Raw genomic sequence first — 56193 nt, 5'->3', positions numbered from 1 at the left:
GCGCGTGGACAGCGCCATCGTGCGCATGGTCCCGTTGGCCGAACCGCCGACGATCGACATTGAACGCTTCTCGACGATGGTGCAGGTGGCCTTCAGCCAGCGCCGCAAGATCCTGCGCAACACCTTGGGCCGTTGGCTCGACGAGCAAGGCTTTGCTGGTGAGTTCGACCTGCAGCGCAGGGCCGAAGAAGTGCCCGTGAACGAATACGTTGGCCTGATCAAACAACTGCGGGCATGAAAAAAGCCGCTGCGAGCGCAGCGGCTTTTCTCAAGGTGCCCTGGCTCAGGCTGCGGCCAGCCAATATCCGGCGTTGAACGGGCTGCTCATGCGCAGCGCCATCGGGCTCACGTCCAGGATCTTGTCCGTGGGCATGGGCTCATCGCTCTGCACCTCGATCGGCTCTTCGCCCTTGGGCGAGCGTGCCACCGAGAAGGAGTAGAAGCAGCGAAACGGGATCTTGCGGTCCGACCAGTAGTCGGCGGCATCGCGGAAGATGTCCAGCAACTGCTCGCGCGCTTCCTTGTCGAACTTGGCGTGCGCAGGGATGTGCTCCAGCACCACGATGAAACCGGTCTGCGGCCCCGACTTGTGGACCATGTCGGTCATGCAGTCGTAGAGCGCGTCGAAGTTCTTGCCGAAGTGCGAGGGCAAGGTGTATTGCGCAGCGATCAATTCCAGCACGTCCTGCTTGCTCTGGGCTTTGGCCAGGTTGGCGTACAGGAAGTGATGCCCCAAATGCTCGGCCGCGGCCTGCAGGTCTTTCACGCCGTGGGCGCGAATCGACTGAACGATATTGGGTCGTACGTTACGAAGTGGCGTGTCCATCTCCGCGTCTCTTTCAAAGTTCAAGTTAAAAAACCGTTCACATCACCCAAGACTCACTGCACGATCAGCTTGAAGCTGCTGTAGTGGTCTTCGGTGTAATAACAAGCGTCAGGCACCCTGGGCTGCAATCCACCACACACGATCCGCTTGGCGCCCCGATGACTCAAACCTGGCGTGGGCACCGTGTACTCCCGGTAAAACCCACGCCGCTGGCTCGGTAGCAACCTTTCCCGGTTGCCGAACACCGTGCCGTCTTTCTCGTACCGGAATGGCCCGCCTTGCCGGATCAGCTCCATCACTTGTCTGCCCTGTACGGGCAAGCCGGATTCGACGAGGGCGGCGGCGTTCGTGTCGGGAAGCGCCTGGTCTTGCGGTGTTCGAGCTTGCACCATAAAGGTGCCCAGCGATGCCGTCAGAACCAGAACCAAGGCCAGTGTTGCCACGCCCTTGGCACCCCCGATCCGCTTCAGGTCCATGAAATTCCCTGCTCCTGATGCAATCAACCCGCCACCAACACACCACAAAAGTATTCGTTTGCACGGCTTCTGCGGGAGGTGTCGCGGGCGGGTTAACCCTGTATTCCAAGCCAGCTAGTGTGCCTGAGGTGGGCTGAAAACGCAAGCGGTTGCTGAAAAAGAAGGCAAATCCAGCCGTCTGAGATGTGTGAAAGAGTTAGCGCTTGCTTTTTCTCTATGCATCAACGGGAAACGTTGGCATCGGCCACGGTGAGGGCTGTCATGTTGACGATGCGACGCACGGTGGCGCTCGCCGTCAGGATGTGGACCGGCTTGTCGGCACCCAGCAGCACCGGGCCGATGGCGATGTTGCCGCCTGCAGCCGTCTTGAGCAGGTTGTAGGCGATGTTGGCGGCATCGATGTTGGGCAGCACCAGCAGGTTGGCCGGACCCTTGAGGGTGGAGTTGGGCATCATCGTGGCGCGCGAGTCTGGGTCCAGCGCCACATCTCCGTGCATTTCGCCATCCACCTCCAGCCAGGGCGCCTGCTCTCGCAACAGCTCCAGCGTGCGGCGCATCTTGATGGCGCTGGGTTCGTCGCTGGAGCCGAAGTTGGAATGCGACAGCAGGGCCGCCTTGGGCTGCAGGCCGAAGCGCAGCATCTCTTCGGCGGCCATGACGGTGATCTCGCTCAGCTCCTCGGCCGTGGGGTCGTAATTGACGTGCGTGTCGACCAGGAACACCTGGCGACCCGGCAGCATCAGACCGTTCATGCACGCGTAGATACGGACGTCCTGCTCGGTGCTGGGGCTGCCGCCGGCGCGCTTGCCGATCACTTGGTCGATGTATTTCAGGTGGTGGTGGGTGGAGCCCCAGGTGCCGCAGATCAGGCCGTCGACCTCGCCCTTGTGCAGCAGCATCGAGCCGATCAGGGTGAGGCGCCGCCGCATCTCGATCTTGGCGAGCTGCTGGGTCACGCCCTTGCGCTCGGTCATGCGGTGGTAGGTCTGCCAGAAATCGCGGTAGCGGCTGTCCTGTTCGACGTTGACGATGTCGTAATCGAGCTCTTCACGCAGGCGCAGGCCGAACTTTTCGATGCGCTGGGCGATGATGGCCGGGCGGCCGATCAGCGTGGGACGAGCCAGGCCTTCGTCCACCACGATCTGGCAGGCGCGAAGCACGCGCTCCTCTTCGCCTTCGGCATAGGCCACGCGCTTGCGCTCGGCCATCTTGGCCGCCGCGAAGATGGGCTTCATGATGGTGCCCGAGGCGAACACGAAGCTCTGCAGCCGTTGGCGGTAGGCCGGCATGTCGGTGATGGGCCGCAGGGCCACACCACAGTCCGCTGCAGCCTGGGCCACAGCTGGCGCGATCTTCATCATCAGGCGCGGATCGAATGGCTTGGGGATCAGGTACTCGGGGCCGAAGGCCAGCTTCTCGCCGGCGTAGGCGGCAGCCACCACCTCGCTCTGCTCGGCCTGCGCGAGTTCGGCGATCGCGTGCACCGCGGCGATCTCCATCTCGTCGGTGATCGTGGTCGCGCCGCAATCGAGCGCGCCGCGGAAGATATAGGGGAAGCACAGGACGTTGTTGACCTGGTTCGGATAGTCGGTGCGCCCCGTGGCCATGATGATGTCGCCACGCACCGCGTGCGCGTCCTCGGGCGCGATCTCGGGATTGGGGTTGGCCAGCGCGAAGATCACCGGCCTGGGTGCCATCGACGCCACCATCGCTGGCTTGAGCACGCCGCCGGCCGATAGGCCGAGGAACACGTCGGCGCCCTCCATCACCTCAGCGAGCTTGCGCTTGTCGGTCTTCTGCATGTACTGGCGCTTGTCGTCATCCATGAGTTCCTCGCGGCCCTCGTAGACCACGCCGGCCAGGTCGGTGACGAACACGTTCTCGCGCTTCAGGCCCACCTTGAGCAGCAGGTTCAGGCAGGCCAGCGCCGCCGCGCCCGCGCCCGAGGTGACCAGCTTGACCTGGCCGATGTCCTTGCCCGCGACTTTCAGGCCGTTGAGCATCGCCGCCGCCACCGTGATGGCCGTGCCGTGCTGGTCGTCATGGAACACGGGAATCTTCATGCGCTTGCGCAGCTCGCGCTCCACGTAGAAGCAACCCGGTGCCTTGATGTCCTCGAGGTTGATCGCGCCGAAGGTCGGCTCCAGCGCGGCAATGATCTCGACCAGCTTGGCCGGGTCCTTCTCGTCGATCTCGATGTCGAACACGTCGACGCCGGCGAACTTCTTGAACAGCACGCCCTTGCCTTCCATCACCGGCTTGGCGGCCAGCGGGCCGATGTCACCCAGGCCCAGCACGGCAGTGCCGTTGGTGATGACGCCGACCAGGTTGCCGCGGGCGGTGTACTTGAAGGCATTGACCGGGTCGGCCACGATCTCTTCACACGGAGCGGCCACACCGGGCGAGTAGGCCAGGGCCAGATCGCGCTGGTTGGTGAGCTGTTTGGTGGCCGCAATGGCCACCTTGCCGGGCGTCGGGAACTCGTGGTATTCGAGGGCGGCACGGCGCAGCTCGGCGCGCTTGTTCTCTGGGCTGTTGTCCATGGTCATGATCTTGTCTCCGTTCGTTCTGAAATCTTGCTATGTGAAAGGCAATTGCGCATTCTAATTCTGCAGCCGGGAAAACCCTAGTCGGTAGAACTGCGTAAACGGTTGTGGCGATGCTGACTTTTTCAGCGGCAATGTGCGAAATGCATAAGCGCTCAGGCCGCAATCACCTGTACCAGGGGTTGCAGACGGCGAACATCCTGGGGCTGGCACAAGCCGGTGCCCGGTGTGAGCAGCGCGGCCGACCCGGCGGCCACGGCCCAACTGAAGGCCTGGGGCAGCGGGTCTCCTTGTTGCAGCGACCAGACCAGCGCACCCACGAAGCTGTCGCCCGCGCCCACCGAACTGGCCACCTCGACCGGCAAGGCCTCGGCCTGCCAGGCGCCGTCGCGCGAGAGCAGCAGCGCACCGCGGTCGCCCAGCGTGAGAGCGACCACGTCGGCCTGGCCATGGTCGACCAGTGCCTGCGCGGCGGCTCGCCACTCCACGGCCGTGGCCAGAGGCAGGCCGGTGAGTTCGCGCAATTCGCGCAGATTGGGCTTGACGAGGAACACGCCGGCTTGCAGCGCGGCGGCCAGCGCGGGCCCCGAGCTGTCGAGCACCAGCCGCACGCCGCGCTGGCGGGCCGCGCGGGCCAGCCGGGCGTAGAAGTCGGCGGGCACGCCGGGCGGCAGGCTGCCGCTGGCCACCACGAAGCTCAGCTCGCTGGACCATTGGTCAACCGCGTCCAGGTTGGCCTGCCATTCGTCCTCGGTCAGCGTGGGACCCGGCAGCACGAACCGGTACTCGGCGCCGGTGTCCTGGGCCTGCACGGTGAAGTTTTCGCGCGTGTCCTGCGCAATCGGCAGCGCGTGTGCGAACAAACCGGCCTGCTCGAGATGCTGCGTGAGCCATTGGCCAGCTGCGCCGCCGGCCGGGAAGAGTGCACTGCCGCGCCCGCCCAGCCTGTGCACCACGCGGGCCACGTTCAGGCCTCCGCCACCGGCATCGCGCTGGGCCGGGCCGCAGCGCAGCTTGTCGGCGGGCACGACCCGATCGGTGTGTGTGGACACGTCCACCGAGGGGTTCATGGTGAGACACAGCGCGGTGCCCGCAAGGGAAGTCATGCTGCGTTGTACTCCATGCGCACGGCTTCAGCGCAAGTGTTGGAGGCGTCTGATCGCGAAGACTCCACTCACACGCCGGGCGTGCGCGGCAACCGTGTTGACGCTGACGGCGTGTCGGCCTCAGCCGCGCATCAGCGCTTCGATCTCGGAAGCCTCGACGGGCACGCCACGCGAGATCAGCTCGCAGCCGGTCTCGGTGACGATGGCGTCGTCTTCGATGCGGATGCCGATGTTCCAGAACTGCTCGGGTACACCTTCGGCCGGGCGCACGTAGAGGCCAGGCTCGATGGTGAGCACCATGCCCGGGCGCAGGATGCGGCTGGGGCGGTCCTTGATGGTTTCGCCACTCAAGGGGTCCTTGCGCTCGTTCACCGTGCCGAGTTCGGACGGCTCCACGTAACCGCCGCAGTCGTGCACGTCCATGCCCAGCCAGTGACCGGTGCGGTGCATGTAGAACTGGAAATACGCGCGGTCGGTGATCACGTCTTGCGCGCTGCCCACCTTGTTCGCATCCAGCAGGCCAACGTCGAGCAAGCCTTGCGCGAGCACCGCCACGGTGGCCTCGTGCGGATCGACGAAGCGCGCGCCGGCCTTGGTGGCGCTGACCGCCGCGATCTGGCTGGCCAGCACCAGGTCGTACAACTCGCGTTGTGGCCCGGTGAATGTGCCGTTGGCCGGGAAGGTGCGGGTGATGTCGCTGGCATAGCCGTCGAGCTCGCAACCGGCGTCGATCAGCACCAGTTCGCCGCTGCGGATGGGCGCGGCGTCGGCGCGGTAGTGCAGCACGCAGGCGTTGGCACCCGCTGCCACGATGCTGCCGTAGGCCGGGTACTGCGAGCCGTGTTCGCGGAAGGCGTGCAGCAGCTCGGCGTCCAGGTGGTATTCGCGCACGTCCTGGCCAGCGCGCAGCATGGCCGCGCTGCGTTGCATGGCGCGGATGTGGGCCTTGGCGCTGATCTGCGCAGCACGGCGCATGGTGTCCTGCTCGAAGGCGTCCTTGACCAGACGCAATTCGTCCACGATGCCGCACAGGTCGCGTTGCGACTCCGGGCACAGCGCGCCGTAGCGCACCCGGGCGCGTACCGGTTGCAACCAGCCATTGACCTTGCTCTCAAGTCCCTCGTGGGTGGCAAACGGGTACCACACGATCTGGCGGTTTTCCAGCAGCCTGGGCAGGCGCGTGTTGAGCTCGGTGACGGAAAAAGCTTCGCTCACGCCCAGGTGTTCGGGTGCGGCGTCCGGACCCAGGCGGATGCCGTCCCAGATCTCGCGTTCCAGGTCTTTCGGCTGGCAAAACAGGGTGGTGCTGCCTTCGGCCGTGATCACCAGCCAGGCGTTGGGCTCGGTGAAACCGGTGAGGTAGTAGAAGTAGCTGTCGTGGCGGTAGATGAAGTCGGTGTCGCGGTTGCGCGGCCGCTCGAGCGCGGTGGGCACGATGGCGATGCCGCCGGCGCCGAGCGATGCGGCCACACGGGCGCGGCGTTCGGCGTAGAGGTGGGTGTGGGTGGTGGAGTCCATGGTCGCCATTCTCTGACTTTTGGCGAGCACCTGCGGTCCGAGGGAATCAGCTTTGACTGTTCAGCTCTTCGAGCCGCTCGGGCGTGCCCACGTCGACCCAGGTGCCACTGTAGATTTCTGCGCTCACCTGGCCCGCTTCCATCGCGCGGCGCAGCAGCGGCGCCAGCGGCTCGGCCGTGCCTTGGGGGTTGCCGGGCAGCACCTCGCACCAAGGCAGTTCGAACAATTCGCGCCGGTACAGGCCGATGGTGCTGAAGGTGTAGGCCTCATCGGCCCGGCTGACGGCGAGGCCGTCCGCGCTCAGGCCGAAATCTCCGAGCGGATTGTGCGAGGGGTTGGGCACCAGCCAGATGTGGGCGAGCAGGCCGCTGGCCTCGAACCGGTCAACGCTGGCTTGGCTGAACTCGAAGTCGGGCACGTACACGTCGCCCGCCAGCACCCAGAACACATCAGCCAGCAGGGGCAGTGCCCGGGCAATGCCGCCGGCCGTTTCCAGGGCGTAGCCGAAGTCGGTGCCCTCGCGCGACATCACCACGTCGCAACCCGGACGGGATTGGCTCCAGGCCCGGCAGTGTTCGTCGATTTGTTCTCCCAGCCACGCGGTATTGACCACGAAGCGCTGGAAACCGCCCGCGGCCAAGCCCTCCATGGGCCACTGCATCAAGGGCTTGCCCTGCACGACCAGCAGGGGTTTGGGTGTGACGTCGGTCAACGGGCGCATGCGCATGCCGCGCCCGGCGGCAAGCACCATGGCCGATGCCAGGGGAGGGGTGGAGGGTGGTGCGGTGGCGAGTCGGGTCATGGGGAGCCAGGGGGTGCGCGTGCCGGGCGCGCAGGGCCGCACGCGTTGAAGAATTATGGGCCGACGCGCCAGCTCGATGCGGGACAGCGCGGCCGGCGACGGGCTGGCCGATAAAATCCGTTGTTTTGCGCCATCGCGCAGATCCCCGCCTCCCCCACTTTCCAGCACCTCCCAGCATGTCCGACACCGCCAGCACCCCCACCCCCATCGCCCAAGCCGTGTCGCCACAGACCCAGGCCAACGCCATCCGCGCTCTGGCCATGGACGCGGTGCAAGCCGCCAATTCAGGCCACCCCGGCGCGCCCATGGGCATGGCCGACATGGCGGTTGCCCTGTGGGGCCGGCACCTGCGCCACAACCCGACGAACCCGCAGTGGGCCAACCGCGACCGCTTCGTGCTGTCCAACGGCCACGGCTCGATGTTGATTTATTCGCTGCTGCACCTGACCGGCTACAAGCTGCCGATCGGAGAACTCAAGAACTTCCGCCAACTGCACAGCAAGACCGCTGGTCACCCCGAAGTGGGCGTGACCCCGGGCGTGGAAACCACCACCGGCCCGCTGGGCCAGGGCATCACCAATGCGGTGGGCATGGCGCTGGCAGAGAAGCTGCTCGCGTCCGAGTTCAACCGCGAAGGCCACACCGTGGTCGACCACCACACCTACGTGTTCCTGGGCGACGGCTGCCTGATGGAAGGCATCAGCCATGAGGCCTGCGCACTGGCTGGCGCCTGGAAGCTCAACAAGCTGATCGCGCTGTACGACGACAACGGCATCTCGATCGACGGCCAGGTCACGCCCTGGTTCATCGACAACACCGCGCTGCGTTTTGCCGCCTACGGCTGGAACGTGATCGGCCCGATCGACGGCCACGACGCTGACGCCGTGGACCGCGCGATCGCCGATGCGAAGAACAAGGCCGATGCGCCAACGATGATCATCTGCAAGACGCACATCGGCAAGGGCAGTCCGAACCGCGCCAACACCGCCAAGGCCCACGGCGAGCCGCTGGGCGCAGAGGAAATCAAGCTCACCCGCGAAGCGCTCAACTGGCCGCACGCCCCTTTCGCTGTCCCCAAGGACGTGTACGCCGCGTGGGACGCGAAGGAGGCCGGCAAGGCCTCGGAAGCCGCGTGGAACGCCACGTTCGCTGCCTACAAGGCCGCTTTCCCCGAGCTCGCCAAGGAGTTCGTGCGCCGCATGAAGGGCGACTTGCCGAAGAACTTCGCCCAGGTGGCGGTGGACGCGGCTGTTGCCGCGCACACCAAGGCCGAGACCGTGGCCAGCCGCAAGGCCAGCCAGCTCGCGCTGGAAACCTTCACCGCCGCCCTGCCCGAGCTGCTGGGCGGCAGCGCCGACCTCACCGGCTCCAACCTCACCAACACCAAGAGCACGCCCGCGCTGCGCTTCAACCTGGCCGGCGACGTGGTGAAGAACGAGCAGGGCCAGGGCGGGCGCCACATCAACTACGGCGTGCGCGAATTCGGCATGGCCGCCATCATGAACGGCGTGGCGCTGCACGGCGGCTTCATTCCCTACGGCGGTACCTTCCTCACCTTCAGCGACTACAGCCGCAACGCCATCCGCATGGCCGCGCTGATGAAGCTGCGCGTGATCCACGTGTTCACGCACGACAGCATCGGCCTGGGCGAAGACGGCCCCACACACCAGTCGGTCGAGCACGCGGCCAGCCTGCGGCTCATTCCGAACCTGGACGTCTGGCGCCCCGCCGACACCGCCGAGACCGCCGTGGCCTGGGCCGTGGCGCTGCAAAACGCCACGCGTCCCACCGCGCTGCTGCTCAGCCGCCAGAACCTGCCCTACGCGCCCAAGAGCGATCTGGGTGACATCAGCAAGGGCGCCTACGTGTTGGCCGAGCCCGGCGAAGTCGGCCTGAAGAAAAAGGCGCAGGCGGTGATCATTGCCACCGGCTCCGAAGTGCAGCTGGCCTTGAAAGCACAGGAGCTGCTGGCCAAGGAACACAAGATCGCCGTGCGGGTGGTCTCCATGCCCAGCACCACCGCCTTCGACCGCCAGAGCGCCGCCTACAAGGCTTCGGTGCTGCCCGCCGGCGTGCCGCGCGTGGCCGTCGAGATGGGCTCCACCGACGGTTGGTGGAAATACGGCGTGGCCGCGGTCGTGGGTCTGGACACCTACGGCGAGTCGGCGCCGGCCCCGGTGCTGTTCGAGCACTTCGGCTTCACGCCCGCGAATGTGGCCGACACGGTGCGCGCCGTGTTGGCGAAATGAGTTTGTTCATCCTTTTTTGAAACCTTCCAGGAGAGACGAGACATGACCATCAAGATCGGCATCAACGGCTTCGGCCGCATCGGCCGCAACGTGCTGCGCAGCGCCATCCAGAACTTCAGCGACATCGAGGTCGTGGCGATCAACGACCTGCTGGAGCCCGACTACCTGGCCTACATGCTGCAGTACGACAGCGTGCACGGCCGCTTCAAGGGTGACGTCAGCGTCGAAGGCAACACGCTGGTGGTCAACGGCAAGAAGATCCGCCTCACGCAGGAACGCGATCCCGCGAACCTGAAGTGGAACGAGGTCGGCGCCGACGTCGTCATCGAATCCACCGGCCTGTTCCTGGACAAGGTCACCGCCCAGAAGCACCTGGACGCCGGCGCCAAGAAGGTCATCCTCTCGGCGCCCTCCAAGGACGACACGCCGATGTTCGTCTTCGGCGTCAACGACAAGACCTACAAGGGCGAGGCCATCATCTCCAACGCCTCGTGCACCACCAACTGCCTGGCGCCCATCGCCAAGGTGCTCAACGACAAGTGGGGCATCAAGCGCGGCCTGATGACCACCGTGCACGCCGCCACCGCCACCCAGAAGACCGTGGACGGTCCGAGCAACAAGGACTGGCGCGGCGGCCGCGGCATCCTGGAAAACATCATCCCCAGCAGCACCGGAGCCGCCAAGGCCGTGGGCGTGGTGATCCCCGAGCTGAACAAGAAGCTCACCGGCATGAGCTTTCGCGTGCCGACCTCCGACGTGTCGGTGGTCGACCTCACGGTGGAACTCAGCAAGGAAGCCAGCTACGAGGAGATCTGCGCCGAGATGAAGGCACAAAGCGAAGGCGCCCTGAAGGGCGTGCTGGGCTACACGACGGACAAGGTGGTGGCCACCGATTTCCGCGGCGACACCCGCACCTCCATCTTCGACGCCGACGCCGGCATCGCGCTGGACAAGACCTTCATCAAGGTCGTGAGCTGGTACGACAACGAATGGGGCTATTCGAACAAGTGCCTGGAGATGGTGCGCGTGGTGGCCAAGTAAGCGCAAGCTTCTCTTCATTAAAAAGCGCCTTCGGGCGCTTTTTTTGTTGGATCAGTCAGCTTACGGAGCGGTCGCACCAGGCTTGGTCTTCTTCGATCAATCTGCGGGTGCGCTGCGACTCTTCGTTGTCAAGAAACGTCACGCCGCGCAGGCGTGATCGCACCATGGGCAGCGAGACCACGCCCGACCGGATGCCGGCGCGTATCCAGCGGCGGTCGCGTGGCTCGCCCCGGGCGTACTTGGAGATGGCCGCGTCGTTCGGGTCGAGGAACCAGGCGGTGAGGCTGTCCCGGGACACCGGGATGAGGCGGGCTCGCCAGCCTTCGGGGAGGGTCGGCAGGGCGGGAGTGACGGCGTCGAGGAAGTACCCGTGACCCTGGTGCCATGGCGAGTTCTCTCCGAGCGCTGCCACGAGGTCGAAGGTGCGGTCGGGGTCGTCGCGGGTGTAGCAGTCGACGTCGTTGGACAGGGTCATGTCCTCTGGAACATCGAAATGGTCTTCCAGTCCGAGAATGGACAGGCTGCCGATCACCACGTAGTCGCTGTGGCCCGAGAGTTCGCGAGCCTTGGCTAGCAAGGCGAAGAGTGCGTCGAGGTTCATGTGTGCAGCCCCACCCAGGGCGAATTCTGGCGCAGGGCCGTGCCCCATCCGTCGGCATCCGCAACCATCTCTTTCGCCAGCTCCTGCACTGGCAAAGCGAGCAGCGCCGCCCAGCGATCCACATAGTCTCGGCTGCTGAGCTGCTCACGCCGCCAGCGATCGACCGTGTCGCGCGCCCGCTGGATGAGGCCCTCGCGCTGGGCGGGCTCTACTGTCAACAGGTCCAGGGCAATGCGGTGGTGGCGGATGAGCCGGTCTTTCTCGATGCCCGCCTGCTGCAGACGCGCGAGGCGGCGTTCGGCCATGGGATCCTGTGCTGCCCTTGCAGCCCCAAGGAAAGCGGGCGACATCACGAGGGCCTGCACCTTGCCGTGCCGCTCGATGGCCACCGGCGCGAGCGCGGATGCCTTCATGAGCTGGCCGAAGTTCTGTTTGGCTTGTGTCGAAGAAAACTGCTGCATGGGTGGACATCCACAGGTCGTCTAAATATTGTCCATATTAGTCTGAAATGGACAATGCAGTGGTGCCCAGATGCTTGACACTAGACCGACCGGTCTATAGATTCAAGCCCATGACCGAAACAACCACGCCCGGCACCCGCGAACGCCTGATCGCCGCGATGACCGATGCTCTGCGTCGCCGTGGCCTGCACGGCATCGGCCTGACCGAACTGCTGGCCCAGGCCGGCGCACCCAAGGGCGTGCTGTACCACCACTTTCCCGGTGGCAAGACGGAGCTGGCGGTGGCCGCCATCGACGATGTGGTCGCGCGCATGCTGGGCTGGCTCGACGGCCTGCTGGCCAAGAACGCCGATCCCATCGAGGCCACCCGACGCTGGATGGCGGGCGCCACCGCGCGGCTCAGCGACACCGGCTTCGAGTCGGGCTGCCCGCTGGCCACCGTGGCGCTGGAAAGCACGCCCGACGACCACGCCCTGCGCGAAGCCCTGGCCCGCGCCTTCGCCACCCTGCGCGAGCGCATCGCACTGGCTCTGGAGCAGCACGGCGAGCCGCGCGCGCAGGCCCAGGGCATCGCCGCGCTGATCGTGGCCACTTACGAAGGCGGCCTGCTGCAGGCGCGGGTGGCCCAGAGCAGCGATCCGATCAACCTGGCCACGCAGACCCTGCTGTCGCTGCTGGCCGCTCGCGGCCCAACGGCAGCACGAACCGGAGAACCGTCATGAACACCTTCCCGCCCACCGACGCCCACAACCAGGCCGTGCGGACCGAGCGACTCACCCTGACCGCTGCCGACGGTTATCCACTCGTGGCACACCGCTTTCACAGCCCCATGCCGCCACAGGCCCACCTGGTGATCGGCGGCGCGACCGCCGTGCCGCAGGGCTTCTACAAGCGCTTCGCCGAACACGCCGCGCGCCGTGGCTTTGACGTGCTCACGCTGGACTACCGCGGCATCGGCCAGTCGGCCCCCCGCACGCTGAAGGGCTTTCGCATGGACTACCTCGACTGGGGCCGGCTGGACCTGGCCGCGGCCGTGGAAGCCATGCGCCAGCCGGGTGTGCCGCTGTACCTGGTGGGCCACTCCTACGGCGGCCATGCGCTCGGCCTGCTGCCCGACCCGGGCGCGGTGGATGGCGCCTGGACCTTCGCCACCGGCGCCGGCTGGCACGGCTGGATGCCGCCGCTGGAGCGCCTGCGCGTGCTCTTCATGTGGCGCGTGCTGGGCCCCGTGTGGACGCGCATGAATGGGTACCTGCCGTGGAGCCGGCTGGGCATGGGCGAAGACCTGCCGATCGACGTGTACCGCCAGTGGCGCCAGTGGTGCCGCTTCCCACGCTACTTCTTTGACGACCCGGAAATGCAAGCCACTACCGCGCGTTTTGACGAGGTGCGTTTTCCCATCGTCGCGCTCAATGCGCTGGACGACGCCTGGGCGCCGCCGGCCTCACGAGACGCCTTCATGGCCGGCTACCGCAACGCCCAGGTGCGCAGCGTCACGCTCGACTCCCACCGCGCGGGCCTCGGTGCCATGGGCCACATGGGTTATTTCCGGCCCAAGGCCCAGCCGCTGTGGAACGAGGCGCTGGACTGGTTTTCCAAGCTCTCGCAGCACCGCGCCGCAGGGGCTTGAGCCCCCACGCTGCGGAGGGGCTCAGGTGCAGCGCTGCAGGCGTTTGCCCGCCATCGCATCGCCCAGAGCGTCGATGGCAGCGCGTTGCGATTCGGTGATCGACGGCAGGCGCAGGTTGGTGCTCACACTCTCGGCGCGCTCTTGCGCCACCTTGGCGGTACGGATGCCATCGCGCTCGGTCTGCTGCCGAGCTTGCTGGGCGGCGGCTTCGCTGGAGAACGTGCCGAGTGCCAGGCCAGGCGCCAGCCCGACCGCCGTGATCTCGCGATACGTCACCCCCAGCGCACGCAGCTCATCTTTCTTGCGATCGAGTTGCTGCTGGTTGTCGTAGCGCCCCATGTAGACGATCCAGCGACCACCGCTGCGCACCTCGGTGAAGGAAAAGCCGGATGCGGGCAGGCCGAGCAGCGCCAGTTCGGCGCGCAGCAACTCGGCCTGGGCTTCGGTGAACCCACCCGCCTGCCAGCACGCGCGCGTGCCGTTGTCGACCGGCGGTGCAGCCACGGGCGCAGGCTCAGGGGGTGTGGGTGTCGGTGCGGGGACCGGTTCGGGTGCTGCGGCCACGGTGGCCGCCACCGGTGAGGCCGGCGGCTGCGGCGTGGGCTCGGCTCTGGGACCGTTGAGTAGGCGCAAGACCTCGGGCTTCACCTGTTGTGTCAGGCGCTCAGGCTCGCGTTGCTCCGCGGGCTTCAGGCCCAGCGTGTCCAGGTAGCCCTGCGACCACGCAAAGTAACCCGCGTTGGCCAGCACCAGCAACCAGATGACCCACCTCAGCACGGGCGCACACTCACTTCGGCGCTGTTCACCGTCTGCATGCCGTGCTCGGTGAGCACCTGCAATGCGCCCTCGTCGTTCACGCCGCAGGCTGTGCCGCGCGTGCCGTCTGAGAGCTGCACCGCCAGGCCCTGCAAGGCGTCCAGTTGTGCAAAGCGCTGGGCAAACGCGGCAAAACCCTGCGAGGCAAACGCCTGGATGTCGCCCACCAGCGTCGGTGCCACGCGCTCCAGCACCTCCCCCGGTGTGATGCCTACAAGCACCTCGGCCAGGCCGGCCGGGGCCATGGCCGTGACCGCCGAGCCGTCGGGCACCAGCGCGGCCACCGCCGACACCTCGGGCCGCGCCACGTTGATGCCCACACCGATCACCACCATGCGCTGGCCCTGACCGGCCTCACCGGTGCTGGCCGTCTCCACCAGAATGCCGCCGATCTTGCGCTGGTGCAGCCAGAGGTCGTTGGGCCACTTCAGGCGCACGTCGGGGTGCAGGCTGCGCGCCAGGCTCACGCCCACCGCCAAGGACAGGCCAGACCAGCTCGTGGGTGCCAGGGGCATGGCCAACGAGAACGTGAGTGATTGACCCACTTTGCTGTGCCAGCCCTTTCCAAGCCGTCCGCGCCCGGCGGTCTGGTCCTCGGCGGCCAGCAACACCGGCTCCATCAGGCCGCTGCGCGCGCGGCGCATGAGCTCGCTGCTGGTGGAGTCGATGCTGGGCAGCACCTCGACGGTGAAGCCGGGCAAGGTGGGTTCGACCGCTTGCCAGACGGCTTCGGCGTGACGGATCAGGGAGTCGGCCATGGGCCGTTCAGCCCAGTCTGGACGCGCGACCCGCGCGCTTGGGTGCGAGCAGCGTTCCGCGGCATTTCTTCGCGCCGCACCAGCAGGGGTACTCGGCCTTGAGTTTGGGCGTGTAGGGCTCGTCGATCACCAGGCCGTAGTCGTAGAACAGTTCTTCGCCCGCCTGGATGTTGCGTTGAGCCCGGATGAACACCCGACCCTCGTCCACCTCGGCTTCGCAGTTGGGCGCGCAGCTGTGATTGATCCAGCGAGCCGAGTTGCCGCCGTGCTTGGCGTCGATCACGTGTTCTTCGTCGATGTGGAAGTAGAAGGTGTGGTTCGGATCGGTCGGATCGTGCGGGTGGCGGCGCAGGGCCTCGTCCCAGGTGATGACCTCGCCCACATATTCAATGAGCGTTTCGCCCTCGGCCAGGTCCACCACAGCGTAGACCCCGCGGCCGTGCACGCCGGACTTGCGCGTCTGGATGCGCCGGCCGGCACCATTCGGCTTCAGGGCCAAGGCTGGTTTTTCGGCGGGCGCGCTCGACTTTTTGGGGCTTTTCGTCACGGCCGGAATATTTGGTAAGGTTGTTTCATGCAGGTGCGCGCGAGTGTGCGCGTGCCCATGTGCGCGTGTACACGCGCGTGGAAAGTTGATTGTAGAGATGAAAACTGCTGAAGGTTTCGCCAAAACCCTGGTCATTGCCGAGAAGCCATCCGTGGCCCAGGACATCGTGCGTGCGCTCACCCCGGTGGCGGGCAAGTTCGACAAGCACGACGACCACTTCGAGAACGATCAATACGTGGTCACCTCCGCCGTGGGGCATCTGGTGGAGATCGCCGCGCCCGAAGAATTCGACGTCAAGCGCGGCAAGTGGAGCTTTGCCCACCTGCCCGTGCTGCCGCCCTACTTTGAACTCAAGCCGATCGACAAGACCAAGTCGCGCCTGTCGGCGGTGGTCAGGCTGGCCAAGCGCAAGGACGTGGCCCGCCTCATCAACGCCTGTGACGCGGGCCGCGAAGGTGAACTCATCTTCCGCCTGATCGAGCAGTACGCCGGTGGCCTGAAGGGCGGCAGCTACCAGACCCTGGGCAAACCGGTGCAGCGCCTGTGGCTGCAGTCCATGACGCCCGCGGCCATCCGTGACGGCTTCGAGCACCTGCGCACCAACGAGCAGATGCAGGGCCTGGCCGACGCCGCGCGCAGCCGCTCCGAGGCGGACTGGATGGTCGGCATCAACGGTACGCGAGCCATGACGGCGTTCAACTCGCGCGACGGCGGCTTCTTCCTCACCACGGTGGGCCGGGTGCAGACGCCCACGCTGTCCATCGTGGTCGAGCGCGAAGAAAAGATCCGCGCCCACCGCAGCCGCGACTACTGGGAGATCCACGCCAGCTTCCTGGCCGAAGCCGGCGAGTACCCCGGCAAGTGGTTCGACCCGGCCTGGAAAAAACCCACCGGCGAGGACGCCGACCTGGAACAGCGCGCCGACCGCGTCTGGAGCCAGCGCGAAGCCCTGGCCATTGCCGAGGCGGTGCGCGGCAAGGCCGCCAGCGTCAAGGAAGAAAGCAAGCCCACCACGCAGGCCAGCGGATTGCTGTACGACCTGACCAGCCTGCAGCGCGAGGCCAACGGCCGCTTCGGCTTCTCGGCCAAGACCACGCTGCAGCTCGCGCAAAGCCTGTATGAGCGCCACAAGGCCTTGACCTACCCGCGGACCGATTCGCGCGCCCTGCCCGAGGACTACCTGCCCACGGTGAAGGAAACTTTCGAGATGCTGGCCGGCAGCGGCATGAAGCACCTGGCGCCACACGCGCAGACCGCGCTCGGCAACGGCTACATCCGCCCGAGCAAACGCATCTTCGACAACAGCAAGGTGTCGGATCACTTCGCCATCATCCCCACGCTGCAGGCGCCCAGCGGCCTGAGCGACGCCGAGCAGAAGCTGTACGACCTGGTGGTGCGTCGCTTCCTGGCGGTGTTCTTCCCCAGCGCCGAGTTCATGGTGACCACACGCATCACCTCGTCGGTGGGACACCACTTCAAGACCGAAGGCAAGGTGCTGGTCAAGCCGGGCTGGATGGCCGTCTATGGCAAGGAAGCGGCCGAAGACGTCACCGATGCGAAGGAAGGCGACAAGGGCCAGAACCTGGTGCCGGTGCGCGAAGGCGAGACCGTGCGCACCGAGACGGTCGAGCCCAAGGGCCTCAAGACCAAGCCGCCCGCGCGCTATTCGGAAGCCACGCTGCTGGGCGCCATGGAAGGCGCGGGCAAGCTGGTCGACGACGACGAGTTGCGCGAAGCGATGCAGGAAAAAGGCCTGGGAACGCCAGCCACGCGCGCGGCCGTCATCGAAGGCTTGCTGACCGAGAAGTACATGTTCCGCGAAGGCCGCGAGATCATCCCCACGGCCAAGGCGTTCCAGCTCATGACGCTGCTGCGTGGCCTGGGCGTGGAAGAACTCTCCAAGGCCGAGCTCACCGGCGAGTGGGAATACAAGCTCGCGCAGATGGAGCACGGCCAGCTCAGCCGCGCCGCCTTCATGGCCGAGATCGCGGCCATGACCGAGCGCATGGTCAAGAAGGCCAAGGAATACGACCGCGACACCATCCCCGGCAACTACGCCACGCTGGCCACGCCCTGCCCCAACTGCGGTGGCGTGGTGAAGGAAAACTACCGCCGCTACACCTGCACCGGCAAGGACGGCGCCAGCGAAGGCTGTGGCTTCTCGTTCGGCAAGTCACCGGCGGGCCGCACCTTCGAGCCCGACGAGTCCGAACAGCTCCTGCGTGACAAAAAGATCGGCCCACTCGATGGCTTCCGCTCCAAGGCGGGTTGGCCCTTCGTGGCGGAGATCGTGCTCAAGTACAGCGAGGACGACAAGAACTGGAAGCTCGAATTCGACTTCGGGGACGACAAGAAGGGCGAAGAAAGCGGCGAGCTGGTGGACTTCACCGGCAGCGAGGCACTGGGCGCCTGTCCCAAGTGTGGTGGCGCGGTGCATGAGCACGGCGCCAACTACGTCTGCATCCGCTCGGTGCCCACCGAACAGCAGCCCACGCCCACCTGCGACTTCAAGAGCGGCAAGATCATCCTGCAGCAGCCGGTGGCGCGCGAGCAGATGAGCAAGTTGCTGGAGACCGGCAAGACCGATCTGCTCGACAAGTTCGTCTCCATGCGCACGCGCCGCGCGTTCAAGGCTTTCCTGGCCTGGGACAAGGAGGCGGGCAAGGTGAACTTCGAGTTTGCGCCGTCCAAGTTCCCGCCACGCAAGACGGCGGCTGGCGCGCCGGCCAAGGCCGCACCGGCGAAGAAGGTCGCTGCGAAAGCCGCGCCCGCCAAGAAGGCGCCTGCGGCCAAGAAGACCGCTGCCGTGAAGACGCCGAAAGCCCCGCGCAAGACCACCACCGCCACCGGCAAACAGCCCAGCGCCGCGCTGGCTGCTGTGATCGGCGAAGGCGCCGTCTCGCGCCCCGAGGTGGTGAAAAAGCTGTGGGACTACATCAAGGCCAACGGCCTGCAGGATGCTGGTGACAAGCGCCGCGTGAACGCCGATGCCAAGCTGGCGGCGGTGTTCGGCAAGCCACAAGTGACCATGTTTGAAATTGCCGGGCTGCTGAGCCCACATCTGAACTAGCCCCCACGCTCCGCCGCTTCGCGGGTCGCTGCCCCCCGAGGGGGCGCAATCCGGCTTGGGGCGGCCCGGCGCCGGATTCTTGACACTCGCTTGGATACAACTCTATGAGCCTGAAACTTTATTTCGCCCCCGGCGCCTGCTCCTTCGTGCCGCACGCCATGCTCGAACTCGCCGAAGTGGCCTTTGAGCCCTCGATGGTGAAACTGCACAAGGGTGAGCAGCGCTCGCCCGACTACCTGGCGTTGAACCCGCGCGGCCAGGTGCCCGTGCTGGTCGATGGCGACGAGGTTGTCACCCAGATCGTGGCGATCCTGCTGTACCTGGACGAGAAGCTGCCCATGGCCGGCATCCTGCCGCCAGCAGGCCTGGAGCGCGCCCGCGCCCTGCAGGTGCTGGCCTGGATGAACAACACCGTGCACCCCACCTTCACCCATGTGTTCATGCCGCACAAGTTCACCGACGACGAGGCCGCTCAAAAGGCGATCCGCGACTTCGGCGCGGCGAGCTACCGCGGTCTGCTGGGTGAGATCGAAGCCATGGCCTCCCAAGCCGCACCCTGGATGGTGGGAGCGCGCCCTGGCGCGCTCGATGCATACGCCCTCACGCTGCTGCGCTGGGGCGGTTATGCCGGCATCAACCCAGCGGATTTCCCCGCCACTTGGGAACTGGTGCAGCGCTTCGCCGAATTGCCCGGCGTGGCCCGTGCGATCGAGCGCGAGAAGCTGCAGCTCAACGTGTACAAGCCCGCCTGAGCCGGCGTCACGGTCGGCACACTATTCCTGCACGACCTGCGGCTTGGTGGGTGTGAATCGCACCGACACCCGCAGGCCACGCCGGCTGCGTTCCGGGTGGGCGTCTTCCATCGACACCGTGGCGCCGTGCTGCTGTGCGATTTCCAGCACGATCGCCAGGCCCAGGCCCGAGCCGTCGACGTTGGTGCCCAGCGCCCGGTAAAACGGCTGCATCACGAACTCGCGCTCGTTCTCCGGAATGCCGGGGCCGTCGTCTTCCACCTGCAGGATCTGCACCCCGCTGAAGCGGTCCAGCAGCACGCGCACCGTGACCACGCCGCCCTGCCCGGTGTAATGGATCGCGTTGTCCACCAGGTTGCGCACCATTTCCTGCAGCAGCGTCGGGTTGCCGTCCATCAAGCAGTCGTCGGGTGTGTCGTCCGGGCCTTCAAAGCCGAGGTCGATGCCGGCTTCCAGCGCGCGGGGCACCGAGTCCTGCACCACGTCGGGCACCAGCCGGGCGAGGTCAATGCGCGCGCTGGGCAGCGTGCGGCCGGTGGTCTCGGCGCGGGCCAGAGCGAGCAGCTGGTTCACCGTGTGCGTGGCGCGCGCGCTGGAGCGCGCGATCTGCTGCAGCGAGCCGCGAATCTCCACCGGATCGGTCTCGCGCTGTGCCAGCTCGGCTTGCATGCGCAGGCCCGCCAGCGGCGTCTTGAGCTGGTGGGCGGCGTCGGCCAGAAAGCGCTTCTGGGTGGTGAGTGAGGTCTTGAGCCGGGTCAGCAGGTCGTTGATCGACGACACCAATGGCGCAACCTCCTGCGGGATGAACGACTCCTCGATCGGACTCAGGTCGTCGGGCTTGCGTGCGCGGATGCGCTGCTCCAGTTCGTTGAGCGGACGGATGCCGCGCACCAGCGCCAGCCACACCAGCAGAACCGCCAGCGGCAGGATCACGAACTGCGGCACCATCACGCCCTTGATGATCTCGGTGGCCAGCGTCGATCGTTTGCCTTTGGTCTCGGCCACCTGCATCAACACCAGGCGCTGGGGATCGTGGCGCGCCAGCCAGGTGTAGGCCACACGCACTTCGTCGCCACGCACCACGTCGTCGCGCAGCAGCACGCGCCCGGGCTCGGGTGCTTCGTTGTCGCGTGGGGGCGGGAAGTCCAGCTCTCCGCTGATGAGCGTTCCGCGCGGATCGAGCACCTGGTAGTACACGAGGTCGCTGTCGTCGGCGCGCAGCAGGTCGCGTGCCTGCGCGTTGAGTTTGAAGGTGATCTGATCGTTCTCGCGCACCACGAACTGGGTGAGTGCCTGCAGATTGAACTCGAGCGCGCGGTCAAACGGTTTGCTGGCGATGCCCTGTGCGACGAACCAGGTGAGCGCCAGCGACAGCGGCCACAGCAATAGCAGTGGCGTGAGCATCCAGTCGAGAATTTCCCCGAACAGGCTGCGCTGCTCGCGCTGGAACAGGCCGAACCCCTTCGGCGCCAGCCGGCTGTCCGCCGGTGGCAGCGGCTCGCTGAAAGTCCGGCCGTCAGCTGGCGATTTTTTCAAGGCAGTAGCCCAGGCCGCGCACCGTGGCGATGCGGATCGGACCCTTTTCGATCTTCTTGCGCAAGCGGTGGATGTAGACCTCGATGGCGTTGTTGCTCACCTCTTCGCCCCATTCGCACAGCCGCTCGACCAGCTGGTCCTTGCTGACCAGGCGCCCGGCTCGTTGCAGCAGCACTTCGAGCAAGCCGAGTTCACGCGCCGAGAGTTCGACCATCTTGCCGTCGATGGTGGCCACGCGCCCGGCCTGGTCGTATTCGAGCGGGCCGTGGCGGATGGTGTTGGTGCTGCCGCCCATGCCGCGGCGGGTGAGCGCGCGCACCCGCGCTTCGAGTTCCTGCAGAGAGAACGGTTTGGCCATGTAGTCGTCGGCCCCGTAGTCCAGTCCCTTCACGCGCTCCTCGATGCTGTCGGCCGCGGTGAGCACCAGCACCGGCAGGGTGGAGCCGCGCGAACGCAGCCGCTTGAGCACCTCCAGGCCGTGCAGCTTCGGCAGGCCCAGGTCGAGGATCAAGAGGTCGAACTCGTTGTTGGTCATCAGGGCCGCGTCGGCTTCGCTGCCGCTGGACACGTGGTCCACCGCGGCGCCAGCCGCTCGCAGGCTGCGCAACAGGCCGTCGGCCAGGACCTGGTCGTCTTCTGCAATCAGGATGCGCATGGGAAAGTCTCCTGTGCTGATCGGGCAGCATTGTTATGGAGCCGCGGCGCGGGTGCGCGCGGGATTCAAGCCAGGTCCATTTTAGGTCTCATACCCCACGCCGTAGCCTGTCGGGTGGCGGGCTTTCACCGTGGCGGCACGGCCGCGCGCGCACCGGGTGCTTCCGACCCATAGGCCTCCAGGCCCAGCGCCACCACGGTGGCGACCGCATCGCCCACCTGCGATCGGAACTCGGTCTCGGCTTGCGCCACCGCGGCGCGGAAGGCGTCCAGCCAGAGCAGGCCGGTGTCGGTGAAGACGATGCGACGGGCCCGGGCGTCGCGCGGGTCGGGTTCGCGACGCACCAATCCCCAGGCCTCGCACTGCGTGACCAGGTCGCCCATGGCCTGTTTGCTCATGCCGGCCTGGTGCGCCAGCTCGGTCAGGCGCGAGCCGTGCAGGCCCAGGTGGCGTGTGATGTGGATGTGCGCCGCGCCCACCTGCGCGCGCGCGGCGAGGTGGGAGAGCGCCAGCGGCACATTGGCGTCGTGCGCCATCAGGCTGAGCACGCGCTCGTCGAAGCGGCGCAGCGCCAGGCCCATCAGCCGACCGAGATGGCCGCCTCGCCAGCGGTCGTCGGGTTCTGCGGGCGTTTGCGGGGTGTTTTGCGGCATCCGTTAATGGTAAGGCAAACTGACCAAATAATGCCTCGTTTGATTTCAACCCGGCTGTAAACTGCTGTTCAAGCATCCAGCCTGTACACAACCACACAGGTTTTGCCAACCCTTCCAACCCAGCCCAGGAGCCCCCATGGACGCACCCGTCAAGCCCAACCCCCTCAACAGCGAAAAAGCCAAGGCACTGCAGGTCGCGCTGGCCCAGATCGAAAAGCAATTCGGCAAGGGCACCATCATGCGGCTGGGTGAAGGCGAGGTGATCGAGGACATCCAGGTGGTGTCCACCGGGTCGCTCGGCCTGGACATCGCGCTGGGCGTCGGCGGCCTGCCGCGCGGCCGTGTGGTGGAGATCTACGGCCCGGAATCCTCGGGCAAGACCACGCTCACGCTGCAGGTGATCGCCGAGATGCAGAAGCTCGGCGGCCAGTGCGCATTTGTCGATGCCGAACACGCGCTGGACATCCAGTACGCGCAGAAGCTCGGTGTGAACCTGCAGGACCTGCTGATCAGCCAGCCAGACACCGGCGAGCAGGCGCTCGAAATCGTCGACAGCCTGGTGCGTTCCGGCGCGGTGGATCTGATTGTTGTGGACTCGGTGGCCGCGCTCACGCCCAAGGCCGAACTCGAAGGTGAAATGGGCGATTCGCTGCCCGGCCTGCAGGCCCGCCTGATGAGCCAGGCGCTGCGCAAACTCACCGCGCACATCAAGAAGACCAACTGCATGGTCATCTTCATCAACCAGATCCGCATGAAGATCGGCGTCATGTTCGGCAGCCCCGAGACCACCACCGGCGGCAACGCGCTCAAGTTCTACGCCTCGGTCCGCCTGGACATCCGCCGCACCGGCACCATCAAAAAAGGCGACGACGCGATCGGCAACGAAACCAAGGTCAAGGTGGTCAAGAACAAGGTCGCGCCGCCTTTCAAGACGGCCGAGTTCGACATCCTGTTCGGCGAAGGCATCAGCCGCGAGGGCGAGATCCTCGACCTGGGCGTGGTGCATCGGGTCGTCGAGAAGTCGGGCGCCTGGTACGCCTACAACGGCGAGAAGATCGGCCAGGGCCGCGACAACTCGCGCGAATTCCTGCGTGAGAACCCCGAGTTGCGCGTCGAGATCGAGAACAAGGTGCGCACCGAGCTGGGCGTGCCGCTGCTGCCGGTGGAAGAGGCGCCTGCGCCGGCCAAGGGCGGCAAAGCTGCCAAGGCGGCCAAGGCCGAAGCCGCCGAGAAGGCGCGCGAAGCCGACACTTCGCCGTTGGCCGAGTGAGCGGTGCACTCACGGTGTCAACCGTGAGCGTGTGACGCGATGCGCCCCCACGCTCCGCACTTCGTGTCGTCGCTGCCCCCCGAGGGGGCGCTGGCCCTCGTTGGGACGGCCCGGCGGAGGTCCTGACATGGGCTTCAACCAGATTTCCCTCAAAGGCCGGGCGTTGCGCCTGCTCTCGGGCCGCGAACATTCGCGGGCCGAGCTGCAGCGCAAGCTCAGTGCTCATGAAACCGAACCGGGTGAGTTGACCCGGGCGCTGGACGAGTTGGAAGCCAAGGGCTTCATCAACGAGCAGCGCGTGCTCGAATCCGTGGTGCACCAGCGTTCGGTGAAACTGGGTGCCTCGCGCGTGCGCCAGGAGCTGCAGGCCAAGGGTCTGAACCCAGAGGCCGTTGCGCAAGCGGTGGCCGATCTTCAAGGCACCGAACAGGCGCGGGCCCACGAGGTCTGGCGCAAGAAATTCGGCGCTCCCCCGCGCGACGCGGCCGAGTACGGCAAGCAGATGCGCTTCCTGCTCACGCGCGGCTTCAGTGCTGAGGCTGTGCGGCGCGTGGTGCGCGGTGGATCAACGCCAGACGACGACGAAAGCTGACCTCATCCAGGTCTGGAGGGCGAGGCGACGGCGGGCGCGATCGGGCCGCGCAGCATGCGCCAGGCCAGCAGCGCACTCGCGACCATGATGGCCGTGCCCAACCATGCAGCCGCCTGCATGCCATCGACAAAGGCCATGCGAGCGGCACTGCGAAGGGCTTCGGCCACTGGCGCAGGCAACGCCTCGGCCACGGTGAGTGCGCCCCCCAGCGTGGAGGCGCCCGCCACCGCGTCGGTCGACATCCCGGAAGGCATCCGAGCCTGCAAGCCGCTGCGATAGAGGCTGGTGGCCAGGCTGCCGAACACGGCAATGCCCAAGGCGCCTGACAACTCCGAGCTGGTTTCCGACAGCGCCGAAGCGGCGCCCGCGCGCTCGGGTGGCGCCGAGCTGATGACGATGTCGTTGCCCAGGGTGAACACTGGCGCCATGCCCAGGCCCATGAGCACCATGCCTCCGATCAGCCAGGCCAGTCCATGCTCGCTGTCCACCAGCGCCATGGCGGCAAAGCCGACGGCCGCCACCACGAGACCGGCCACGATGGTTTGCGGTGCGCGCAGCCGCTGCGCGATCGCTGGCGTGAGCATGGAGCCCACCACGAAGGACAGTGCCCACGGCACGGTGCACAGGCCCGCCATCAGTGGCGACAGACCCAGCACGAGCTGCAAATGCTGCGAGACGAAGATGTAAACCCCGAACATGGCAAACGAGGTGAGCGCGTACGTGCAGATGGCCGCGGCAAACCGGGGTTGACCAAACAGTTGGAGGTCCAGCAACGGGTACGCGATGCGGCGTTGGCGGCGCACAAATGTCACACCCGCAACGAGGCTCAAGGCCAGAGCCACCCCGGTCAAGGGCCCCAGGTGGCCCTCCGCCGCCTGTTTGAGAGCAAACACACCGCCCAGCACTGCGGTAAGTGACAGTGCGACGCTGCCCAGATCCAGCCGACCGGCGTGGGCGTCCCGGTACTCAGGCAGCAGGAACGGCCCCACCATGAGCAGCAGCACCATCACCGGCACCGCAGCCCAGAAGATCGCCGGCCAGGCAAAGTACTGAAGGATCACGCCACCCACCAACGGACCGATCGCGCCACCCACCGAATAGCTGGAGATCCAGATGCCGATGGCCACGCGTCGCTCGCGTTCGTCGCGGAACATGTTGGAGATCAGCGAAAGCGTAGAAGGCGCCAGCGTGGCACCGGCGATGCCGAGCAGCGCGCGGGTGGCAATCAGGGCGTGGGCGGTGGTGGACAAGGCGGCGGCCACCGAGGCCGCTGCGAACGCGGCAGCACCGATGAGCAGCATGCGCCTGCGGCCCAGCTTGTCGCCCAGCGTGCCCATGGTGATCAGGAAACCCGCGACCATGAAGCCATAGATATCGATGATCCAGAGCAACTGCGCGGCCGTGGGCTGCAGGTCGGCACTGATGGCGGGCAGGGCCAGGTTGAGCACCGTGAGGTCCATGGCGTAGACCAGACACGGCAAAGCGATCACGGCCAAAGCGACCCATTCGCGGCGTGTGGCCTTGGGCGGGGCGATGTCGATCAAGCGTTGCGCAGCGGCCATGTGAGTCTCCTCGGCGTTCGTCGAGCGGTGGCTCCGTCAGAACGTCGAGGCCATCCATGCACACGACGAACGCGGCCCCTGCCTTTCGACAGTCTGCGCGGACGCCTTACAAACCGAGCATCAGCTTCAGGTTTTGCACCGCGGCGCCGCTGGCACCTTTGCCCAGGTTGTCCAGCCGCGCCACCACCACGGCGTGGTGCGCCTGCTCGTTGCCAAAGACGCGAATCTCGAGCTTGTTCGTGTCGTTGAGCGCGAGCGCGTCGAGCTTGCCGGACTCGTTGGCGGCTTCGGCGCTCACCCACTCGCTGCCGGCGTAGTGTTTCGCGTAGATCGCGTGCAGGTCGGCCAGCGTGGGTTGGCCAGGCAGGGTGTCCAGGTGCAGCGGCAGTTCCACCAGCATGCCCTGGGCAAAGTTGCCCACCGCCGGGATGAAGATGGGGCGGCGCGTGAGGCCGGTGTAGGCCATGATTTCCGGGATGTGCTTGTGCTGCTGGCCCAGCGCGTACAGCTCGTAGGCCGGCGCTTCGCCCTTCTCGTAGGCCTCGATCATGGTTCGCCCGCCACCCGAATAACCGCTCACCGCCGGCAGACAGACCGGGTGATCGGCGGGCAGCACGCCGGCGTCGATCAAGGGGCGCAGCATGGCAATGGCGCCGCTGGCATAGCAGCCAGGATTGGCCACACGGTTCGCGCTGACCACGGCCGTGCGCTGATCGGCAGCGAGCTCGGGAAAGCCGTACACCCAGCCCGCAGCCGTGCGGTGCGCGGTGGAGGCGTCGATGATCTTGGGCTGGTGGCCGACCATCGCATCGACCATGGCCACCGACTCACGCGCTGCGTCGTCGTGCAGGCACAAAATGACCAGATCCACCTGCGCCATCAGCTCACGTTTGGCTTCCGGGTCCTTGCGGCGCTCGGGCGCGATGCTCACCACCTCGATGGTGGGCATGCGCTGCAGCCGTTCGCGAATCTGAAGTCCGGTGGTGCCTGCTTCTCCGTCGATGAAAACCTTGGCCATGGCCGATCTGCCTTGTCAGTGAGGATTCAGGAGGGCGTCCAACAATCGTTGTGCGCCGCGTGTCCGCAGTGCGCGATTTTGGTGCGATGCACCATGATACAGTCCTCGGTTGCTGATTTTCAGTGCCCGCCTTTCGGCCCGCCCGCTGCGGTCGGTCGACGATTCCTCTACCCATTCCTGAGAGAGCCCTCATGAAGATCCACGAATACCAAGGCAAGGAAATCTTGCGCCAGTTTGGTGTGCCGGTGCCCCGCGGCATTCCGGCTTTCACGGTGCAGGAGGCGGTGGAAGCCGCCCAGAAGCTGGGCGGCCCCGTGTGGGTGGTCAAGGCCCAGATCCACGCCGGTGGCCGTGGCAAAGGCGGTGGCGTGAAGGTGGCCAAGACCATTGAAGACGTCAAGCGCATCGCGGGCGAAATCCTGGGCATGCAGCTCAAGACCCACCAGACCGGCCCCGAAGGCCAGAAGGTGCGTCGCCTCTATATTGAAGATGGCGCCGACATCAAGAATGAACTGTATGTGTCGCTCGTCACCGACCGCGCGAGCCAGAAGGTGGCGCTGATCGCATCGAGCGAAGGCGGCATGGACATCGAGGAAGTGGCACACGCCACGCCCGAGAAGATCATCACCGAGATGATCGACCCGCTGACCGGCATCACCGAAGCACAGTCCCGCAAGGTCGCGGCCGCCATCGGCCTGACCGGCGCTTCCGTCGACCAGGCCGTGGAGATCTTCTCCAAGATCTACAAGTGCTACATGGACACCGACGCATCCCTGGTGGAAATCAACCCGCTGAACTGCGACTCCAAGGGCAACCTGTTGGCTTTGGACGCCAAGTTCAACTTCGACGCCAACGCCTTGTTCCGCCACCCCGAAATCGTGGCCTACCGCGATCTGGACGAAGAAGATCCGGCCGAGATCGAAGCCAGCAAGTTCGACCTGGCCTACATCAGCCTGGACGGCAACATCGGCTGCCTGGTCAACGGTGCCGGCCTGGCCATGGCCACCATGGACACCATCAAGCTGTTCGGCGCCGAGCCGGCCAACTTCCTGGACGTGGGCGGCGGTGCCACCCCCGAGAAGGTCACGGAAGCCTTCAAGATCATGCTCAAGAACGACAAGGTCAAGGCGATCCTGGTCAACATCTTCGGCGGCATCATGAAGTGCGACACCATCGCCACCGGCGTGATCACCGCCTGCAAGGCGACCAACCTCAACGTGCCGCTGGTTGTGCGCATGAAGGGCACCAACGAAGAGCTGGGCAAGAAGATGCTGGCCGAGTCCGGTCTGCCGATCATCAGCGCCGACACCATGGCCGATGCCGCTCAAAAAGTGGTGGCTGCTGTCAAAGCCGCTTAACACCCCGCACGCGCCAAAAGGAATCCACCATGTCGATCTACATCAACAAAGACACCAAGGTCATCACCCAGGGCATCACGGGCAAGACCGGTCAGTTCCACACCGAAAAGTGCCAGGAATACGCGAACGGCAAGAACTGCTTCGTGGCCGGCGTGAACCCGAAGAAGGCCGGCGAGTCGATCTTCAACATCCCGATCTACGCCTCCGTGAAGGAAGCCGCGTCAACGACCGGCGCCACCGTGTCGGTGATCTACGTGCCGCCCGCAGGCGCTGCCGCTGCCATCTGGGAAGCCGTTGAAGCCGACCTCGACTTGGCGATCTGCATCACCGAAGGCATTCCGGTCAAGGACATGCTCGAAGTGCGCAACCGCATGAAGGCCAAGGAAGCCGCTGGTGGCAAGCGCACCCTGCTGCTGGGCCCGAACTGCCCCGGCCTGATCACCCCCGACGAGATCAAGATCGGCATCATGCCCGGCCACATCCACCGCAAAGGCCGCATCGGCGTGGTCTCGCGCTCGGGCACGCTGACCTACGAAGCCGTGGCACAGCTGACCGAAATCGGCCTGGGCCAGTCCAGCGCCGTGGGCATCGGTGGCGACCCCATCAACGGACTGAAGCACATCGACGTGATGAAGGCCTTCAACGACGATCCCGACACCGACGCCGTCATCATGATCGGTGAGATCGGCGGCCCGGACGAAGCCGAAGCGGCTCTCTGGTGCAAGGACAACATGAAGAAGCCCATCGTGGGTTTCATCGCCGGCGTGACCGCGCCCGCTGGCAAGCGCATGGGCCATGCCGGTGCCCTGATCTCGGGTGGCGCCGACACGGCCGATGCCAAGCTGGAGATCATGGAAGCCTGCGGCTTCACGATCACGCGCAACCCGTCCGAAATGGCCAAGCTGCTGAAGGCGCTCCTGTAAACAGAGGCGCGCATCGTGAAAAGGGCAACGCTTGCGTTGCCTTTTTTTTCGTCCGCGGCTTGTGTGCGACATCAAACACACAGATCTGCTTGCTCCTAACGCGCGCCTTGAAACAAAATGCAACACCTTGGGTTCAATGCCAGTCGCAGATGCCCGATGAGCCATGTGAAGACTCGCTGTATGGCGAGTCACACAGCCCGCATTGAAACCAACCCGGTCTTCCCCATCCGTGTCCACCAGCCAACGCCAGAGTCGGCCCAAGCGCATACGCCCTCTGTGGCGCTCGGACGCCGCCATGGGCTTGGCGGTCGTCGCGTCTGTCTTTGCCTTGCACGCCGTCACCGATTTTTTCAGTGGGCTGGAGCGCCGCTTTTTCGACGTGGCCAGCACCCAGACGGCCCGGCAGCCCAGCGATCGCATCGCCATCATCGCGATCGACGACCAGAGCATCGCCAACATCGGCCGCTGGCCATGGCCGCGCGAAGTGCATGCCCAGTTGATTGACCAGCTCAGTGCCGCCCGGGCCAAGACCGTCGCTCACACCGCCTTCTTCTTCGAACCTCAGACCGACCGCGGACTGGTGCAATTGCGCGAACTGCGCGGGATGCTCGATGGATCTGCCGCTGGCAGCGCGCCACTGACCGACCTCGGCGAGGACGGGCGCCGACGCTTGCAGGGCTTCATCGGCCAAGCCGAGCAACAGCTCGACTCCGACGCCCGCCTGGTGGCCAGCATGGCGCGCGCTGGCAACGTCATCATGCCGTCGGTGTTTGAGCTCGGTGAGTTGCAAGGCCGCGCTGATCAACCCCTGCCTGCGTTTGCGCAGCGCAGCGCCATTGCCGACAGCGCTGCCTTTGGCGTGTCCGCCCTGCGTTCGCAACAGCCGTTGCCGGCCATTGGCGAAGCCGCTCGAGCCGTTGGCCATCTCAATCAGTTGCCCGATGTCGACGGCTCGGTGCGCCAGGAGGGTTTGCTGGTCCAGTTCGATGGTTTTGCCGTGCCCTCCATGGGCCTCGCCATCGCCGCCAACAGCCTGAACCTCACGGCCAAGGACATGCTGATGGTGCCCGGCGAAGGTGTGCAACTGGGCCGCAGCCTGATTCCGACCGACGGCGCTGCCCGCCTGCTGCCCCAGTTCTATCCCGATCGCGATGGCAAACCCGCGTTTGCCGTGGACTCGTTCTACGACGTGCTCTCTGGCCGCATCCCGGCCAGCAAATACACCGACAAGATCGTGATCATTGGCGCCACGGCCGCTGGCGTGGGCACCTTGTTCACCACGCCGGTGGCGGCCGCCATGTCGCCGGCCGCCATCCTGGCCCACATCACCTCCAGCATCCTCAGTGGTCACCACATCGTGCAGCCGGTCTGGGGTGGTCTGGCGGTGCTCGGCGCGCTGTTGCTGGTCGTGGGCTACGTCGTGGGCGTCCTGCCACGCGTGTCGGCGGCTGCGGGCGCGGCCTGCACGGCGGTGCTGTTTGTGGCGCTGCTGGGCATCGAATTTGGTTTGTTGTCGGTCGCGGCCACCTGGCTGCAACTGGTGTTCCCGGCGGCGCTCCTGCTCATCGGTCATCTGGCGCTGACCACGCGCCGTTTTCTGGTCACCGAGGCGGGCAAGGCCAAGTCCGATGAGGAGTCGGCCGAGACCAACCGCATGATGGGGCTGGCGCTGCAAGGGCAGGGGCAACTGGACATGGCCTTTGACCGCATGCGCCGCGTGCCTTTCAGCGACGCACTGATGGACAACCTCAAGCACCTGGCGCTGGACTTCGAGCGCAAGCGCCAGTTCAACAAGGCCGAGGCGGTGTACGAGCACATGGCCAGGCTGGACCGCAACGATGCCGACGTGCAGCGGCGCTTGAAGCGAGCGAAGAGCCTGTCGGAGACGGTGGTGCTCGGGGGCGGCTCTTCGCACCCGGGTGGCACCCTGCTGCTGGACAACGGCGGCGTGGAAAAACCCATGCTGGGGCGCTATCAGGTTGAGAAGGAGCTGGGCAAGGGCGCCATGGGCGTGGTCTACCAGGGCCGAGATCCCAAGATCGGCCGCACGGTGGCGATCAAGACACTGGCGCTCAGTGCCGAATTCGAAGGCGCCGAACTGGTCGATGTGCGTGAACGCTTCTTCCGGGAGGCCGAGACGGCGGGCCGGCTGCAACACCCCAACATCGTCACCATCTTTGATGCCGGTGAAGAGCACGATCTGGCCTTCATCGCCATGGAATTCCTGCCCGGTCGTGATCTTGTGGCGTTCACCCGCGCTGGCAACCTGCTGCCGGTGTCCACCGTGCTCGTCATCGGCGAACAGGTGGCCGCTGCGCTGGATCATGCGCACCGTCAACAGGTGGTGCACCGCGACATCAAGCCTGCCAACGTCATGTACGACGCAGCAACCCGGTCGGTCAAGGTGACCGACTTTGGCATCGCGCGCATCACCGGGTCGAGCAAGACCAAGACCGGCATGGTGCTGGGCACGCCCAGTTTCATGTCGCCCGAACAGCTCGCCGGCCTGCACGTGGACGGCCGCTCTGACCTGTATTCGCTGGGTGTGATGCTGTTTCAGCTGCTCACGGGCGCGCTGCCGCTCAAGGGTGAATCCATGGCCGCGCTGATGTACCAGATCGCCAACCAGCCCGCGCCAAGTGTGCGCAGCCTGCGGCCAGAACTCTCCCAGGCCCTGGCCGGCGTGCTGGAACGCACCCTGGCCAAGTCGCCGGGGGATCGTTACCAGACGGGTGCTGAACTGGCCGCCCAGTTGCGGCGTTGCGCCCACCCCGGGGTCGATGCCGCCCTGCCTCAGGCGAGTCAGGCCGAAACTGGCGAAGACATGTTTGAAGCGACACATGCCTTGCCACGCGATGCTGAAAACGCCCTGGCTGCCACGCTTGTCACGCCGCAGCACGACTCGGCACGTGGTTCCTGAAAAGTCAACATCGTTCTGCGGGTATAACTTGACCTCTATGAATTTTGAGTATTTTTGTCTGACCGATCCGGGTCTGGTTCGTGACAACAACGAAGACTCGGTATCGCTCGATATCGAGAACCAGATTGTGGTGTTGGCCGACGGCATGGGTGGCTACAACGCAGGCGAAGTGGCCAGCGCCATGGCCACCACTTTCATCAAGACCGAGTTGGGACGCTGGATGGCCGAGGGCGGCGTTGATGCCAGCGTGCGCGAGTTGCGCCGCGCCATGGAAATCTGCATCGACAACGCCAACCGTTCCATCTTCAACGCCGCCAACTCCAATCCGCAATACGCCGGGATGGGGACCACGCTGGTGATGGGCGTGTTTCTGGGCACGCGAGCCATGATCGGTCACGTGGGGGACTCGCGTTGCTACCGCCTTCGCGAAGGCAGCTTCGCGCAAATCACGCGCGACCACTCCCTGCTTCAAGAGCAGATCGATGCCGGCCTGATCTCACTGGAGCAGGCTCAATACGCCACCCACAAGAACCTGGTGACGCGCGCGCTGGGCGTGGAAGACACGGTGTTGCTCGAAGTCAACGAATACCGGGTAGAGGATGAAGATCTCTACCTTTTTTGTTCAGACGGACTGAGCGACATGATGAGCGACGAGCGCATCGCCGCCATACTGATCACCGCCGGCACGCTGGAAGAAAAAGCCCAGGCCCTGGTAGACGCCGCCAACGACTGCGGGGGGCGGGACAACATATCGGTGATACTGGCGTATGCTCGTTCCAGGCCCGTGCGCAAGGGAATACTCTCGCGCATGCTGGGCAAGTAATTCAGACTTCGACCAACAAATCTACAGGTTCCAGAGGAGTCGGCCATGCCGAAAATGATCGTTTCCATCGACGGTGTCGTCATCAAGGAAGTGCAGCTCACCAAAGACCGCACCACGCTGGGCCGCCGTCCCTACAACGACATCGTGATCGACAACCTGGCCGTCAGCGGTGAGCACGCCGTCATGCAGATGTCCGGCATGGACGTTTTCCTCGAAGACCTCAACAGCACCAACGGCACCTACGTCAACGGCAAGGCGATCAAGAAGCAGCAGCTGCAAAGCGGTGACACGGTCGAGATCGGCAAGTACAAGATCAAGTTCGTGCACGAAGGCGCCAGCGAGAGCCACGAGAAGACGATGGTGATCAACGCCGGCTCCGTTGTTGCCCCCGAGCCCACGGTGGCCATGGTCGTGGCCAATGCAGCCATCAAGGTCATGTCGGGCACGGCAGCTGGTCGCGAGGTGCCTCTGGTGAAAGTCGTCACCACCATTGGCAAACCGGGTGTGGCCGTGGCCGCCATCACCCGCCGCCCGCACGGCTTTGTAGTCGCGATGGTCGAAGGCGTGCAAAAGCCCACGATCAACGGCAACCCCATCGGCACCGACGCAGTGAACCTGCGCCACGGTGACCTGCTGGAACTGGCCGGCACCAAGATGCAGTTCGTGCAGCAGTAATTCCCCGCACGCCTCGCCTTCGTCACGAACGCCCACGGCGCCTGAGCACGCTCTGAGCTTCATTCCCTCCAGGGCTTGCGTTGTCGCTGGCAGGCAGCGCCTTGATGGGATGGCCCACAGCGCTGAACCCTGTCACCTCGTGCGCCACCAAAATGCCAAAAAAGTCCTTTACCGCGTGTACGCGGAAAGGTAGCCTCGCGCAGGCAGTTGCCGCCGGATCCCGCGTGGGACGGCGTGACACATCCATCGAATCGATTCAAGCCTCGCAACCCAGGACCGGCTCGGCCGGCCACACCATGCCAAACAGCCAATGAGGGTACGCGTGCTGGGGTGCTCCGGAGCCATTGCCCATGGTTGCCGCACCACCTCGTTCCTGCTCGACCACGACGTTCTGATCGACGCCGGCACCGGCGTGGGTGACCTCACCCTGGACGAGATGGCGCAAGTCGACCACGTGCTGCTGACGCACTCGCACTTGGATCATGTGGCGTCGCTTCCCCTCATGCTGGACGCCGTGGCTGCCCGCCGACTGTCCGCAGGCGCGCGGCCCCTGCAAGTGCACGCCTTGCCCGGCACCATCGCTGCCCTCAAGGCCCACATCTTCAATAACCTGATCTGGCCCGACTTCTCCGCCATCCCCAGTGCCGAACGCCCGCTCATGCGCTTCGTGCCCATTGCCGTGGGAGAGGTGTTGCAGGTGTGTGGCAAGGCGGTCGAAGTGCTGCCGGCCGTGCACACCGTGCCTGCGGTGGGCTTTGCCGCCGCCTCGCCATCGGGCCACTGGGTGTTCAGCGGCGACACCGGACGCAACCCCGCCTTCTGGCAGCGCGTCAACCAATTGCCCGTAGCCCTGTTGGTCATCGAGACCGCCTTCAGCGACCGCGAAGAAGCCCTCGCCCGGCGCAGTCTGCATCTGGCGCCAGGCCTGTTGGCCGAGGAACTGGCGCAGATCGACCACAGCCAGCACTATCCCATCTACATCACCCACACCAAGCCTGCCGAAACCGGGCTGATCATGGACGAGATCCGCCGCTTCGATGATGCGCCGCAGAGTGCGGGCACCATCCACCACGACATCCGTTGGCTCAGCGCGGGGCAGACGTTCGACCTCTAAGGAGGTGACAAAAACGGTTCTTGTCGTTGAGGGTGACAAAAAATGTCGGTCAACAGCCGACCAGATGTCACAAACCGTCACTGAGGGGCGGTTAAGCGTGAAAAAGGATGCGGAAAATACCCCAGTTCGAGTTGGCACGCCGTCTGCTCATAGACATGCGTTCCCAACCCAAACCCCCAAGGAGTTTTCTCAATGAAGCGTTCCATGCAAAAAGGTTTCACCCTGATCGAACTGATGATCGTGGTGGCCATCATCGGTATTCTGGCTGCTGTGGCTCTGCCGGCTTATCAGGACTACACGGTTCGTGCTCGCGTAACGGAAGGTCTTTCCCTTGCAGGCGCCGCCAAGCTGGCTGTCGGTGAAAACAATGCCAACGGCAATGCGTTCGGTGCAGGCTACGGCGGCACTGTGGCTACGCGGTCGGTGGGCGCCACTACGTGTGTGGCAGCTGGTGCATGTACTGTGGCAGAACTCAACACGGCATTCGATGCTGGCGCCGCAGGCATCGGGATTGATCTGGAAACCGGCAACATTACCATCGGTTTTCTGCCTGCAGTGCAACCAGCAGCCACGAGCCTACTCGTGCTGAACGTCACCGCAAACGGAGCAGCGCTCGCAGGTGGTACTGCAACGGCTAGCACCCCGGCGGCTGTAAACCTGCGCTGGGATTGCTATGCGGCTGGTGTTGCAACCCGCGCCACTGCTGCAGTGACTGGTGGTGCTGCTGGCCCGACTCTGCCAGTTCGTTTTGCCCCTGCAGAATGCCGTTGATCTAAACGACCGGTCTACAAAAAAAGAGCGCTCTAGCGCTCTTTTTTTGTTTTGGTGTTGCAAGCTACGAACGCGAGCGAACTGGACGTCCACTGTTCATGCGTGCGCACCGCCGAAGCGATAGATGCTACTAGCAACGGTGGGCGCGCTGCCGCTAGGGGGGTTGCGTGCGTCGATGAGTCAAGACAAGAGTTGATATGTTTGTGAGGAGCCATGACACTTTTTGGTTGTTGTCATCCAAAAGAGCGTGACAAACTGCTCAGAGCATTGCATCACGAGCTTGGTCCGCTCCTTGCGAGGATTCCACTGTCCCGCCCTCTATTCCTTCAAACAACGATCCGACCATGAAGCACTCACTACAACGCGGTTTCACCCTGATCGAACTGATGATTGTGGTAGCCATCATTGGCATTCTGGCCGCTGTCGCTCTTCCCGCGTATCAGGACTACACCGTGCGCGCGCGTGTGACAGAAGGCTTGGCACTCGCGGTTGCGGCCAAGCTGGCTGTGGTCGAGAACAATGCCGCCAGCAATGCGTTCGGCGCGGAGTATGCTGGTACCGTGGCGGCCCGCTCGGTCGGGGCGACAGCCTGCGCAATACCCGGGGGATGTACCGTGGCTGAACTCAACTTGGCCTTCACCACAGCAAATAGTCTTGGGGTTGGCATATCGCAGACTGCGGGCCACGTCTCCATTGGATACTCGCCCGTCGTGCAACCGGCCGCAACGAACCGCCTTGTGTTGAATGTGACTGACAATGGCACAGCTTTGGTTGGCACTGCCACCGGCAGCACGCCCGCAACTGTCAACCTAAGATGGGATTGCTACGCTGCTGGAGTAGGTGCCCGACTCGCGCTGCCTGTGGCTGGCGCTCCAACATTGCCAGTTCGTTTTGCACCAGCGGAGTGCCGATAGTCGTGCTTGGTCACCTGATGCGCAGGAGTCCGTTCAAGGCCCTTCCCTCATCGACAGGGACGAGCGTATATCAAGGTTTGCCACTTCGTGTTACCGCTTTGAATCATCATGACAATTCGAAACGCAGCTCAAGGAATCACGCTGTCAAACATGGCACGTTTGCGCTTCGCAACGCGTTGGGCGTTGGGGCATTTTGTGGTCAGCGCCATTGCGGTGGCCTTGGCGGCCAGCTTGGTTTTTCTCGCTTGGTACCCAGCTCCTTGGCGCCAGATGTTGGGTGTTGCTGCCATCTTTGGAGTCGTGGTGGCTGTGGACTTGGTTTGTGGCCCGATGCTGACATTTGTATTGGCGAGCCCACGGAAGACGAGGCGCGAGCGATGGGTGGACCTCACTTTGATCGCGCTCATTCAATTGAGCGCATTGGGCTACGGGCTTTGGTCGGTTTATGAAGCGCGACCTGTAGTTCTTGCCTTCGAAGTGGATCGACTGTTCGTCGTCACGGCGAACGAGGTGCAAACAGAATTTCTCGGCCAAGCTCCGCAACAACTGCAAACATTGCCTTGGGCCGGGGTAATTCGAGTGGGCCTTCGTCAATCAACATCCCCACAGGAATACCTAAGCAGTGTTGAGCAGTCGATTCAAGGCGTCACGCAGGCGATGCGCCCTAATTGGTGGAGCCCCTTCGATGACAAGGTGAAAACTGCCTTGCGCCAAAAAGCCAAACCTTTGGCCGAACTGATTGGCAAACGGCCTAAGCAAATCGACGAAATCCATGAGGCTGCCGAACGCACAAGGCACAAAGTGGACAATCTGTATTACCTGCCTTTGACTTCAAGCAAGGATATAGGTTGGGTGGTCTTGCTTGACACGTCAGGTGAAATCGTCGGGCACGTGCCAGTCGATGGTTTTGATTGATCCTGGCAGGGCACAGCCTCGGCGACCTCGACGAGATTCACAGCGCCGCAGGAAACCCACTACTTTTCCGCTGGCCACGATTTGTTCACAGATCCACCACTTCCCGCAAGACGCGCGCGCGGATATAGCGGCTGAGCTCCTGTTTTGGCACCAGTTCGATACGGCGATCGAGGAGCAAGGCCAGTTGATCGGTCAGCGGCATGCGCTGAGCGAACAGGTCGTTGTCGCGCCGAAAGTCCACCAGAAAATCCACATCGCAGCCTGGGAGCTCTTCCCGACGAGTGAGTCGAGCACGCGAATGCGGCGTGCTCCGTACCGTTGACTGAGCGTCTGGATGACATCGCGCCGGGCGTGCAGTTCATCAAACGGCGAAAATCCAAGTCAGCGTTACGCAAATCGAAGGCGCTTTGATTGCGCAGTGCCGGTTTTTCACTCCGCCAAAAACCGCCCACTCTTCCCCCCACTCTTCTCCATCAACCGCACCCCCCCAATCACCATCCCCCGATCCACCGCCTTGCACATGTCGTAAATAGTGAGCAGCGCCACCGACACAGCAGACAGGGCTTCCATTTCCACGCCGGTCTGGCCGGTGCATTCGGCGGTGGCGCGGCACAGCACGCTGTGGGTGGCGGGCTCGATCTCGAACTCCACAGCCACGCGGGTCAGGGCGATCGGGTGGCACAGGGGGATGAGGTCGCTGGTCTTCTTGGCCGCCTGGATGCCCGCGATGCGAGCGATGCCGAGCACGTCGCCTTTTTTGGCGTTGCCGGCCTGGATCAGCGCCAGGGTCTCGGGCAGCATGGTGATGCGGCCTTCGGTCACGGCCACGCGGCGGGTGTTGGCCTTGTCGCCCACGTCGACCATGTGGGCCTGACCCTGCGCATCAAAGTGGGTGAGCGTGCCGGATGGGGGCTGATTTGTAACGGACATGGGTGTGTTTTGCACGTGCTTGACTGAACCGGAGCGGCTTGGCGGCATCATACGGCGATGCGTTTCACTCCCTCTGCCGCACGGCCGGCAACCCTGACGCCCCCGCGCCGGCTTCGGCCCTCGGCCGTGGTCGCGCTCATGCTGGCCTCGGCGACGCTGTTGCCGACCGCCCTGTCCAGCGCACAGGGCATGCCCGACTCGACCAATGCCTCTGCCCTGCCCGGCCTGGGCGGCGCCGAAGGCATGTCGATTTCGGCGGAGCGCCGACTGGGTGACCGGATTGCGCGGTCGATCTACCAGGATCCAGATTACCTGGACGACCCGTTGCTGGTGGACTACCTGCAGGCGCTGTGGCAGCCCCTGCTGGGCTCGGCGCGTGCGCGGGGTGACGTGCCGCCGGAGCTGGCCGAGCGCATGGCCTGGGAGCTGATGATTTCGCGCGAGCGCACGGTCAATGCGTTTGCCTTGCCGGGTGGTTATCTGGGTGTGAACCTGGGCCTGCTGGCGGTGACCGAGCGGCCGGAAGAGGTGGCCTCGGTGCTGGCGCACGAGCTCAGCCACGTGTCGCAGCGGCACATCGCGCGCCTGATGACGCGCGAGGAGCGCATGGCGCCCTGGATGATGGGCGCGATGATCCTGGGCGCCTTGGCGGCCGGGTCGAACCCGCAGGTGGCTAGCGCGGCCATCGCGGGTGGCACGGCGGTGGCCGCGCAGTCGCAATTGAACTTCTCGCGCGACATGGAGCGTGAGGCCGACCGTGTGGGCTTCGGGGTGCTCTCGGGTGCCGGCTTCGACGGCCAGGGTTTTGTGACGATGTTCGACAAGCTGCAGCAGGCTGCGCGGCTGAACGACGACGGCTCATTTCCCTATCTGCGCAGCCACCCGCTGAGTGGCGAGCGGATCGCCGACATGCGGGCGCGACTGCCGCAAGGGCCTGTTGCGACTGCGCCGGCGACCAACCCCGCGACCGCGTCGAGCCCTGCTGCGCCTGCTGGCGGGGTGGGCCTCAAGCTGGATCTGCCCGGCTTCGGCTCGGGTGGCACCAGCCTGCCCGCAGTGGCTGGGCGGCCTGGCCCGAGCGTGGCGGTGCACACCCTCATGTCCGCCCGCGCCCGGGTGCTGGCCGAAAACGGGCCCGACCGCATGCGCGGCTGGTTGCAGATTGGACAGGGCCCCAATGCCACGCCGGGCGAACGTTACGCGGCCGCGTTGTCGGCCTCGCGCTTGGGTCAGCGCGACCGCGCTCTGGAGCTGGCGCAGAAGCTGCGCGATACGGTGACACCCGACGCCCGGTTTGTGGCCGATGCCTTGATGCTGGAGCTGCTGTTGTCGCCGGCCACAACGCCTGCGACACCGGCGCAGACCACTTTGTTGGCCGAGTTGCGGGACCGCTCTCTGGGCAGCGCTTCGCGTGCCGGCGTCATGCTCGGCGCGCAGGCCGCGATTGCATCCGGGGAGCCGCAGCGGGCGGTGGGCCGTCTGCAAAGCTGGGTGGTGCTGCAGCCGCGCGACGCGCTGGCCTGGCAGACCTTGGCGCGGGCTTATCAGGCCCAGGGGCAGTCGTTGCGCGCGGTGCGGGCCGAGGCCGAGGCCCGTGCAGCCCAGCTCGACTACGCGGGCGCCGTGGACCGTTTCCGGGCGGCGCAATCCTTGCCGGCGGCCCAGCGCAATGCCGACTCGATGGAGCTGGCGATTGTGGACAGCCGCCGACGCGATGTGGAAGCGCTGTTGCGCGAGAGCGTGCTTGAGGAAGAGGCCAGCAAGCGCTGAGCGGACTTGCTGCCCTGACGTGGATCAGAGGATGGCTTTGACCGCCGCGTCCACCACCAGCATGAGCGCGGAATAGATCAGCGAGCCCAGCATCGCGGCCCAGAAGCCGTTGACGCCAAAGCCGTTCATGAGGCTGGCTGCGGCCCAGAACAACAGGGCGTTGATCACGAACAGGAACAGGCCCAGGGTGATCACGGTCACCGGCAGCGTGAGGATCACGAGCACCGGGCGCAGCACCACGTTGAACAAACCGATCACCGCCGCGGCAATGAGCGCGGCGGTGAAGCTCTGGATCTGCACACCCGGGTAGAGGTAGGCCACCAGCAGCAGGGCGCAGGCTGCCAACAGCCATTTGACGATGAGTTTCATGCAGTCAGCATAGCAGCGCCGCAGGGCATGGCGCAGCGGGGGGAGCTTTCAGTGAACCTCTGCCGTCTTGGCCTGGCGCGCCGCCACCATCTTGCCGATGGCCAGCACCAACAGGGCACCAGCGACCGAAGCGCCGTACTTCACCATGTCGTTCTGCGGGAGTTTGAGCATCCACTGCCACCTGTCCGGATTGGCCAGGACTGGGTCGGACACCAGCATGCCGCCGGCGATCCAGCCCAGCAGCATGCCGCCGGCCGTGATGATGATCGGGAAGCGCGCCATGAGCTTGATGACCAGCTGGCTGCCCCAGACGATGATCGGGATGGAGATCAGCAGACCCAGGACCACCAGCAACAGCGAGTGTTCGCCGGCGTTCTGGGCGGCGCCGGCAATGGCGATGACGTTGTCCACGCTCATCACCAGGTCGGCCACGATGATGGTCTTGATGGCGGCCAGCAGTTTGTCGCTGGTGGCCACATCGCCATGACCGTCCTCGTCCGGGGCGATCAGCTTGATACCGATCCACACGAGCAACAGCGCGCCGACGAACTTGAGCCACGGCAGGGCCAGCAGCGTCATGGCGAAAAAGATCAGGATGACGCGCAGGACGATGGCGCCGGCGGTGCCCCAGATGATGCCCTTGGTGCGTTGCGCGGGTGGCAGCTTGCGGCAGGCGAGCGCGATCACGACCGCGTTGTCGCCGCCCAGCAGGATGTCGATCATGATGATCTGCCCGAGGGCGATCCAGAACGCAGGCGATGTCAGGAAATCCATAAATTCCTCGTTGTCGTATGTTCAAAAGAGCAAGGCGTGAGACATCTCGTGGTCGACTGGCGCCTGTCTTTCTCGCCTGCGGGCGCGCTGCGCTTGCGAAGGGGGAGAACAGTGCCTTGATCGACCCGGAGAGTCCATCAAAGGTCTTGCTCGACCGGGTGACAAGGTCACCAAGCCCGGGTTGCCGGAAGTCGGGGGCTTCGTATTGACGACAAACCGAATGTCCAGCGGTCGGGCACGAGGCCATGTTGCGCTGGAGCGGAGAGCTACTCCCCTTCGAAGCCCGCGATTGTACCGGCCTGCGCCTGTTGGCCGCGATACGCACTTCCCACAGCGCCCGGTGCGTGATCGCCCGCGCAGCGCTCCGGACCCAGCCAATCTGGCTATGATCGGCCTCCCTCAAGAGACCCCCCATGGCCGGCATCCACATCACCGACATCGAAGCCGCGATCAATCACTGGCGTGAGCGCTCACCCTCGCCTGACGGCATCTCGCTGGCCAAGCCCACGCGTGCCCTGGCCGAGGTGTATGCCTTGATGGTGTTTTTCCGCGAGACCGAGGCCGACGAGGCGACCTTGCCGGCCGCCGCGCGAGAGGCCTGGCTGGCCTGGTACGACACCACGCCCGACACGCCCTGCATCGCCATCTGCTCCACCAGCCAGGGCGACGAGGTGTGCAAGGGCTGCGGGCGCACCTTTGATGAAGTGCAGCGTTGGACGGAGATGACGCCTGGCGAGAAACGCGCCAGCTGGCGGCGCATCACCATCGAAGACGACGCCTGGCGCTTCAACCGCTACGCAGAGCGGGCGCGCTGAGGGAGCACCGAGACTGCCGCCGGGCCGCCCCAAGGCAGGCTCAGCCCCCTTGGGGGGCAGCGCCCCGCGCAGCGGCGGAGCGTGGGGGCCCTTTTCCTAGACCCTCTTGGCGAGCTCGGTGGCCTTGCCGGTGTAGCTGCCCGGCGTCATCGCCAGCAGCCGTTCCTTCTCCGATTCCGGAATCTCGAGACTGCGAATGAGACCGTGCAAGGCCTCGGCCGTCACGGTCTTGCCGCGCGTGACTTCCTTGAGCTTTTCGTAGGCGCCTGACACGCCGTAGCGGCGCATGACGGTCTGGATCGGCTCTGCCAGCACTTCCCACGCTTGGTCCAGGTCGTCAGCCAGCGCTTCTTCGTTGAGCTCCAGCTTGCCCAAGCCCACGCCCATCGAGTGATAGGCCAGCACCGCGTAGCCCAGCGCCACGCCCATGTTGCGCAGCACGGTGGAGTCGGTCAGGTCGCGCTGCCAGCGGCTGATGGGCAACTTCTCGCTGAGGTGGCGCAGGAGAGCGTTGGACAGGCCCAGATTGCCTTCGGCGTTTTCGAAGTCGATCGGGTTGACCTTGTGCGGCATGGTCGACGAGCCGATCTCGCCCGCCTTCAAACGCTGCTTGAAATAGCCCAGGCTCACATAGCCCCAGATGTCGCGCGAGAGGTCGATCAGGATGGTGTTGGTGCGCGCAATGGCATCAAACAGCTCGGCCATGTAGTCGTGCGGCTCGATCTGGATGCTGTAGGGCTGGAAGGTCAGACCCAGACCGAGCGGCTCCGGCTGCTCGATCACGTTGCGGCTGAAGGCTTCCCAGTCAAAGTCGGGCCAGGCGCTCAGGTGGGCGTTGTAGTTGCCTACCGCGCCGTTCATCTTGCCCAGCAGTTTCACACTGACGATCTTGTCGCGCGCGGCGGCCAGGCGCACCACGACGTTGGCGATTTCCTTGCCCACCGTGGTGGGGCTGGCGGTCTGGCCGTGGGTGCGGCTGAGCATGGGCACGGCGGCGAAGGCGTGGGCCATCTCGCGCAGCTTGATGATCACTGCATCCAGTGCGGGCAACAGCACGGCGTCGCGTCCGCCCTTGAGCTGCAGCGCGTGGCTGGTGTTGTTGATGTCTTCGCTGGTGCAGGCGAAATGCACGAATTCGGCGGCCTTCTCCAGCTCGGGCCGCGCCTCGAACTTGGACTTGATCCAGTACTCCACCGCCTTGACGTCGTGGTTGGTTACCTTCTCGATGTCCTTGATGGCCTGGCCGTCGGCTTCGCTGAAGTTTTTCGCCAGACCCATGAGGTAGGTGCGCGCGCCGGGCGACAGCGGCTTGAATTCGGCCAGGCCGGCGTCCGACAGCGCGATGAACCAGGCAATTTCCACCTGGACGCGGCGGTGCATGTAGCCCAGTTCGCTCATGAACGGGCGCAACTGGCCCAGGCGGCCGGCATACCGGCCGTCCAGCGGGGACAGGGCGGAAATGGGTGACAGGGCGGCAGAGGCGGCAGCAGCCGAGGGGGCGGCGGCGGAGGGAGAGGGGGTGGTCGGGCGCATCCGGCGATTGTAGGAGGCCGGGACTTTTGATGGGCCCTGTCAGGTGGCGCGGGGGCCGGGCTGGCTAAAATCGCGTTCCCACGGGCAACCGTCTTCACCCATCAGTCCTCCATGAAACTCATCGGCGCCATCACCAGCCCTTACGTGCGCAAAGTGCGCGTCGTCATGGCCGAGAAAAAGCTGGACTACAACTTTGTCCAGGAAGACGTGTGGTCGGCCGACACGCAGATCGGCACCTCCAACCCGCTGGGCAAGGTGCCCTGTCTGGTCATGGAAGGTGGCGAGGCGGTATTCGACTCCCGCGTGATCGTCGAATACCTCGACACGCTTTCACCGGTGGGCAAGCTCATCCCGACCCAAGGCCGCGAACGCGCCGAAGTGAAAACCTGGGAAGCGCTGGCCGACGGTGTGCTCGACGCCGCCATCCTCGCCCGCCTCGAATCCAACTGGCCCGGGCGCGCTGACCAGGAGCGCTGCAGCGCCTGGATCGACCGCCAGATGGTCAAGATTGAAGCGAGCCTGAAAAGCATGAGCCAGGGCCTGGGCGAGAAGCCGTTCTGCTCGGGCATCCACTTGAGCCTGTCCGACGTGGCCGTGGGCTGCGCGCTGGGCTACCTGGACTTCCGCTTCCCGGTGATCGACTGGCGCACGCCGTACCCCAACCTGGCGCGTCTGGCCGAAAAGCTGAACCAACGCCCGAGCTTCATCGACACGAGACCCGACTGAGCACGCCGTCGGTGCTCACAGGCCGGTGGCCCGGTGCACCGCGGGGAAATAGGCGCGGTAAGGCAGCAGGCGCAGAAGCTTCATCCAGCGTGTGAAGCGTTTGGGGTAATGCACTTCAAACACACCCCGGCCCCAGTCGTTGATCATGGCCTGCGCGGCTTGCGGCGGCGTGATCAGCGCGGGCATGGTGAAGTCGTTCTGCGCGGTCAGCGGCGTCTGCACGAAGCCCGGGTGCACCACGCTCACGCCCACGCCCAGAGGTTCCAGATCGAGGTAGAGGTTCTCGGCCAGGTTGGTCAGTGCGGCCTTGGTCGGGCCATAGGCCAGGCTCTTGGGCAGGCCGCGGAATCCCGCCACGCTGCTGATGAGGCTGATGTGACCCTGGCCACGCGCGATCATGGCCGGCACGATGGCGTCGAGCACGTGCAGCGCACCCAGGTAGTTGATGTCCATGTGCCGCTTGAGGTCGGCCATGTCCATATCGGTGACGCGCATCTCGCGGTAGTGGCCGGCGCAATACAGCACCATGTCGATGGGTCCTTGCGCCAGGATCTCGCGCGCCGTGTTCGTGACAGCGGCAGCGTCGGTCACGTCCAGGGGCCAGGCCTGTGCTGCCACGCCGCGCTGCGGTGGGTGGTTCAGCACGAAGCGGTCCAGCGCTTCGCGGCTGCGGGCGGACACCAGCACCTGCGCGCCAAGTGCATGCAGGGCCGAGGCGGTGGCCTCACCAATGCCGCTGGAGGCGCCGACCAGCCACACGCGCAGGCCGCGCCAGTCGGTGATGGGTGGGTTCATGGGCTTGAACAGCGAAAAGCCGCGCGACCCGGTGGCCACCGCAGCAGCTTGCGTCGGCGCTTCGACGAAGGCGCGCGGCGTGTTCATGTCGCGCGCCTCACAAACGACAGCGTGACCTCGCCCAGGCGCACGCCGAACTTGCTCATCTCGGCCTTGTTGAGCATCACGCGCGAGTCCATCAGGTACATCCAGTCGTCGAACTGCACTTCGTAGGTCTTGCCATCCACCGGCAACAGCAAGGTGTAGCCCCAGCGGAAGGCGTTGCCCTTCTGCTCGCCCAGCGCGGTGCCGACCACGTCGTCGGCCGTGCCACTGAACCGGCCGTTGCCCAGATGCTTCATGCGCCAGATGCGCTTGCCGGTGGTGCCGTCGCTGTAGTTGAAGGTTTCGTCCAGCACGCCGTCGTCGCCGTTCCAGCTGCAGACCATCACCACGGTGAAGCGCTTGACCACCGCGCCCGAGCGGTCGGTGAAGACACCATAGGCGTCGAGCGTGCCGTTGAAGTAGGTGCGGAGATCGAGCACCGGCTTTTCGCTGGCGTATTGGCCAACCTGAGGGCCGGCACAGCCCGCGAGGGCGGCGGCGGAGGTGATGCCGGCGGCGAGCAGCAATCGTCTTTGCATGGGATGGTCTCAGGAAGGAATGGAGGTGTGCGGCACGAGGCCGGCGCGTTCGGGGCGGATCACGAGCGCATAGAGCGCGCCGCCCGCCAGCAGCTTGAGCGCGCAAGGCAGCAGGCAGTAGGCGATGGTGAGGGTTTGCAATGCAGCGGGGTCGCGCGCGCCGGGCTCGTAGCCGAACAGCGCGAGCAGGGGCAGCGCCAGGCCGGCGGCCAGGGCCAGGTTGAGCTTGGTGGCGAAGCTCCACCAGCCGAAGTAAGCACCTTCGCGTTGACCACGTTCGCCCAGCTGGCCGATGAGTCCCGCGAGCATGGCGCTGGGGAGGGTGAGGTCGGTGCCCAGGGCGATGCCTGAGAGCGCGCACACGATGAGGAAGGGAACCACGTCGCCCGCGCCGAGGGAGGCGGCCCAGATGAACACCACCACGGCCAATGCCATGCCGACCAGCCAGGTGCGCGCCAGCCCGAGGCGGCTCACCAGCCGCACCCACAGCGGGATGGACAGCGCCGCGCACAGAAAGTAGGTGGCCAGGAAAGCGGGCTCCACCGATGGGGATGCCTGCAGGCGGTCCTGCACGAAGAACAGCACCAGCGTGGCGGGCACGGCGCTGGCGGTGCCGTTGATCACGAACACCGCGAGCAGGCGCAGGAAGGCGGGCTGGCGCAGGGGCGAGGCGCCCAGGTGCAGGTTTGGCCCCGTGGCCTTGAAGGCAATGGGCGCGGCCGATCGACTCCAGGCCCACCAGCCGAGCGTGAGCAGCACGGCGAAGGTGGACACGGTGGCACCCAGGCCCAGCGTGGTGGGCAGCACGGCGGCGATCAACACGCCCAGCAGCGACAAGCCTTCGCGCCACGCGACCACGCGACTGCGCTGCGCCTCGTTGCCACCCAGCCGCGCGCCCCACGACTGGTGCGCCACCGCCACCACGCTGTAGGCGGTGTAGGTGATGGCCATCAAAAGCCCGGCCCAGGACAGCAGCACTGTGGTGCCGGCCTCGCATACCGAAGAAGGCGGAAACAGCAGGCCCCACAGGCCGAGTGCGAGCACCATCGCGGCCACGGCCGATGCGCCGAGCACGGCGGCCATCGAGCGGGCGAACAGGCGGTCGCACCAGCGGCCGATGATGGGGTCCAGCACCGCGTCCACCAGGCGCGCGGCCAGCAGCACGAGGCCGAGCAGGGCCAGAGGCGCGCCGAACTCGCGAGCGTAGTGGTTGGGCAGGATCACATACAGCGGCAGCGCGACGAAGGCCAGCGGCAGGCCGAGCAGGCCGTAGGCAACCCCCCGGCGCCAGGCACCGGCGCCGATGAAGCGCGCGGCTGGTTCGTGGGCAGAAGCCGGAGCAAGGCTCATCGGGGCGTTCCGCCCAGGCCCTGGATCAGCGTCTCGCGCATGCGCGGTTGTGAGGTCTTGGGCGAAAGCCAGATGCCGAAGAAGAGGCGCGAGAAGGCGTCGTCCGCCACCTCGCCGAGCAGTTTGCCGTTCAAGTAGAAGCGCGCGCCGCTGCCGGGCACGTGCACACCAGTGATGCGGTCACCGCGCCTCACGTCGGGAAACAGGCTGCTCATGGCCTGCGTCCAGCGCGTGGCCTGTGCGGGCTCAATGGTGGCCAGGCCTTGCATCTCGTCGATCGAGCGCTCGGCGATGTCGGCGCCCTTGAAGTCGCGCAGGTAGGCCAGCTCCAGGCCGAAGCGCTGGTTCTCGAACTGGCGGGCGTCGAAACCCGGCAGCGCCCACAGGCTCGCGTCGTACACGTCGAAGCCCCAGTAGCGCAGGCGTGCCTTGCCCATCGGCGTCTTGTCCCGCAGGGCCGCGCTCAGCGTGGGTTCGGGCGGTGTTGTTTGTGCGGTCGCGGGCAGCCCGGCGAGGCTGCAGAGTGCCAGCATGAGGGCCGCCGGGCGTGTGCGCAGAACAAGGCGTTTCACGGCGTCGGCCTCAGGCGGGCTTGCGCAAGGTGTACTGGACCACGTCGGTGCTGCCCTGCTCGAACGCGGCTTCGCAGTACGCCAGGTAGAACTCCCAGATGCGCAGGAAGCGCTGGTCGAAGCCGAGTTGCAGCACGCGTTCCTGCTCGTGCAGAAAACGTTCGCGCCAGATGGCCAGCGTGCGTGCGTAGTCCAGCCCGAAAGCGAGTTCGTCCACCACCTCCAGGCCGACCTTGGCGGCCTGCGCACGGAACTCGCTCGGGCACGGCAGGCAACCGCCGGGGAACACGTACTGCTGGATGAAGTCGGTGCCCTTGATGTAGCGCTCGAAGTGCGCGTCGTCGATCACGATGCTTTGCACGCAAGCCTTGCCGCCCGGCTTGAGCAGGCGCGAGACGGTCTGGAAGTAGGTGGGCCAGTACTCGCGGCCCACGGCCTCCACCATCTCGATCGAGCAGATCGCGTCGAAGGGTGCGTCGTTGATGTCGCGGTAATCCTGCAGCCGCAAGTCGGCACGGTCTTCGCGACCGATGCGCCGCATGCGTTCCTGGGCAAACTCGAGCTGCTCGGTGGACAAGGTCACACCCGTGATATGGGCGTCGAACTCGGTGGCGGCCTTCTCGGCCAGCGCACCCCAGCCGCAGCCGATCTCCAGCACGCGGTCTCCGGGCTTCACGTCGGTCATGCGCAGTGCGCGGCGCACCTTGGCATGCTGCGCGGACTCCAGGGTCTGCTCGGGGCTCTCGAACCAGGCCGACGAGTAGTTCATCGTGTCGTCCAGCCACAGACCGTAGAACGCGTTGCCCAGGTCGTAGTGGGCGTGGATGTTCCTGCGGCTGTTGGTCTTGCTGTTGCGGTTGAGCAGGTGCTTGATCCGGTAGGCGAAGCGGCCCAGCCAGGAGCCGTAAATGACGTCCTCCACCTCGCGTCGGTTCGCCACCAGCAATGAGAGCAGCGCGGGCAGGTTGGAGGTGGTCCAGTCGCCGGCAATGTAGGTTTCGGCAAAACCGATGTCGCCCGACTTCAGCGCGGCCGAGCACACGCTCCAGTTGTTGAGTTTCATGCTTGCGTGTGGCCCGTCGACCTGGCCGAAGCGCTGCACCGAGCCGTCGGGCAGTTGCAGCGTGAGGCTGCCGTGCACCAGGCGTTGCAGCAGTTGCAGCGTGGTGCGCGCGGCGGCCGGTGCGTTGCGCGGCAGCGAAAAACCGGCGGGGCTGGTGGAGGCGGTGGAGCTGTTCATGGGTGGCTGTGGTCGGCGTTCACGGAAGTCGCGGGCATGGGAGCGGCGGTGACGAATTCGCCCGGCGCGGGCGGCTGGCGGAAAAAGGGCGCGCGTTGGATCCACAGGCGCACGGCCTGCCAATGGATGCGGGCCATGACGCCGAAGGTCATGGCGGGGTAGAGCCACAGCGCGCGGCGCAGGCTGCGCGCATCCAGCGGCTGCAATTCGCCGCTCACGCTGGTGTTGAGCAGGGGCTGCTCAAGGGTCTCATCGTCGAAGTAGTCGATGCGCGCCACGGTGCGCGGGCTCGGGTGATCGCTGCGCATGAAAACGAATCGGTAGCGCCCGCGCACCGGGCAGAACGGTGAGACGTGGAACACCTTGGTGGCTTCACTGGGCTGGCCGTAGCGCGGCGCATCCAGCAGGTAACAGTGGCGTTCGCCAAAGGTGTTGTTCACCTCCGCCAGCACGGCGCGCAGCGTGCCGTCGGCCCGATGGCAGTACCAGAAGCTCACCGGCTTGAAGGTGTAGCCGAGCACGCGCGGGTAGGTGTGCAGCCACACCTCGCCGTGCGCGTCTTCGATGCCGTGTTGTCCCAGCAACTCGTCGAGCCACTGCAGGCTGTCGGCGCGGCCATCGCCGTGGTCCGCATCGTGAAAGCTGAGCGCCGCGCCGCGGTTGCGCGCCAGCGCGCCGGGGCCCTGGTTGCGCAGACTGCGCATGGGCAGCATCAGAAAATAGGTGGGGTAGGCGAAGGCGTTGCGTTGCGGGCGGTGGCGGGTGTGGCGCACCTGACCGAATCCGATCTGCGCCACCGGCGCGGTGTTCACGCAAACACCCCGGGCAAAGCCGCACGCTGGGCATCGGCGGGGTTCGTGCGGGGAGCAAGCCGGTGTGCATCGATCAGCGCCCGCGCAGCGTGCAGGCCCGACTTCAGGCCGTCTTCATGGAATCCGTAGCCAGTCCATGCACCGGCGAAGTAGGTGTTGAGCTGGCCCTGCAGGGTCGGCACGCGCGCCTGCGCGCGGATGGCGGCCAGGTCGAACACCGGGTGGTCGTAGGCGTACTCGCCCACCACGTGCCGCGCTGCGATCTCGCGCTGCGGGTTGAGCGAGACCACCACCGGTTGCGCCACCGGCAGTGGTTGCAGGCGGTTGAGCAGGTAGTGCAGGCAGACCCGGGCCGATTCCACGCTGGTGCTCGCCGAGCGCTCGTAGTTCCAGGCAGCCCAGGCGCGCTCGCTCTTCGGCAGCACCGAACGGTCGGTGTGCAGCACGGCGCGGTTGGGCTGGTAGCGGATGGCGCCCAGCACTTCACGTTCGTTGGCCGAAGCTTCACCCCCGAGCAGGCGCAAAGCCTGATCGCTGTGGCAGGCCAGCACGACGGCGTCGAACCGCTCGACCTGCCCCGCGGTGACCACGCGCACGCCTTGGCCGTCGCGAAGCACCTGCTGCACCGGCGTGCTCAAGCGTTTGTCGGCGATGTTGTCGGTGATCTTCTGCACGTACTGGCGAGCGCCGCCCGCCACCGTGTACCACTGGGGTCGGTTGGTCACCTGGATCAGGCCGTGGTTGTGGCAGAAGCGCACCATGGTGGCCACCGGGAAGGCCAGCATCTGGTCGGTCGGGCAACTCCAGATGCAGCCCATCATGGGCAGGAAATACCAGTCGCGGAATTCGTCGGAGAAGCCCTGGGTTTTCAGGAAGTCGCCCAGCGGTTGCAGCAGCGGGCTGTTGTCGCGCAAGTCTTCGCCCTGTTCGGCCAGCCGGGTCGTGATGCGGTTGAAGCGCACGATGTCGGCCAGCATGCGCAGGAAGCGCGGGTTCAAGAGGTTGCGGCGCTGGGCAAACACCGTGGAGAGGTTGCAGCCACTCCACTCCAGCGGGCCACCGCCAGGAGCCGCGCCGGGGGCCTGCACCGAAAACGACATGTCCGACTTGGCAATGGGCACGCCCAACTGCGCGAACAGCGCGAGAAGGTTGGGGTAGGTGCGTTCGTTGAGCACCAGAAAGCCGGTGTCCACGCCGAACGTGGTGGGCACGCCCTGCACATTGGGCAGGGTCATGTCGACCGTGTGGGTGTGTCCGCCGAAATAGTCGCCCGCTTCAAAGAGCGTGATGTCGGCCAGCCCCTGCAAGGTGTGGGCCGCTGCCAGCCCGGAGATGCCGGAGCCGATGATGGCCACGCGGGGCACTCTGGCGGTGTGCGCAGCCGAGCCCGGGGAAGCGCTGTGGAGGTCCGTGTACATCGTCGGACCTCAGCGCGCGCCAGCGTCGCTGGTGGGGATACAAAAGCCTGCGAAGCGCCCCGAAACGAACAAGGGAGGGAGGGAGGAGGAGGAGAAGCGCCTCGGGATTTCAGCCGGATCGCGGGGACCCGGCAGGCTTCGCAGTGCAAAACGGAATTCGGTTGTCAGTCCGTGGACCGCCCGTGAAGCTGAGAGAAAAGCGGGCGCCAGAAAGTTCCGGACGGTTCTTCGGGATGCACTTTTCGGGCGGGAAGCTGGGGCGCACATGGTGGTGGAATGGATCAAATTAGACTGAACAGTTTTATTGTGACCGAACGGTCACTATTTGGCCTAAGCAAGTTGTTCAATGGCCATGACTCACGAAAGGTCTTTGACAAACACCCGGGTGGTCAGGCAGAACATGCTCCCAGCGCTGGAAGAATCGGACATTGCCGTGGACAAGCGCAGAATTCATGGCAAAAACTCCCCAATCTGACGAACATATCGGATCATTTGTCCATGACAAGTACCAAAAACCCTGGCTGGCACGCGATCGCGGATGTCGAACGCGATACGGGCCTGTCCAAGGACACGCTGCGGGTGTGGGAGCGGCGCTATGGCTTTCCCATGCCCAAGCGCGATGCCCTGGGAGAACGCCAGTACGACAACGACCAACTCGTCCGCCTTCGCCACGTCCGCCGGCTCATCGATGCCGGGCACCGGCCCGGGCGGGTGGTGGCGCTGTCGCTGGAAGAACTCGTTGCACTGGATACGCAGTGGCGGGCCGAGCGGATTCAACTCTCGAGCGGCCGATCGGGTGCCACTGCGGCACCCGTTGCCTGCGACGAAGCCATCGAGCGCTGGATGCAGATGCTGCGCGGCCAGGACGCGCACGGCCTGCGTCAGGCCCTGGCCCAGGTGCAGATGGAGCGCGGGTTGGCGCGCCTGATCATCGAATGCGTTGCACCCATGAATGTTCAGGTCGGCCAGGCCTGGCTCGAAGGTGGGCTGGCGGTGCACGAGGAGCATCTCTACACCGAGATCGTGCAGTCGGTGATGCGCCAGGCACTGGGCCAGCTGGCGCAGGCCCGCGCACCGCTGCCGCCGCGCATCCTGCTCACCACGCTGCCGGGCGAGGCGCACGGTCTGGGCCTGCTCATGGCCGAATGCTTCATGGTGCTGGAGGGTTGCCACACGATCCCGCTGGGGGTGCAGACGCCGCTGCCCGACATCGTGACCGCTGTGAGCAAGAGCGGCGCCGACGTCGTGGCGCTGGGTTTCACCGCCTCGCAGAACCCGCGCGAGGTGCGCACCGCGCTCGCCCAGCTGCGTGAGTATTTGCCGCCACGGGTGGAAATCTGGGCGGGGGGGCAGTGCCCGGCGCTCTACAAGCCACAGCGTGGTCGGCCCGCTGGCGCCGGCCCGGTGTATTTCCCCATGGAGCGGCTGCAGGACATCCAGCACGGCGTGATCCGCTGGCGGGCGCGCGCCCACGTGGTGGCGGCTTGAGCACCGCCCGGCCGTTCCGAAGGCGCTCAGCCCCGCAGTGCGCAGCACGGAGGTAGTCAAGTGAGCACCGCCCGGCCGTTCCGAAGGCGCTCAGCCCCGCAGTGCGCAGCACGGAGGGCAGTTCAGTGAGCGCGCCGCTCCCGGACTCGCTCTGCAGGAACTTTCTCGACCGCCACGAGACCGAACTCGCAGCGAGTCCTTGCGCGGCTCAGCGCCTTTTCAGCGGAGTCGCACCCCTGCCGCATAGAATGCGGCCGTACCGAAAGGCCACCATGCTCTATCCCGAACTCTTCAAACAACTCGAATCCGTGCGCTGGGATATGGACAAGGACATCCCCTGGGACCAGTTCGACGCCAGCGCGCTGACCGACGAACAGGCGCAGACGATCAAGATGAACGCGATCACGGAATGGGCGGCGCTGCCGGCCACCGAGATGTTCCTGCGCGACAACCGCGACGATTCCGACTTCTCGGCCTTCATGTCGATCTGGTTCTTCGAAGAACAGAAACACTCGCTGGTGCTCATGGAGTACCTGCGCCGCTTCCGGCCCGAACTGGTGCCGACCGAAAAAGAGCTGCACGACATCCGTTTCGAGTTCGACCCGGCTCCTCCGCTGGAAACGCTCATGCTGCATTTCTGCGGCGAGATCCGACTGAACCACTGGTACCGCCGCGCCAGCGAATGGCACTCGGAGCCGGTCATCAAGAAGATCTACGCCACGCTCAGCCAGGACGAGGCCCGCCACGGCGGCGCCTACCTGCGCTACATGAAGCGCGCCATCGGCAAGTTCGGCGACGAGGCGCGTCTGGCCTTCGCCAAGGTGGGCGTGCTGATGGCCAGTGCGCGCCGCACCGCGCAAGCCTTGCACCCGACCAACCTGCACGTGAACAAGGACCTGTTCCCCAACGACACGATCCAGAGCCGCCTGCCCAACCCGGAGTGGCTGGAGCACTGGCTGGACAAGCAGATCGACTTTGATGCCGTGTGGGAGAACCGCGTGGTCGATCGCATCCTGCACAACATGAGCCTGCTCATGGAGCAGAGCTTCAAGACGGTGCAGGAGCTCAACCGCTTCCGCAAATCGCTGGCGCCTGCTGCAGTCGTTGCACCCGTCTGAGGGCACTGCGCTCCAACAAAAAAGCCCGTCTTGAAGACGGGCTTTTTGCTGGGCACCCGGTGGGCTGTCAGGCGTTCTTGGTCGGGCCCAGCACGTGGTTCCACAGCGCGCGCACGGCGGCGGCGGACTCCGCCACCAGCGCCGCATCCACCTGCGTGGGGGCTTCGTCCAGCCGCGCGCGGTGCTGGATCTGGCGCAGTTCGCGGTATGCCTTGGCCGCAGCTTCGCCCATGCCGGGCGTGAGCAGACCGGTGGCCTCGGCGCGCTGCAGCAGGTTGATGTTGCCGGTGTTGAAGCGCAACTCGGGGTGGGTGCGCGAGTGCAGCAGCACCAGGTACTGCACGGCAAACTCCACGTCGACCATGCCACCGGGGCTGTGCTTCACATCGAACCGGGTGCCGCGCACCGGGTGCGCCTGGCGCACCTTCTCGCGCATGGCCACGATCTCGCGCGCCAGCGAATCGCCGTCGCGCAGCGCGGTGATCACGTCTTCGCGCACCGCATCGAAGCGCCCGGCCAGCGACACGCCGCCGAGCACAAAGCGCGCGCGCGTCATGGCCTGGTGTTCCCAGGTCCAGGCGGTGTTGCTGCCGCGTTGCTGCTGGTAGTTGGTGTAGGCCTGGAAGCTGGTGACCAGCAGGCCTGAATTGCCATTGGGTCGCAGCGCGGTGTCGATCTCGAACAGATCGCCCTCACCGGTCTTCACCGTGAGCCAGTTGATCATCTTGCGCACGAAGGCGGCGTAGATCTCGCCGGCGTTCTCGTGCTCGTCCTCGTAGACAAACACGATGTCCAGGTCGCTGCCGTAGCCCAGCTCCTTGCCGCCGAGTTTGCCGTAGCCAATGATGGCAAACGCCGGCTCGTCGCGGTGGCGGTTCTTCAGGCGCGCCCAGCACCAGCGCGCGGTCAGGCGCAGCACCGAGTCGGCCATGGCCGACAGGTCGTCGGCCACCTGCTCGACCGTGAGCACCTTTTCAACGTCGCGCGCGAGCGTGCGGAACACCTCGGCGTGGTGCGCCCGGCGCAGCAGGTTGAGCAGCGCTTCGTCGTCATCTTCGCCAGTGGAGTGCAACGCGGCGCGGCGCGATTCGAGCTCCGCCTCGAACTGGGCCGCGTCGAAGCGGTCGGTGAGCAGTTGCTGGCTGGCCAGTTCGTCGATCACGCCCGGGTGTTGCAGCAGGTAGCGCGCGGGCCATTTGGCCGCGCCCAGCAGGCGCAGCAGGCGCTCGTGCACCGAGGGCCGTTCCTGCAGCAATGCGAGGTAGCTGTCGCGGCGCAGCAGCGGCTCGATCCAGTCGGCCATGCGCAGCGCGGCCTCTTCGCTCACCCGGCCTTCTTCGAGCCATGCGCCGGTGCGCTGCACCAGCCGCACCAGCCGCATGCGACTGTCTTCCTTGAGAGCCAGCACGCGCGGGTGTTCGCACCACTGCGCCACCTTGTTGGCAAACGCCACGGGCAGCTGTGCCAGCACACTGTGCAGGTCGTCCACCGAATTGCGCGGGGCCACGCCGTTCTTGCCGTTGCAGCCCTTGCCGTTGCAGTTTCCTTTGGTGGGGCCGCCCAGCAGCGTGTCGAACTCTTGAGCCACCAGTTCGCGGTGGGCATCGAGCGCGTGCAGGAACTCGCACACGTTCGCGCAACCCATGGTGGCCGCCATCCAGGCCAGGTCGTCGTCGCGGATGGGCATCACGTGGGTCTGCTGGTCATCCAGGTACTGGATGCGGTGCTCGACCCGGCGCAGAAAGCGGTAGGCCTCGGCCAGCGCATCGGCCGACGTCTGGGGCATGAGGCCGGCGCGCGACAGGCGCGGCAAGGCATCGAGCGTGGGCCGGGTGCGGAGTTCGGGAAACTGGCCGCCGCGCACCACCTGCAGCAGCTGCACGGTGAACTCCACCTCGCGGATGCCTCCGCGCGAGAGCTTCACGTCGTTGGCGCGCCCCGGGTTGCCGGCGGCGCGCTTGGACGCGTGCTCGCGTATCTGGCGGTGCAGCGTGCGCAGTGCCTCGAACACGCCGTAGTCGAGGTAGCGGCGAAACACGAAGGGCAGCACCGAGCCGCGCAAGGCGTTGGCGCCGCCAGATGCCACGCAGGCTGCTGGCGCGATCACGCGGCTCTTGAGCCAGGCGAAGCGTTCCCACTCGCGGCCCTGCACCAGGAAATATTCTTCGAGCGCGCCGAGCGACACCGCGCTCGGGCCGGAGTTGCCGTTGGGCCGCAGCGCGAGGTCGACGCGAAACACGTTGCCGTGTTCGGTTGTCTCACCCACGGTGTTGTAGATGTGCTTGACCGCCTTGCCGAAGTACTCGTGGTTGCTGATGCGGTTGCGGCCCTGGGCATTGCCGGCGGTCTCGCCGTCGTGGTCGTACACGTAGATCAGGTCGATGTCGCTCGACACGTTGAGCTCGCGCGCGCCGAGCTTGCCCATGCCCACCACCCACAGCTGGGCGCGCACGGTCTGGCCCTGGGCGTCTGTGTGCTGGGGTGCGCCAAACAGGTCGTCGAGTTCGAGGAAGGCCAGCTCGCAGGCCACATCGAGGGCGATCTCGGCCAGCTCGGTCACGGCCCGCGTGACCGCCTGCAGCGGCGCGCCCTGCTCGCAGTCCAGCACCACCAAGCGCTCGAGCACCAGCTGACGCAGCACCCGCAGCGCCGCCGGCAAAGGCAAGCCGCGCTGGACCAGGGTGGCCAGGCCCGCCTGCATGGACGTGCGTTCCGGGACACCCTCGGGCAGGCAGACGAGCTCGTCGGGGTAGCGTCGGCGCACGCGTTGCACGAAACGCGAGTGGTCCGCCCGGCGATCAGCCAGCGTCAAGCCAGGCAATGCATTCACATTTGATGACAAAGCGGAAACGCCCGTGGTGGAACCCGTGAGATGACTGGCCGTCATAATTTGCGTTGGACATGAACCATCAAAGCCCGGCGCCCAGTGCCTCCTCTGCGTCACACGCAAGAGCCTCGAGAA

Annotated in this window: 51 protein-coding genes and 1 pseudogene (1 of these 52 running past the window's edge); 23 read left to right on the top strand and 29 right to left on the bottom strand. The window is 65.6% G+C overall.

Annotation, left to right across the window (positions count from 1 at the left end; genetic code table 11):
- On the top strand, positions 1 to 238 hold the end of the coding sequence (gene rsmA, locus ASE11_RS05190) for a 16S rRNA (adenine(1518)-N(6)/adenine(1519)-N(6))-dimethyltransferase RsmA (protein ID WP_056267335.1). Its footprint begins 527 nt before the window's first position; the window shows 238 of its 765 coding nt (coding positions 528–765); its start codon lies beyond the left edge, outside the window; the stop codon is at positions 236 to 238.
- Between the two features lie 192 nt (positions 239 to 430).
- On the opposite strand, the pseudogene ASE11_RS05185 reads toward rsmA, so the two are convergent.
- The 6 genes and pseudogenes from ASE11_RS05185 to ASE11_RS05160 form a co-directional block, all read right to left on the bottom strand.
- A pseudogene (locus tag ASE11_RS05185) lies at positions 431 to 826 on the bottom strand (barstar family protein); the annotation flags it as partial.
- A gap of 53 nt (positions 827 to 879) precedes the next feature.
- Positions 880 to 1218: a ribonuclease domain-containing protein gene (locus tag ASE11_RS05180; protein ID WP_082585542.1), complete on the bottom strand. Its 339-nt coding sequence runs from the start codon at positions 1216 to 1218 to the stop codon at positions 880 to 882.
- A 305-nt stretch (positions 1219 to 1523) separates the two neighbouring features.
- Positions 1524 to 3851 carry an NADP-dependent malic enzyme gene (locus ASE11_RS05175; RefSeq protein ID WP_056267327.1) on the bottom strand — a complete coding sequence of 776 codons (2328 nt, stop codon included), beginning with the start codon at positions 3849 to 3851 and terminating at the stop codon, positions 1524 to 1526.
- A gap of 152 nt (positions 3852 to 4003) precedes the next feature.
- The gene (locus tag ASE11_RS05170) at positions 4004 to 4954 is read right to left on the bottom strand and encodes a 1-phosphofructokinase family hexose kinase (protein ID WP_056267323.1); all 951 of its coding nucleotides are present in this window, start codon (positions 4952 to 4954) and stop codon (positions 4004 to 4006) included.
- A 120-nt stretch (positions 4955 to 5074) separates the two neighbouring features.
- Complete coding sequence (locus ASE11_RS05165) at positions 5075 to 6472, bottom strand: aminopeptidase P N-terminal domain-containing protein (RefSeq protein WP_056267320.1); 1398 nt, start codon at positions 6470 to 6472, stop codon at positions 5075 to 5077.
- A gap of 46 nt (positions 6473 to 6518) precedes the next feature.
- Positions 6519 to 7274 carry a nucleotidyltransferase family protein gene (locus ASE11_RS05160; RefSeq protein ID WP_235501197.1) on the bottom strand — a complete coding sequence of 252 codons (756 nt, stop codon included), beginning with the start codon at positions 7272 to 7274 and terminating at the stop codon, positions 6519 to 6521.
- A 176-nt stretch (positions 7275 to 7450) separates the two neighbouring features.
- Between ASE11_RS05160 and tkt the strand changes: the two genes are divergently transcribed.
- Both tkt and gap read left to right on the top strand, forming a co-directional pair.
- The gene (gene tkt / locus ASE11_RS05155) at positions 7451 to 9523 is read left to right on the top strand and encodes a transketolase (RefSeq protein WP_056267312.1); all 2073 of its coding nucleotides are present in this window, start codon (positions 7451 to 7453) and stop codon (positions 9521 to 9523) included.
- Between the two features lie 42 nt (positions 9524 to 9565).
- Positions 9566 to 10564, top strand: a complete 999-nt coding sequence (gap, locus tag ASE11_RS05150; protein ID WP_056267308.1) for a type I glyceraldehyde-3-phosphate dehydrogenase — start codon at positions 9566 to 9568, stop codon at positions 10562 to 10564.
- A gap of 55 nt (positions 10565 to 10619) precedes the next feature.
- Here gap and ASE11_RS05145 read toward each other — a convergent pair whose 3' ends face one another.
- Positions 10620 to 11165 (bottom strand): DUF6036 family nucleotidyltransferase, encoded by a 546-nt coding sequence (locus ASE11_RS05145; RefSeq protein WP_056267306.1) that lies wholly within the window; start codon positions 11163 to 11165, stop codon positions 10620 to 10622.
- Entirely contained in the window at positions 11162 to 11626 is a 465-nt protein-coding gene (locus ASE11_RS05140; protein WP_056267303.1) for a type II toxin-antitoxin system Phd/YefM family antitoxin, read from the bottom strand. Before ASE11_RS05140 ends, ASE11_RS05145 begins: the two co-directional genes overlap by 4 nt.
- 110 nt (positions 11627 to 11736) lie before the next feature.
- Between ASE11_RS05140 and ASE11_RS05135 the strand changes: the two genes are divergently transcribed.
- Together ASE11_RS05135 and ASE11_RS05130 are read left to right on the top strand one after the other, a co-directional pair.
- Positions 11737 to 12348, top strand: a complete 612-nt coding sequence (locus ASE11_RS05135) for a TetR/AcrR family transcriptional regulator (protein WP_056267299.1) — start codon at positions 11737 to 11739, stop codon at positions 12346 to 12348.
- Positions 12345 to 13256, top strand: a complete 912-nt coding sequence (locus ASE11_RS05130) for an alpha/beta fold hydrolase (protein ID WP_056267294.1) — start codon at positions 12345 to 12347, stop codon at positions 13254 to 13256. The genes ASE11_RS05135 and ASE11_RS05130 overlap by 4 nt, the downstream gene beginning before the upstream one ends.
- A gap of 21 nt (positions 13257 to 13277) precedes the next feature.
- On the opposite strand, the gene ASE11_RS05125 is transcribed toward ASE11_RS05130, so the two are convergent.
- The 3 genes from ASE11_RS05125 to ASE11_RS05115 are packed head-to-tail and all read right to left on the bottom strand — an operon-like array spanning position 13278 to position 15329.
- Positions 13278 to 14033: an SPOR domain-containing protein gene (locus tag ASE11_RS05125; protein ID WP_056267288.1), complete on the bottom strand. Its 756-nt coding sequence runs from the start codon at positions 14031 to 14033 to the stop codon at positions 13278 to 13280.
- Positions 14027 to 14830, bottom strand: a complete 804-nt coding sequence (locus ASE11_RS05120) for a biotin--[acetyl-CoA-carboxylase] ligase (protein ID WP_056267285.1) — start codon at positions 14828 to 14830, stop codon at positions 14027 to 14029. Before ASE11_RS05120 ends, ASE11_RS05125 begins: the two co-directional genes overlap by 7 nt.
- A 7-nt stretch (positions 14831 to 14837) precedes the next feature.
- On the bottom strand, positions 14838 to 15329 hold the full coding sequence (locus ASE11_RS05115; RefSeq protein WP_056267402.1) for an SET domain-containing protein: 492 nt from the start codon (positions 15327 to 15329) through the stop codon (positions 14838 to 14840).
- Between the two features lie 145 nt (positions 15330 to 15474).
- On the opposite strand from ASE11_RS05115, the gene ASE11_RS05110 reads away from it, so the two are divergent.
- Both ASE11_RS05110 and ASE11_RS05105 read left to right on the top strand, forming a co-directional pair.
- Positions 15475 to 18447, top strand: coding sequence for a DNA topoisomerase III (locus ASE11_RS05110; protein WP_056267280.1), 2973 nt, complete (start codon positions 15475 to 15477; stop codon positions 18445 to 18447).
- Positions 18448 to 18551: 104 nt separating this feature from the next.
- On the top strand, positions 18552 to 19199 hold the full coding sequence (locus tag ASE11_RS05105; protein WP_056267277.1) for a glutathione S-transferase family protein: 648 nt from the start codon (positions 18552 to 18554) through the stop codon (positions 19197 to 19199).
- 21 nt (positions 19200 to 19220) lie between these two features.
- Here the strand turns inward: ASE11_RS05105 and ASE11_RS05100 are convergent, their stop codons facing one another.
- The 3 genes from ASE11_RS05100 to ASE11_RS05090 all read right to left on the bottom strand — a co-directional run bounded on the left by ASE11_RS05100 (position 19221) and on the right by ASE11_RS05090 (position 22043).
- Positions 19221 to 20603: a sensor histidine kinase gene (locus ASE11_RS05100; RefSeq protein ID WP_056267397.1), complete on the bottom strand. Its 1383-nt coding sequence runs from the start codon at positions 20601 to 20603 to the stop codon at positions 19221 to 19223.
- A gap of 112 nt (positions 20604 to 20715) precedes the next feature.
- Positions 20716 to 21390, bottom strand: a complete 675-nt coding sequence (locus tag ASE11_RS05095) for a response regulator transcription factor (protein WP_056267271.1) — start codon at positions 21388 to 21390, stop codon at positions 20716 to 20718.
- A 125-nt stretch (positions 21391 to 21515) separates the two neighbouring features.
- Complete coding sequence (locus tag ASE11_RS05090) at positions 21516 to 22043, bottom strand: MarR family winged helix-turn-helix transcriptional regulator (RefSeq protein ID WP_056267267.1); 528 nt, start codon at positions 22041 to 22043, stop codon at positions 21516 to 21518.
- A 136-nt stretch (positions 22044 to 22179) separates the two neighbouring features.
- Between ASE11_RS05090 and recA the strand changes: the two genes are divergently transcribed.
- Entirely contained in the window at positions 22180 to 23313 is a 1134-nt protein-coding gene (gene recA, locus ASE11_RS05085; RefSeq protein ID WP_056267263.1) for a recombinase RecA, read from the top strand.
- Between the two features lie 127 nt (positions 23314 to 23440).
- The gene (recX, locus tag ASE11_RS05080; protein WP_056267262.1) at positions 23441 to 23905 is read left to right on the top strand and encodes a recombination regulator RecX; all 465 of its coding nucleotides are present in this window, start codon (positions 23441 to 23443) and stop codon (positions 23903 to 23905) included.
- Positions 23906 to 23907: 2 nt separating this feature from the next.
- On the opposite strand, the gene ASE11_RS05075 is transcribed toward recX, so the two are convergent.
- Complete coding sequence (locus ASE11_RS05075) at positions 23908 to 25467, bottom strand: MFS transporter (RefSeq protein WP_156406243.1); 1560 nt, start codon at positions 25465 to 25467, stop codon at positions 23908 to 23910.
- Between the two features lie 106 nt (positions 25468 to 25573).
- The gene (gene argC / locus ASE11_RS05070; protein WP_056267259.1) at positions 25574 to 26485 is read right to left on the bottom strand and encodes an N-acetyl-gamma-glutamyl-phosphate reductase; all 912 of its coding nucleotides are present in this window, start codon (positions 26483 to 26485) and stop codon (positions 25574 to 25576) included.
- Positions 26486 to 26676: 191 nt separating this feature from the next.
- Here argC and sucC point away from each other — a divergent pair, with 191 nt between their 5' ends.
- From sucC to ASE11_RS05035, 9 genes are all read left to right on the top strand, one after another.
- Positions 26677 to 27843 (top strand): ADP-forming succinate--CoA ligase subunit beta, encoded by a 1167-nt coding sequence (sucC, locus tag ASE11_RS05065; RefSeq protein ID WP_056267256.1) that lies wholly within the window; start codon positions 26677 to 26679, stop codon positions 27841 to 27843.
- Between the two features lie 29 nt (positions 27844 to 27872).
- Positions 27873 to 28766 carry a succinate--CoA ligase subunit alpha gene (sucD, locus tag ASE11_RS05060; protein ID WP_056267252.1) on the top strand — a complete coding sequence of 298 codons (894 nt, stop codon included), beginning with the start codon at positions 27873 to 27875 and terminating at the stop codon, positions 28764 to 28766.
- 229 nt (positions 28767 to 28995) lie between these two features.
- Entirely contained in the window at positions 28996 to 31686 is a 2691-nt protein-coding gene (locus ASE11_RS05055) for a CHASE2 domain-containing serine/threonine-protein kinase (protein WP_235501196.1), read from the top strand.
- A 37-nt stretch (positions 31687 to 31723) separates the two neighbouring features.
- Positions 31724 to 32509, top strand: coding sequence for a Stp1/IreP family PP2C-type Ser/Thr phosphatase (locus ASE11_RS05050; RefSeq protein WP_056267250.1), 786 nt, complete (start codon positions 31724 to 31726; stop codon positions 32507 to 32509).
- A 45-nt stretch (positions 32510 to 32554) separates the two neighbouring features.
- Positions 32555 to 33184 carry an FHA domain-containing protein gene (locus tag ASE11_RS05045; protein WP_056267247.1) on the top strand — a complete coding sequence of 210 codons (630 nt, stop codon included), beginning with the start codon at positions 32555 to 32557 and terminating at the stop codon, positions 33182 to 33184.
- Positions 33185 to 33494: 310 nt separating this feature from the next.
- On the top strand, positions 33495 to 34298 hold the full coding sequence (locus ASE11_RS05040; protein WP_056267244.1) for an MBL fold metallo-hydrolase: 804 nt from the start codon (positions 33495 to 33497) through the stop codon (positions 34296 to 34298).
- 192 nt (positions 34299 to 34490) lie between these two features.
- Positions 34491 to 35069, top strand: a complete 579-nt coding sequence (locus ASE11_RS25215) for a pilin (RefSeq protein ID WP_082585535.1) — start codon at positions 34491 to 34493, stop codon at positions 35067 to 35069.
- Between the two features lie 344 nt (positions 35070 to 35413).
- Positions 35414 to 35983: a pilin gene (locus ASE11_RS25210; RefSeq protein WP_082585534.1), complete on the top strand. Its 570-nt coding sequence runs from the start codon at positions 35414 to 35416 to the stop codon at positions 35981 to 35983.
- A 108-nt stretch (positions 35984 to 36091) separates the two neighbouring features.
- Positions 36092 to 36898, top strand: a complete 807-nt coding sequence (locus ASE11_RS05035; RefSeq protein WP_056267242.1) for a hypothetical protein — start codon at positions 36092 to 36094, stop codon at positions 36896 to 36898.
- An 85-nt stretch (positions 36899 to 36983) separates the two neighbouring features.
- Here the strand turns inward: ASE11_RS05035 and ASE11_RS26440 are convergent, their stop codons facing one another.
- Positions 36984 to 37151: a hypothetical protein gene (locus ASE11_RS26440; RefSeq protein WP_235501195.1), complete on the bottom strand. Its 168-nt coding sequence runs from the start codon at positions 37149 to 37151 to the stop codon at positions 36984 to 36986.
- A gap of 176 nt (positions 37152 to 37327) precedes the next feature.
- Positions 37328 to 37828 carry a cyclic pyranopterin monophosphate synthase MoaC gene (gene moaC / locus ASE11_RS05025; RefSeq protein WP_056267239.1) on the bottom strand — a complete coding sequence of 167 codons (501 nt, stop codon included), beginning with the start codon at positions 37826 to 37828 and terminating at the stop codon, positions 37328 to 37330.
- Between the two features lie 57 nt (positions 37829 to 37885).
- On the opposite strand from moaC, the gene ASE11_RS05020 reads away from it, so the two are divergent.
- Positions 37886 to 39598 (top strand): M48 family metalloprotease, encoded by a 1713-nt coding sequence (locus ASE11_RS05020; RefSeq protein WP_082585532.1) that lies wholly within the window; start codon positions 37886 to 37888, stop codon positions 39596 to 39598.
- 24 nt (positions 39599 to 39622) lie between these two features.
- Here the strand turns inward: ASE11_RS05020 and ASE11_RS05015 are convergent, their stop codons facing one another.
- Both ASE11_RS05015 and ASE11_RS05010 read right to left on the bottom strand, forming a co-directional pair.
- On the bottom strand, positions 39623 to 39967 hold the full coding sequence (locus ASE11_RS05015; protein WP_056267233.1) for a phage holin family protein: 345 nt from the start codon (positions 39965 to 39967) through the stop codon (positions 39623 to 39625).
- A gap of 48 nt (positions 39968 to 40015) precedes the next feature.
- On the bottom strand, positions 40016 to 40741 hold the full coding sequence (locus tag ASE11_RS05010) for a TerC family protein (protein ID WP_056267228.1): 726 nt from the start codon (positions 40739 to 40741) through the stop codon (positions 40016 to 40018).
- Positions 40742 to 41154: 413 nt separating this feature from the next.
- Between ASE11_RS05010 and ASE11_RS05005 the strand changes: the two genes are divergently transcribed.
- Entirely contained in the window at positions 41155 to 41556 is a 402-nt protein-coding gene (locus tag ASE11_RS05005) for a DUF3717 domain-containing protein (RefSeq protein ID WP_056267224.1), read from the top strand.
- Between the two features lie 96 nt (positions 41557 to 41652).
- On the opposite strand, the gene purB is transcribed toward ASE11_RS05005, so the two are convergent.
- A complete protein-coding gene (gene purB / locus ASE11_RS05000) occupies positions 41653 to 43089 on the bottom strand; it encodes an adenylosuccinate lyase (RefSeq protein WP_056267220.1) in 1437 nt (478 codons plus the stop codon).
- 111 nt (positions 43090 to 43200) lie between these two features.
- Here purB and ASE11_RS04995 point away from each other — a divergent pair, with 111 nt between their 5' ends.
- Positions 43201 to 43815 carry a glutathione S-transferase N-terminal domain-containing protein gene (locus tag ASE11_RS04995; RefSeq protein ID WP_056267218.1) on the top strand — a complete coding sequence of 205 codons (615 nt, stop codon included), beginning with the start codon at positions 43201 to 43203 and terminating at the stop codon, positions 43813 to 43815.
- 15 nt (positions 43816 to 43830) lie between these two features.
- On the opposite strand, the gene ASE11_RS04990 is transcribed toward ASE11_RS04995, so the two are convergent.
- The 7 genes from ASE11_RS04990 to ASE11_RS04960 all read right to left on the bottom strand — a co-directional run bounded on the left by ASE11_RS04990 (position 43831) and on the right by ASE11_RS04960 (position 50625).
- Positions 43831 to 44610, bottom strand: coding sequence for an SDR family NAD(P)-dependent oxidoreductase (locus ASE11_RS04990; RefSeq protein WP_056267389.1), 780 nt, complete (start codon positions 44608 to 44610; stop codon positions 43831 to 43833).
- Positions 44611 to 44693: 83 nt separating this feature from the next.
- Entirely contained in the window at positions 44694 to 45233 is a 540-nt protein-coding gene (locus tag ASE11_RS04985; RefSeq protein WP_056267215.1) for a DUF3833 domain-containing protein, read from the bottom strand.
- A gap of 9 nt (positions 45234 to 45242) precedes the next feature.
- On the bottom strand, positions 45243 to 46583 hold the full coding sequence (locus ASE11_RS04980) for an MFS transporter (protein ID WP_056267211.1): 1341 nt from the start codon (positions 46581 to 46583) through the stop codon (positions 45243 to 45245).
- Positions 46580 to 47155 (bottom strand): chalcone isomerase family protein, encoded by a 576-nt coding sequence (locus ASE11_RS04975; protein ID WP_235501194.1) that lies wholly within the window; start codon positions 47153 to 47155, stop codon positions 46580 to 46582. The genes ASE11_RS04980 and ASE11_RS04975 overlap by 4 nt, the downstream gene beginning before the upstream one ends.
- Before the next feature lie 10 nt (positions 47156 to 47165).
- The gene (locus ASE11_RS04970; RefSeq protein ID WP_056267204.1) at positions 47166 to 48395 is read right to left on the bottom strand and encodes an SAM-dependent methyltransferase; all 1230 of its coding nucleotides are present in this window, start codon (positions 48393 to 48395) and stop codon (positions 47166 to 47168) included.
- A complete protein-coding gene (locus ASE11_RS04965) occupies positions 48392 to 49207 on the bottom strand; it encodes a DUF1365 domain-containing protein (RefSeq protein WP_056267201.1) in 816 nt (271 codons plus the stop codon). Before ASE11_RS04965 ends, ASE11_RS04970 begins: the two co-directional genes overlap by 4 nt.
- Positions 49204 to 50625: an NAD(P)/FAD-dependent oxidoreductase gene (locus ASE11_RS04960; protein WP_082585531.1), complete on the bottom strand. Its 1422-nt coding sequence runs from the start codon at positions 50623 to 50625 to the stop codon at positions 49204 to 49206. The genes ASE11_RS04965 and ASE11_RS04960 overlap by 4 nt, the downstream gene beginning before the upstream one ends.
- Positions 50626 to 51123: 498 nt before the next feature.
- Here ASE11_RS04960 and ASE11_RS04955 point away from each other — a divergent pair, with 498 nt between their 5' ends.
- Both ASE11_RS04955 and ASE11_RS04950 read left to right on the top strand, forming a co-directional pair.
- Entirely contained in the window at positions 51124 to 52113 is a 990-nt protein-coding gene (locus ASE11_RS04955; RefSeq protein ID WP_056267197.1) for a MerR family transcriptional regulator, read from the top strand.
- A 272-nt stretch (positions 52114 to 52385) separates the two neighbouring features.
- Positions 52386 to 53231, top strand: coding sequence for a hypothetical protein (locus ASE11_RS04950; protein WP_056267386.1), 846 nt, complete (start codon positions 52386 to 52388; stop codon positions 53229 to 53231).
- Between the two features lie 67 nt (positions 53232 to 53298).
- Here ASE11_RS04950 and glnE read toward each other — a convergent pair whose 3' ends face one another.
- Positions 53299 to 56118 carry a bifunctional [glutamate--ammonia ligase]-adenylyl-L-tyrosine phosphorylase/[glutamate--ammonia-ligase] adenylyltransferase gene (glnE, locus tag ASE11_RS04945; RefSeq protein ID WP_082585530.1) on the bottom strand — a complete coding sequence of 940 codons (2820 nt, stop codon included), beginning with the start codon at positions 56116 to 56118 and terminating at the stop codon, positions 53299 to 53301.
- Positions 56119 to 56193 lie beyond the last annotated feature (75 nt).

The sequence above is a fragment of the Hydrogenophaga sp. Root209 genome, assembly GCF_001428625.1.
Lineage (GTDB): Bacteria > Pseudomonadota > Gammaproteobacteria > Burkholderiales > Burkholderiaceae_C > Hydrogenophaga.
The sequence above is the reverse complement of the archived record's forward strand: the minus strand, read 5'-3'. Positions and strand labels throughout refer to the sequence as shown.

Coding starts and splice junctions, on each gene's coding strand:
- ASE11_RS05170 (WP_056267323.1), bottom strand. CDS start 4,954: ATGACTTCCCTTGCGGGCACCGCGCTGTGTCTCACCATGAACCCCTCG.
- sucD (WP_056267252.1), top strand. CDS start 27,873: ATGTCGATCTACATCAACAAAGACACCAAGGTCATCACCCAGGGCATC.
- ASE11_RS04970 (WP_056267204.1), bottom strand. CDS start 48,395: ATGAACAGCTCCACCGCCTCCACCAGCCCCGCCGGTTTTTCGCTGCCG.
- ASE11_RS05130 (WP_056267294.1), top strand. CDS start 12,345: ATGAACACCTTCCCGCCCACCGACGCCCACAACCAGGCCGTGCGGACC.
- ASE11_RS05175 (WP_056267327.1), bottom strand. CDS start 3,851: ATGACCATGGACAACAGCCCAGAGAACAAGCGCGCCGAGCTGCGCCGT.
- recA (WP_056267263.1), top strand. CDS start 22,180: ATGGACGCACCCGTCAAGCCCAACCCCCTCAACAGCGAAAAAGCCAAG.
- ASE11_RS05180 (WP_082585542.1), bottom strand. CDS start 1,218: ATGGTGCAAGCTCGAACACCGCAAGACCAGGCGCTTCCCGACACGAAC.
- ASE11_RS25215 (WP_082585535.1), top strand. CDS start 34,491: ATGAAGCGTTCCATGCAAAAAGGTTTCACCCTGATCGAACTGATGATC.
- ASE11_RS05140 (WP_056267303.1), bottom strand. CDS start 11,626: ATGCAGCAGTTTTCTTCGACACAAGCCAAACAGAACTTCGGCCAGCTC.
- glnE (WP_082585530.1), bottom strand. CDS start 56,118: ATGACGGCCAGTCATCTCACGGGTTCCACCACGGGCGTTTCCGCTTTG.
- ASE11_RS05165 (WP_056267320.1), bottom strand. CDS start 6,472: ATGGACTCCACCACCCACACCCACCTCTACGCCGAACGCCGCGCCCGT.
- ASE11_RS04960 (WP_082585531.1), bottom strand. CDS start 50,625: ATGTACACGGACCTCCACAGCGCTTCCCCGGGCTCGGCTGCGCACACC.
- purB (WP_056267220.1), bottom strand. CDS start 43,089: ATGCGCCCGACCACCCCCTCTCCCTCCGCCGCCGCCCCCTCGGCTGCT.
- ASE11_RS05090 (WP_056267267.1), bottom strand. CDS start 22,043: ATGCCGCAAAACACCCCGCAAACGCCCGCAGAACCCGACGACCGCTGG.
- ASE11_RS05075 (WP_156406243.1), bottom strand. CDS start 25,467: ATGGCCGCTGCGCAACGCTTGATCGACATCGCCCCGCCCAAGGCCACA.
- sucC (WP_056267256.1), top strand. CDS start 26,677: ATGAAGATCCACGAATACCAAGGCAAGGAAATCTTGCGCCAGTTTGGT.
- ASE11_RS05020 (WP_082585532.1), top strand. CDS start 37,886: ATGCGTTTCACTCCCTCTGCCGCACGGCCGGCAACCCTGACGCCCCCG.
- argC (WP_056267259.1), bottom strand. CDS start 26,485: ATGGCCAAGGTTTTCATCGACGGAGAAGCAGGCACCACCGGACTTCAG.
- ASE11_RS04950 (WP_056267386.1), top strand. CDS start 52,386: ATGCTCTATCCCGAACTCTTCAAACAACTCGAATCCGTGCGCTGGGAT.
- ASE11_RS05035 (WP_056267242.1), top strand. CDS start 36,092: ATGACAATTCGAAACGCAGCTCAAGGAATCACGCTGTCAAACATGGCA.
- ASE11_RS05120 (WP_056267285.1), bottom strand. CDS start 14,830: ATGGCCGACTCCCTGATCCGTCACGCCGAAGCCGTCTGGCAAGCGGTC.
- tkt (WP_056267312.1), top strand. CDS start 7,451: ATGTCCGACACCGCCAGCACCCCCACCCCCATCGCCCAAGCCGTGTCG.
- recX (WP_056267262.1), top strand. CDS start 23,441: ATGGGCTTCAACCAGATTTCCCTCAAAGGCCGGGCGTTGCGCCTGCTC.
- ASE11_RS05135 (WP_056267299.1), top strand. CDS start 11,737: ATGACCGAAACAACCACGCCCGGCACCCGCGAACGCCTGATCGCCGCG.
- ASE11_RS05010 (WP_056267228.1), bottom strand. CDS start 40,741: ATGGATTTCCTGACATCGCCTGCGTTCTGGATCGCCCTCGGGCAGATC.
- ASE11_RS04980 (WP_056267211.1), bottom strand. CDS start 46,583: ATGAGCCTTGCTCCGGCTTCTGCCCACGAACCAGCCGCGCGCTTCATC.
- ASE11_RS04995 (WP_056267218.1), top strand. CDS start 43,201: ATGAAACTCATCGGCGCCATCACCAGCCCTTACGTGCGCAAAGTGCGC.
- ASE11_RS05100 (WP_056267397.1), bottom strand. CDS start 20,603: ATGCTCACGCCACTGCTATTGCTGTGGCCGCTGTCGCTGGCGCTCACC.
- ASE11_RS05160 (WP_235501197.1), bottom strand. CDS start 7,274: ATGACCCGACTCGCCACCGCACCACCCTCCACCCCTCCCCTGGCATCG.
- ASE11_RS05095 (WP_056267271.1), bottom strand. CDS start 21,390: ATGCGCATCCTGATTGCAGAAGACGACCAGGTCCTGGCCGACGGCCTG.
- ASE11_RS05050 (WP_056267250.1), top strand. CDS start 31,724: ATGAATTTTGAGTATTTTTGTCTGACCGATCCGGGTCTGGTTCGTGAC.
- ASE11_RS04990 (WP_056267389.1), bottom strand. CDS start 44,610: ATGAACCCACCCATCACCGACTGGCGCGGCCTGCGCGTGTGGCTGGTC.
- ASE11_RS05110 (WP_056267280.1), top strand. CDS start 15,475: ATGAAAACTGCTGAAGGTTTCGCCAAAACCCTGGTCATTGCCGAGAAG.
- ASE11_RS05040 (WP_056267244.1), top strand. CDS start 33,495: ATGAGGGTACGCGTGCTGGGGTGCTCCGGAGCCATTGCCCATGGTTGC.
- ASE11_RS04955 (WP_056267197.1), top strand. CDS start 51,124: ATGACAAGTACCAAAAACCCTGGCTGGCACGCGATCGCGGATGTCGAA.
- ASE11_RS05005 (WP_056267224.1), top strand. CDS start 41,155: ATGGCCGGCATCCACATCACCGACATCGAAGCCGCGATCAATCACTGG.
- ASE11_RS05105 (WP_056267277.1), top strand. CDS start 18,552: ATGAGCCTGAAACTTTATTTCGCCCCCGGCGCCTGCTCCTTCGTGCCG.
- ASE11_RS05015 (WP_056267233.1), bottom strand. CDS start 39,967: ATGAAACTCATCGTCAAATGGCTGTTGGCAGCCTGCGCCCTGCTGCTG.
- gap (WP_056267308.1), top strand. CDS start 9,566: ATGACCATCAAGATCGGCATCAACGGCTTCGGCCGCATCGGCCGCAAC.
- ASE11_RS05145 (WP_056267306.1), bottom strand. CDS start 11,165: ATGAACCTCGACGCACTCTTCGCCTTGCTAGCCAAGGCTCGCGAACTC.
- ASE11_RS05045 (WP_056267247.1), top strand. CDS start 32,555: ATGCCGAAAATGATCGTTTCCATCGACGGTGTCGTCATCAAGGAAGTG.
- ASE11_RS25210 (WP_082585534.1), top strand. CDS start 35,414: ATGAAGCACTCACTACAACGCGGTTTCACCCTGATCGAACTGATGATT.
- moaC (WP_056267239.1), bottom strand. CDS start 37,828: ATGTCCGTTACAAATCAGCCCCCATCCGGCACGCTCACCCACTTTGAT.
- ASE11_RS04985 (WP_056267215.1), bottom strand. CDS start 45,233: ATGCAAAGACGATTGCTGCTCGCCGCCGGCATCACCTCCGCCGCCGCC.